Origin of the sequence: Ruegeria sp. Ofav3-42, assembly GCF_022347725.1 — a bacterium.
Classification (GTDB): Bacteria; Pseudomonadota; Alphaproteobacteria; order Rhodobacterales; family Rhodobacteraceae; genus Ruegeria.
On record NZ_JAKRGB010000008.1, the window covers coordinates 55,363 to 110,054 of the forward strand.

General features: G+C 58.3%; 59 protein-coding genes. 30 read left to right on the forward strand and 29 right to left on the reverse strand.

What is annotated here, in order from left to right:
- Positions 1-5: 5 nt before the first annotated feature.
- Complete coding sequence (locus tag MHN28_RS13185; RefSeq protein WP_239340610.1) at positions 6-671, reverse strand: flagellar hook capping FlgD N-terminal domain-containing protein; 666 nt, start codon at positions 669-671, stop codon at positions 6-8.
- Positions 672-673: 2 nt separating this feature from the next.
- Complete coding sequence (locus tag MHN28_RS13190) at positions 674-1,885, reverse strand: flagellar hook-length control protein FliK (protein WP_239340613.1); 1,212 nt, start codon at positions 1,883-1,885, stop codon at positions 674-676.
- Between the two features lie 111 nt (positions 1,886-1,996).
- Here MHN28_RS13190 and MHN28_RS13195 point away from each other — a divergent pair, with 111 nt between their 5' ends.
- From MHN28_RS13195 to MHN28_RS13220, 6 genes are all read left to right on the forward strand, one after another.
- On the forward strand, positions 1,997-2,278 hold the full coding sequence (locus tag MHN28_RS13195; RefSeq protein ID WP_239340616.1) for a rod-binding protein: 282 nt from the start codon (positions 1,997-1,999) through the stop codon (positions 2,276-2,278).
- Positions 2,262-2,621 (forward strand): flagellar protein FlgN, encoded by a 360-nt coding sequence (locus tag MHN28_RS13200; protein ID WP_239340619.1) that lies wholly within the window; start codon positions 2,262-2,264, stop codon positions 2,619-2,621. Before MHN28_RS13195 ends, MHN28_RS13200 begins: the two co-directional genes overlap by 17 nt.
- Positions 2,622-2,832: 211 nt before the next feature.
- On the forward strand, positions 2,833-4,044 hold the full coding sequence (locus MHN28_RS13205) for a flagellin (protein ID WP_239340631.1): 1,212 nt from the start codon (positions 2,833-2,835) through the stop codon (positions 4,042-4,044).
- Between the two features lie 77 nt (positions 4,045-4,121).
- Positions 4,122-4,496, forward strand: coding sequence for a flagellar biosynthesis regulator FlaF (flaF, locus tag MHN28_RS13210; protein ID WP_239340637.1), 375 nt, complete (start codon positions 4,122-4,124; stop codon positions 4,494-4,496).
- Positions 4,496-4,894, forward strand: coding sequence for a flagellar biosynthesis repressor FlbT (gene flbT / locus MHN28_RS13215; protein ID WP_239340640.1), 399 nt, complete (start codon positions 4,496-4,498; stop codon positions 4,892-4,894). The genes flaF and flbT overlap by 1 nt, the downstream gene beginning before the upstream one ends.
- Positions 4,894-5,685, forward strand: a complete 792-nt coding sequence (locus MHN28_RS13220) for a DUF1217 domain-containing protein (RefSeq protein ID WP_239340652.1) — start codon at positions 4,894-4,896, stop codon at positions 5,683-5,685. The genes flbT and MHN28_RS13220 overlap by 1 nt, the downstream gene beginning before the upstream one ends.
- A gap of 83 nt (positions 5,686-5,768) precedes the next feature.
- Here the strand turns inward: MHN28_RS13220 and MHN28_RS13225 are convergent, their stop codons facing one another.
- The 3 genes from MHN28_RS13225 to MHN28_RS13235 all read right to left on the reverse strand — a co-directional run bounded on the left by MHN28_RS13225 (position 5,769) and on the right by MHN28_RS13235 (position 8,404).
- On the reverse strand, positions 5,769-7,340 hold the full coding sequence (locus MHN28_RS13225; RefSeq protein ID WP_239340653.1) for a DUF427 domain-containing protein: 1,572 nt from the start codon (positions 7,338-7,340) through the stop codon (positions 5,769-5,771).
- 106 nt (positions 7,341-7,446) lie between these two features.
- A complete protein-coding gene (locus MHN28_RS13230) occupies positions 7,447-8,148 on the reverse strand; it encodes a helix-turn-helix domain-containing protein (RefSeq protein ID WP_239340654.1) in 702 nt (233 codons plus the stop codon).
- Positions 8,120-8,404, reverse strand: coding sequence for a hypothetical protein (locus MHN28_RS13235; RefSeq protein WP_170417271.1), 285 nt, complete (start codon positions 8,402-8,404; stop codon positions 8,120-8,122). The genes MHN28_RS13230 and MHN28_RS13235 overlap by 29 nt, the downstream gene beginning before the upstream one ends.
- A gap of 177 nt (positions 8,405-8,581) precedes the next feature.
- On the opposite strand from MHN28_RS13235, the gene MHN28_RS13240 reads away from it, so the two are divergent.
- From MHN28_RS13240 to MHN28_RS13255, 4 genes are all read left to right on the forward strand, one after another.
- A complete protein-coding gene (locus MHN28_RS13240) occupies positions 8,582-9,049 on the forward strand; it encodes a hypothetical protein (RefSeq protein ID WP_239340655.1) in 468 nt (155 codons plus the stop codon).
- A gap of 111 nt (positions 9,050-9,160) precedes the next feature.
- The gene (locus tag MHN28_RS13245) at positions 9,161-9,778 is read left to right on the forward strand and encodes a ribonuclease HII (RefSeq protein WP_239340658.1); all 618 of its coding nucleotides are present in this window, start codon (positions 9,161-9,163) and stop codon (positions 9,776-9,778) included.
- Between the two features lie 107 nt (positions 9,779-9,885).
- A complete protein-coding gene (locus MHN28_RS13250; protein WP_239340661.1) occupies positions 9,886-10,986 on the forward strand; it encodes a site-specific DNA-methyltransferase in 1,101 nt (366 codons plus the stop codon).
- A 143-nt stretch (positions 10,987-11,129) separates the two neighbouring features.
- Positions 11,130-12,512, forward strand: coding sequence for an adenylate/guanylate cyclase domain-containing protein (locus MHN28_RS13255; protein ID WP_239340672.1), 1,383 nt, complete (start codon positions 11,130-11,132; stop codon positions 12,510-12,512).
- A gap of 84 nt (positions 12,513-12,596) precedes the next feature.
- Here MHN28_RS13255 and MHN28_RS13260 read toward each other — a convergent pair whose 3' ends face one another.
- Both MHN28_RS13260 and mutY read right to left on the reverse strand, forming a co-directional pair.
- On the reverse strand, positions 12,597-13,733 hold the full coding sequence (locus MHN28_RS13260) for an alkane 1-monooxygenase (RefSeq protein ID WP_239340687.1): 1,137 nt from the start codon (positions 13,731-13,733) through the stop codon (positions 12,597-12,599).
- Between the two features lie 59 nt (positions 13,734-13,792).
- Positions 13,793-14,848, reverse strand: a complete 1,056-nt coding sequence (gene mutY, locus MHN28_RS13265) for an A/G-specific adenine glycosylase (protein WP_239340689.1) — start codon at positions 14,846-14,848, stop codon at positions 13,793-13,795.
- An 81-nt stretch (positions 14,849-14,929) separates the two neighbouring features.
- Between mutY and MHN28_RS13270 the strand changes: the two genes are divergently transcribed.
- Positions 14,930-15,436, forward strand: coding sequence for a DUF721 domain-containing protein (locus MHN28_RS13270; RefSeq protein ID WP_239340706.1), 507 nt, complete (start codon positions 14,930-14,932; stop codon positions 15,434-15,436).
- A gap of 14 nt (positions 15,437-15,450) precedes the next feature.
- Complete coding sequence (locus MHN28_RS13275; RefSeq protein ID WP_239340708.1) at positions 15,451-16,113, forward strand: DsbA family protein; 663 nt, start codon at positions 15,451-15,453, stop codon at positions 16,111-16,113.
- Between the two features lie 38 nt (positions 16,114-16,151).
- Here MHN28_RS13275 and lpxK read toward each other — a convergent pair whose 3' ends face one another.
- The 5 genes from lpxK to MHN28_RS13300 all read right to left on the reverse strand — a co-directional run bounded on the left by lpxK (position 16,152) and on the right by MHN28_RS13300 (position 22,204).
- Positions 16,152-17,150, reverse strand: a complete 999-nt coding sequence (gene lpxK, locus MHN28_RS13280) for a tetraacyldisaccharide 4'-kinase (protein ID WP_239340710.1) — start codon at positions 17,148-17,150, stop codon at positions 16,152-16,154.
- A complete protein-coding gene (locus MHN28_RS13285; protein ID WP_239340712.1) occupies positions 17,137-18,372 on the reverse strand; it encodes a 3-deoxy-D-manno-octulosonic acid transferase in 1,236 nt (411 codons plus the stop codon). Before MHN28_RS13285 ends, lpxK begins: the two co-directional genes overlap by 14 nt.
- Entirely contained in the window at positions 18,369-19,169 is an 801-nt protein-coding gene (locus MHN28_RS13290) for a 3'(2'),5'-bisphosphate nucleotidase CysQ (protein WP_239340714.1), read from the reverse strand. Before MHN28_RS13290 ends, MHN28_RS13285 begins: the two co-directional genes overlap by 4 nt.
- Positions 19,156-20,502, reverse strand: a complete 1,347-nt coding sequence (locus MHN28_RS13295) for a TldD/PmbA family protein (protein WP_239340716.1) — start codon at positions 20,500-20,502, stop codon at positions 19,156-19,158. Before MHN28_RS13295 ends, MHN28_RS13290 begins: the two co-directional genes overlap by 14 nt.
- Positions 20,503-20,680: 178 nt before the next feature.
- Positions 20,681-22,204 (reverse strand): DUF2125 domain-containing protein, encoded by a 1,524-nt coding sequence (locus tag MHN28_RS13300; protein ID WP_239340729.1) that lies wholly within the window; start codon positions 22,202-22,204, stop codon positions 20,681-20,683.
- Between the two features lie 138 nt (positions 22,205-22,342).
- Between MHN28_RS13300 and MHN28_RS13305 the strand changes: the two genes are divergently transcribed.
- Genes MHN28_RS13305 through MHN28_RS13315 form a run of 3 tightly spaced genes read left to right on the forward strand, consistent with a single transcriptional unit; the run spans position 22,343 to position 24,425 of the window.
- Positions 22,343-23,086 carry an SDR family oxidoreductase gene (locus MHN28_RS13305; protein ID WP_239340731.1) on the forward strand — a complete coding sequence of 248 codons (744 nt, stop codon included), beginning with the start codon at positions 22,343-22,345 and terminating at the stop codon, positions 23,084-23,086.
- Positions 23,083-23,691, forward strand: a complete 609-nt coding sequence (locus MHN28_RS13310) for an enoyl-CoA hydratase/isomerase family protein (protein ID WP_239340733.1) — start codon at positions 23,083-23,085, stop codon at positions 23,689-23,691. The genes MHN28_RS13305 and MHN28_RS13310 overlap by 4 nt, the downstream gene beginning before the upstream one ends.
- Positions 23,688-24,425, forward strand: a complete 738-nt coding sequence (locus MHN28_RS13315; RefSeq protein WP_239340745.1) for a VOC family protein — start codon at positions 23,688-23,690, stop codon at positions 24,423-24,425. Before MHN28_RS13310 ends, MHN28_RS13315 begins: the two co-directional genes overlap by 4 nt.
- Here the strand turns inward: MHN28_RS13315 and MHN28_RS13320 are convergent, their stop codons facing one another.
- On the reverse strand, positions 24,426-24,722 hold the full coding sequence (locus MHN28_RS13320) for an HNH endonuclease (RefSeq protein WP_239340747.1): 297 nt from the start codon (positions 24,720-24,722) through the stop codon (positions 24,426-24,428).
- A gap of 48 nt (positions 24,723-24,770) precedes the next feature.
- On the opposite strand from MHN28_RS13320, the gene MHN28_RS13325 reads away from it, so the two are divergent.
- Positions 24,771-25,955 (forward strand): TIGR03862 family flavoprotein, encoded by a 1,185-nt coding sequence (locus MHN28_RS13325; protein ID WP_239340750.1) that lies wholly within the window; start codon positions 24,771-24,773, stop codon positions 25,953-25,955.
- Here the strand turns inward: MHN28_RS13325 and holA are convergent.
- From holA to MHN28_RS13345, 4 genes are all read right to left on the reverse strand, one after another.
- Complete coding sequence (gene holA, locus MHN28_RS13330; protein ID WP_239340753.1) at positions 25,952-26,980, reverse strand: DNA polymerase III subunit delta; 1,029 nt, start codon at positions 26,978-26,980, stop codon at positions 25,952-25,954. The genes MHN28_RS13325 and holA overlap by 4 nt on opposite strands.
- Positions 26,977-27,468, reverse strand: coding sequence for an LPS assembly lipoprotein LptE (gene lptE / locus MHN28_RS13335; RefSeq protein ID WP_239340756.1), 492 nt, complete (start codon positions 27,466-27,468; stop codon positions 26,977-26,979). Before lptE ends, holA begins: the two co-directional genes overlap by 4 nt.
- Complete coding sequence (gene leuS / locus MHN28_RS13340) at positions 27,455-30,007, reverse strand: leucine--tRNA ligase (RefSeq protein WP_239340758.1); 2,553 nt, start codon at positions 30,005-30,007, stop codon at positions 27,455-27,457. Before leuS ends, lptE begins: the two co-directional genes overlap by 14 nt.
- Before the next feature lie 72 nt (positions 30,008-30,079).
- Positions 30,080-30,568 carry a DUF3576 domain-containing protein gene (locus MHN28_RS13345; RefSeq protein WP_239340761.1) on the reverse strand — a complete coding sequence of 163 codons (489 nt, stop codon included), beginning with the start codon at positions 30,566-30,568 and terminating at the stop codon, positions 30,080-30,082.
- 282 nt (positions 30,569-30,850) lie between these two features.
- Between MHN28_RS13345 and MHN28_RS13350 the strand changes: the two genes are divergently transcribed.
- Both MHN28_RS13350 and MHN28_RS13355 read left to right on the forward strand, forming a co-directional pair.
- Positions 30,851-31,918, forward strand: coding sequence for a porin (locus tag MHN28_RS13350; protein ID WP_239340772.1), 1,068 nt, complete (start codon positions 30,851-30,853; stop codon positions 31,916-31,918).
- 102 nt (positions 31,919-32,020) lie between these two features.
- Positions 32,021-32,680: a YggS family pyridoxal phosphate-dependent enzyme gene (locus MHN28_RS13355; protein ID WP_239340783.1), complete on the forward strand. Its 660-nt coding sequence runs from the start codon at positions 32,021-32,023 to the stop codon at positions 32,678-32,680.
- Here the strand turns inward: MHN28_RS13355 and MHN28_RS13360 are convergent.
- Positions 32,664-33,164: a L,D-transpeptidase family protein gene (locus tag MHN28_RS13360; RefSeq protein ID WP_239340796.1), complete on the reverse strand. Its 501-nt coding sequence runs from the start codon at positions 33,162-33,164 to the stop codon at positions 32,664-32,666. The genes MHN28_RS13355 and MHN28_RS13360 overlap by 17 nt on opposite strands.
- Positions 33,161-34,255 carry a GTP cyclohydrolase II gene (ribA, locus tag MHN28_RS13365; protein WP_239340798.1) on the reverse strand — a complete coding sequence of 365 codons (1,095 nt, stop codon included), beginning with the start codon at positions 34,253-34,255 and terminating at the stop codon, positions 33,161-33,163. The genes MHN28_RS13360 and ribA overlap by 4 nt, the downstream gene beginning before the upstream one ends.
- Positions 34,256-34,415: 160 nt before the next feature.
- Here ribA and MHN28_RS13370 point away from each other — a divergent pair, with 160 nt between their 5' ends.
- Positions 34,416-35,102 carry a response regulator transcription factor gene (locus MHN28_RS13370; RefSeq protein ID WP_058272567.1) on the forward strand — a complete coding sequence of 229 codons (687 nt, stop codon included), beginning with the start codon at positions 34,416-34,418 and terminating at the stop codon, positions 35,100-35,102.
- A 193-nt stretch (positions 35,103-35,295) separates the two neighbouring features.
- Here MHN28_RS13370 and MHN28_RS13375 read toward each other — a convergent pair whose 3' ends face one another.
- The gene (locus MHN28_RS13375; protein WP_239340807.1) at positions 35,296-35,838 is read right to left on the reverse strand and encodes a DUF3299 domain-containing protein; all 543 of its coding nucleotides are present in this window, start codon (positions 35,836-35,838) and stop codon (positions 35,296-35,298) included.
- On the reverse strand, positions 35,819-36,832 hold the full coding sequence (locus MHN28_RS13380; RefSeq protein WP_239340809.1) for an agmatinase family protein: 1,014 nt from the start codon (positions 36,830-36,832) through the stop codon (positions 35,819-35,821). The genes MHN28_RS13375 and MHN28_RS13380 overlap by 20 nt, the downstream gene beginning before the upstream one ends.
- Positions 36,833-37,277: 445 nt before the next feature.
- Between MHN28_RS13380 and MHN28_RS13385 the strand changes: the two genes are divergently transcribed.
- From MHN28_RS13385 to MHN28_RS13400, 4 genes are all read left to right on the forward strand, one after another.
- The gene (locus MHN28_RS13385; protein WP_239340819.1) at positions 37,278-38,066 is read left to right on the forward strand and encodes an exodeoxyribonuclease III; all 789 of its coding nucleotides are present in this window, start codon (positions 37,278-37,280) and stop codon (positions 38,064-38,066) included.
- Positions 38,067-38,142: 76 nt separating this feature from the next.
- Positions 38,143-39,060 (forward strand): thioredoxin, encoded by a 918-nt coding sequence (gene trxA, locus MHN28_RS13390; protein WP_239340821.1) that lies wholly within the window; start codon positions 38,143-38,145, stop codon positions 39,058-39,060.
- 27 nt (positions 39,061-39,087) lie between these two features.
- The gene (locus MHN28_RS13395) at positions 39,088-39,729 is read left to right on the forward strand and encodes an LON peptidase substrate-binding domain-containing protein (protein WP_239340823.1); all 642 of its coding nucleotides are present in this window, start codon (positions 39,088-39,090) and stop codon (positions 39,727-39,729) included.
- Positions 39,726-39,911: a Trm112 family protein gene (locus MHN28_RS13400; RefSeq protein WP_239340838.1), complete on the forward strand. Its 186-nt coding sequence runs from the start codon at positions 39,726-39,728 to the stop codon at positions 39,909-39,911. The genes MHN28_RS13395 and MHN28_RS13400 overlap by 4 nt, the downstream gene beginning before the upstream one ends.
- Here MHN28_RS13400 and MHN28_RS13405 read toward each other — a convergent pair.
- Entirely contained in the window at positions 39,908-41,170 is a 1,263-nt protein-coding gene (locus MHN28_RS13405) for an FAD-dependent monooxygenase (protein ID WP_239340840.1), read from the reverse strand. The two genes, MHN28_RS13400 and MHN28_RS13405, sit on opposite strands and share 4 nt — an antisense overlap.
- A gap of 54 nt (positions 41,171-41,224) precedes the next feature.
- On the opposite strand from MHN28_RS13405, the gene MHN28_RS13410 reads away from it, so the two are divergent.
- From MHN28_RS13410 to MHN28_RS13425, 4 genes are all read left to right on the forward strand, one after another.
- The gene (locus tag MHN28_RS13410) at positions 41,225-42,553 is read left to right on the forward strand and encodes an amidase (protein WP_239340842.1); all 1,329 of its coding nucleotides are present in this window, start codon (positions 41,225-41,227) and stop codon (positions 42,551-42,553) included.
- 109 nt (positions 42,554-42,662) lie between these two features.
- The gene (locus MHN28_RS13415; protein WP_239340849.1) at positions 42,663-43,844 is read left to right on the forward strand and encodes an aminotransferase class I/II-fold pyridoxal phosphate-dependent enzyme; all 1,182 of its coding nucleotides are present in this window, start codon (positions 42,663-42,665) and stop codon (positions 43,842-43,844) included.
- 14 nt (positions 43,845-43,858) lie between these two features.
- Positions 43,859-46,762, forward strand: a complete 2,904-nt coding sequence (locus tag MHN28_RS13420; protein WP_239340851.1) for a DNA translocase FtsK — start codon at positions 43,859-43,861, stop codon at positions 46,760-46,762.
- A gap of 40 nt (positions 46,763-46,802) precedes the next feature.
- Positions 46,803-47,399 (forward strand): outer membrane lipoprotein carrier protein LolA, encoded by a 597-nt coding sequence (locus MHN28_RS13425; RefSeq protein ID WP_239340854.1) that lies wholly within the window; start codon positions 46,803-46,805, stop codon positions 47,397-47,399.
- Positions 47,400-47,411: 12 nt separating this feature from the next.
- Here the strand turns inward: MHN28_RS13425 and MHN28_RS13430 are convergent, their stop codons facing one another.
- Together MHN28_RS13430 and MHN28_RS13435 are read right to left on the reverse strand one after the other, a co-directional pair.
- Complete coding sequence (locus MHN28_RS13430; protein WP_239340856.1) at positions 47,412-47,993, reverse strand: lytic transglycosylase; 582 nt, start codon at positions 47,991-47,993, stop codon at positions 47,412-47,414.
- A 60-nt stretch (positions 47,994-48,053) separates the two neighbouring features.
- Positions 48,054-48,935, reverse strand: coding sequence for an AEC family transporter (locus tag MHN28_RS13435; protein ID WP_239340866.1), 882 nt, complete (start codon positions 48,933-48,935; stop codon positions 48,054-48,056).
- Between the two features lie 79 nt (positions 48,936-49,014).
- Here MHN28_RS13435 and hspQ point away from each other — a divergent pair, with 79 nt between their 5' ends.
- Positions 49,015-49,341, forward strand: a complete 327-nt coding sequence (gene hspQ, locus MHN28_RS13440; RefSeq protein ID WP_239340877.1) for a heat shock protein HspQ — start codon at positions 49,015-49,017, stop codon at positions 49,339-49,341.
- 24 nt (positions 49,342-49,365) lie between these two features.
- Here hspQ and MHN28_RS13445 read toward each other — a convergent pair whose 3' ends face one another.
- The 3 genes from MHN28_RS13445 to MHN28_RS13455 form a co-directional block, all read right to left on the reverse strand.
- Positions 49,366-50,943 (reverse strand): gamma-glutamyltransferase family protein, encoded by a 1,578-nt coding sequence (locus tag MHN28_RS13445; RefSeq protein WP_239340879.1) that lies wholly within the window; start codon positions 50,941-50,943, stop codon positions 49,366-49,368.
- A gap of 210 nt (positions 50,944-51,153) precedes the next feature.
- On the reverse strand, positions 51,154-51,597 hold the full coding sequence (locus MHN28_RS13450) for an ATP-binding protein (protein WP_239340887.1): 444 nt from the start codon (positions 51,595-51,597) through the stop codon (positions 51,154-51,156).
- 28 nt (positions 51,598-51,625) lie between these two features.
- On the reverse strand, positions 51,626-51,964 hold the full coding sequence (locus MHN28_RS13455; protein ID WP_239340889.1) for an STAS domain-containing protein: 339 nt from the start codon (positions 51,962-51,964) through the stop codon (positions 51,626-51,628).
- A 102-nt stretch (positions 51,965-52,066) separates the two neighbouring features.
- Between MHN28_RS13455 and MHN28_RS13460 the strand changes: the two genes are divergently transcribed.
- Together MHN28_RS13460 and MHN28_RS13465 are read left to right on the forward strand one after the other, a co-directional pair.
- Positions 52,067-53,239, forward strand: a complete 1,173-nt coding sequence (locus MHN28_RS13460) for an acetyl-CoA C-acyltransferase (RefSeq protein ID WP_239340892.1) — start codon at positions 52,067-52,069, stop codon at positions 53,237-53,239.
- Between the two features lie 53 nt (positions 53,240-53,292).
- Positions 53,293-53,745, forward strand: a complete 453-nt coding sequence (locus MHN28_RS13465; protein WP_239340895.1) for a GAF domain-containing protein — start codon at positions 53,293-53,295, stop codon at positions 53,743-53,745.
- A gap of 48 nt (positions 53,746-53,793) precedes the next feature.
- On the opposite strand, the gene MHN28_RS13470 is transcribed toward MHN28_RS13465, so the two are convergent.
- On the reverse strand, positions 53,794-54,183 hold the full coding sequence (locus tag MHN28_RS13470; RefSeq protein ID WP_239340898.1) for an SHOCT domain-containing protein: 390 nt from the start codon (positions 54,181-54,183) through the stop codon (positions 53,794-53,796).
- 113 nt (positions 54,184-54,296) lie between these two features.
- Positions 54,297-54,638, reverse strand: a complete 342-nt coding sequence (locus MHN28_RS13475) for a DUF1294 domain-containing protein (protein WP_239340901.1) — start codon at positions 54,636-54,638, stop codon at positions 54,297-54,299.
- Between the last annotated feature and the right edge of the window lie 54 nt (positions 54,639-54,692).

Below are 54,692 nucleotides of genomic sequence, written 5' to 3' on the forward strand. Positions count from 1 at the left end.
GCAGATCAAGCTCCGGCTCTGACCCCCGTCACCGTCGTGGCGGAAACAACGTGACCACTTACCAGCGTCAGCATCACCTGATTTTCCGAAATTTGAGCTTCGACAACCTGGTTGTAGGCAGCAGCCAGTTGTTGCGACAGCAACTTATCTCCGCCATAGCTTTCCAGCGTTGCAGTGTAATTGCCTGCCGCCAGGGGCTGGCCATCGCTGCCCTTGCCTGACCAGACGGATTTCGTGTCAGTCGTGGAAACGGTGATGCGGTCGACGACAGTTCCGCCGCTCTCGCGGATGACCATGACTGCTTTGTCCGCTGCGGGCTCGGCCTTGGCAAACAGGTCCACAGGTTCGCCGTCAAAGCTGAAAGCCGATGGCGTACGCACGTTCATGCCGATCCATTTGCCGAGCTTATCAAGGTTGGCACCGCCAAGCGTTTGGCTTAAGGCCGACAATAGATCATTGGTTTGAACTTGTTGCTCGACCATCGAAAATTGCGCCAGTTGCGAGGCATATTCCGACGCATCCAAAGGCTTTAACGGGTCTTGATTCTGGGCTTGCACGGTCAGCATTTTCAAGAATGTTTCGAAATCTGACGCCAGCCCCGAGCTTTTTTGCGTATTCGCAATTTGCGATTGCACAGGGGTTTGGCTGTTCCGTTGGGTGGGCGCAATCATGATCACAACCTCATGTCGATACGGCCGACGAGGCCGGTTCTTGGAAGGGGTGGGGCCTTGGCTGGCGCGTCCACGGTCTGAGCTGAGTCTGCGGGCAACTCCCGCTCGAAGTCGGAGCGATCCCGTTTAGAGTCCGAGGGCGTCCCGAGGTCAAACGACAGATTGCCAAGGCCGAGATTTTTGAACTCTTCTTCCAGAACCGAAAGGTGCCGGCGCATCATGTCCAAGGTTTCGGGGCGTTCCGCTGCAATCGTCATATGCAGACCGTCATCGCGGCCATTCAAAACAATGGAAACACGCCCCAATTCTTCGGGGTTAAGCGCGATTTCGACGGCTCCGGATTGTGGTTGCGCGTTGATGACGGCCGCCATTTGTCCCGCAATCGCCCGAGCTGTTTCGGCGCGGGCCGTCGTTGCCAGGAAATGAGTCGTCGCTGCGCTGTCTCGGCTGGTCGAAACGGGCACAGCCTCTCTGAGTTGTTGGACATCTTCCACGTCCAAGACGGTTTGTGCGTCGGTTTGGGTACGGGATTTTTCGGGGGCAAATAACTGCATCTGAGCGATGCTCAGCGCTCGTTCCGCGGTGGATGTTGATTGGTGCGTAGAAACGGGCGCAGGCGAGTGATGTGCGTCTTGCCGATGCAACGCAGGTTTCACGGCCCGGCCGACCACCGCCACTGCGGGTGTTTCGGCGGATTGCAACTTTGATTTGGCCAGCTCCGGCCTCGGTGGCCCTTCTGGCGTTTGGATAGGCGAAATACGTTCAACCGTGTCATTCCGAACGTTCTGGGTGACCTTTCGCGTGTTTTGGTTTTCCGTGTCCAGCCTTACGAAAGTTGCTTGCGTGTCGGGGCGTCTGTCTTCTTCCGAATTCTGATCGTGCGGGTCAGGCGAAGTTGTCTGTACGGCATGGCCAACAGGTTCGACCACTTCTGGCTTTACATCCTGTGACACTTGCAATTCAGCCTGCGGGGGATCGGCTAGGACTTCTGCGTCCCCCTTTGGGTCAATGTCTTCGCCCTCGGCGTCGGCGTCCGGTTCGGGTTCCTCAACCTTGGGATTCGGGCCAGCGATCTCATCGCTATGCCCATCGCCGTGTTGTTTCAACACGGCTGCAAAATCTGCGCCGGTGTCTTCGCCCGGTTCATTGACGGTCGCGTTGGTTGTTGCGGTTGCGGTCGGCGAGGACGTCACCACTGAAAGAGGATTGGGCATTTTGCTCCGACTCCGGTTGTGTGACCGCAAATCTGACCGCAGGAAGTTACGTTTATTTTAACTGCTTTCGCCTTTGATCGAAAAAGTTCGATGCAATTTTCGGAGAAAGCAATGAAGGTTTCCGCGCCTCTTCCATCGTCTCAAACGCCTGTGCACTCACAGAAATTGCGCACCGCAGCCATTGAGTTGGAGGCGGCTTTTCTGGGTGAGATGCTGAAATCAGCCGGGCTGGGCAAAGCGCGCCAGTCCTTTGGCGGGGGTGCGGGCGAAGATCAGTTTGCTTCGTTCCTGGTGCAACATCAGGCCCGTGCGCTGGCCAAATCCGGCGGTGTCGGCCTGTCCGAGATCATTTTCCAATCCATGATGGAGAAAACCAATGCCGAAAACCCCTGAAACCGATTTGGTGAAGTCACTTGAAGAAGTTCTGGACCTTGAGCGTAACGCGCTGGTGCAGGGCGATTTGGATCGTCTGCATCACACAGCGCCGGAAAAGGAAAAACTGATCGGCGCGATCAACGACCTTGAAGTCTTTGACAGTGACGAGCTGATTCGCCTGCAGCAAAAGGTCGAGCGGAACCAGGCACTGCTGAATAGCGCCGCAGATGGGATTCGCGCCGTGGCAAACCGCATGGCCGAGTTGCGTCGTGTGCGGCAGGAGTTCAGCACCTATGGCGCCGATGGGCAGCGCAGCGGATTCGCTGTCCGCCACCAAGCCAAGCTGGAAAAACGGGCATAGACAGCGGTTTGATTCAAATCCGAGGTTTCTGAACTGCGCGCTTTAGCACTCCGTTAGGGGATCGACGTCAAAGGTGTTCGGGCACCTGGAAACAGCAGGTGGCGCGAACAGCCCGACGGCGGATCGCACTGATCAGAAAGACGTCAAAGCCCGCACCAGTGGCGGGATGAGCATGGGCGCAAAGAGCCCGAACGGAAAAGGAAGAAAGCTAATGTCCAGCATTCTGACAAACAATGGCGCCATGGTGGCGCTGCAAACACTCAAGTCGGTCAACAAGGATCTTGGGGCGACGCGGAACGCGATCTCGACGGGTAAGGACGTTGCGACCGCGAAAGACAACTCGGCCGTTTGGGCGATTTCCAAGGTCATGGAATCGGATGTCAAAGGCTTTAACGCGATCAAGGACAGTCTGGCCCTGGGTGAATCCACGGTTGCGGTTGCGCGTAACGCGTCCGAAACCGTCACCGATCTGCTGACCCAGATGAAAAGCAAGATCGTTGCCGCGCAGGAAGACAACGTTGACCGCGACAAGATCAATGACGATGTCACGGCCTTGAAGGATCAGATCAATTCGGTGGTTAAGGCCGCCCAATTCAACGGTCTTAATCTGGTGGACGGTTCTTCCGGGTCTGCTTCGATCCTCGCCTCTCTTGACCGGGACAATTCAGGCAACGTGACCGCGTCGTCCATCAGCGTCGCGGGCCAGAACCTTTCGACCGGAGGTTACACGGCGGCACAGGTCTTTGACGGATCGACTGGTTCCTCAACTGGCAATGACCGTGTTGGTGCAACAATTGACAACGGTGCAACTTCGGCGACAGCTCTGGTGACGGATGAATCCAGCGGTGCGTTCGCAGCTGGCGACAAGGTGGTCGTGGCGATCGACGATCAGGTGGTTTCCTATACGGTTTCCGCGACGGATGCGGCGGCTGCCACCACCGGTGATATCGTCGCTGTGGGCCTGAAAGCGAAGATCGAAGAGCTGGGTATCAATGGTCTGACCGTCGACTATGACTCGGGCACCGCCGGCACCTTGTCAGTCGCCAACGCCACCGGCCGAGATGTCTCGTTCTCGGCCCAATATGTGAACGCGGGTTCGGGTGGTCTCGGCGCGTTGACCGGTATTGATGTGTCTACTGGCCCAGGTGCGACTGCGGCACTGGCCACGATTGAAACGCTGATCGACACTTCGATCGACGCGTCGGCCGCATTCGGTTCTTCGCAGGGTCGGATCGAGACACAGAAAGAGTTCATCTCGAATCTGGCGGACTCGTTCAAATCCGGTATCGGTTCGTTGGTAGATGCGGACATGGAGGAAACCTCGGCGCGTCTGCAGGCCCTTCAGGTTCAACAGCAGCTGGCCACACAATCGCTGTCGATCGCCAACCAGGCGCCGCAGTCGATCCTGTCTCTGTTCAACTAAGATCAGGAACATAATCGGGGCGCGGCGGCGCGCCCCGATACTGACCGCCAAGTGGCGGATTACTGGAAGGATTTCACGTGACACCGCAAGCCCTTGCACAACGTGCATACGCACAGACCGCCGCCCCAGCGCGGACACCGCGCGATACCGAATTCGAAGCAATTTCAAAAATCACGCGTAAGCTCAAGGCCGCCGCGGCCCGTCAAAAAACCGACTTTGGTGCGTTTGTGCAGGCTTTGCACGAAAACCGCCGCCTTTGGACCGTGCTGGCCAGTGGCGTGACGGATTCCGACAATGCGCTGCCCAATGATTTGCGCGCACGGATATTCTATCTGGCAGAGTTTACCGAACAGCACAGCAGCCAGATTTTGGGCCAAAAAGCGTCGGTGGAACCATTGCTGGAAATCAACATGGCGGTTCTGCGCGGCCTGCGGCAATTGGGGGCCACTTGATGGCGGGATTGGTTTTGAAACTAGCGCCGAAGGAGCGGGTCCTGATCAACGGCGTGGTCGTGGAAAACGGGGACCGACGCAGCCGATTTTCGATCATGACGCCCGAAGCAAATGTCTTGCGCTTGCGGGATGCCATCCATCCGGACGAAGTGAATACACCGGTTCGGCGCGTTTGCTATGCCGCTCAGCTGGTGCTGTCCGGCGATATGGAGCCTGAACGGGCACGCCAGCAGTTGTTGCGGCGCGTCGAAGAGCTCAGCCAGGTCTTTACCGATGCCGATAGCCGTCGGGTTTTGGCTGAAGCGACCCAGGCGTTGCTGGATGAGCAATACTACAAGTGCCTCAAGGCCCTGCGCGCGCTGCTGCCGCGCGAAGAACGTCTGATGGCCTATCAGTAATGACGTTCCAACCGGTCATACCCTCGGGCGGGATTGTCGGCTGGCGATTCCTGCAGCGCACATACGATGCGCAGATTGACAGTTTTTCCGCGTCTTCCGTCAACAAAAGGGACCGCGAGTACTTTCTGGAGAACATCAAAAAAGTTCATACCGCAGAAGATCTGGTGTCAGACCGCAGGCTTCTGCAAGTTGCGCTGGGTGCCTTTGGGTTGGAGGGGGATCTGGACAACCGCTATTTCATTCAGAAAATCCTGTCTGACGGCACCAAGGCCGAGGATGCGCTCTCCAACCGCCTGTCCGACAAACGCTATCGACAGTTTTCCGAGGCGTTTGGGCTGGGCCCGGGCGAAGTGCGAAAAACCGCGCTGATCACCAACATGGAAGAAATTGCCCGCGACAATGTTGTGTCGCGGTTTGAAATCGCGGTGGGCGAGTCGGATGAAACGATGCGTATCGCTTTGTATGCACAGCATGCGCTGGGAGACCTCGCCCAAAAGCAGGTCAGCAACGACACCAAGTGGTTTGACCTGATGAGCCTACCGCCGTTGCGGCGTATGATGGAAACAGCACTTGGCCTGCCGTCCAGTTTTGGCCAGTTAGACATCGACAAACAGCTGGAGGTGTTCAAGGACAGGTTGTCAGGGCTGACCGGGTCCGACGATCTGGCCCAATTCAACGATAAGGGCGCAGTCGCGCAATTTACGGATCAGTTCCTGGCCCGCAGTCAGATCGCCCAGCTCGAAAGTGTGATTTCACCGGCGCAGACCGCGCTGATCTTGCTCGGCGCATGAGGTGTTGCGCTTTGCATTCGTGATAAAAACGCCATCTGGTTCCAAACACCGGCCCGTTGAAATGTCCGCGACAAGCGCGGGCCTCAATCGTTCAACACGGCATCTGCCGACGTTCTGAGGGCATAAGACTCGACAGGTTGTGACACATTATGAAGCTTGACGTCGCCCAGCGGCAGGGCATCGGCGCAGGCGGGCAGAATATCGGCAGATACGACGATCCTGTGGTTTTTTGTTTTTCCGTATTCACCCAGACGTGCAGCGATATTCGCGGCTTGTCCGATCACGGTAAAGTCCAGCCGCTCACGAGACCCGACGTTGCCGTAGGTCACGCGCCCATAGGCAACGCCAATTGAGCAATCGCAATGTCGGTCGGACCCTGATTGGCGCAACTCTCCCAACTTTTCGACGATTTCAATGGCGCTGCGCTGGGCGTTGCCCCGTGCTGCTATTGAATCTTCGCCCGCCGGAAACACGGCAAGGACAGCATCGCCGATGAACTTCAGGACCTCGCCGCCGTTTTCATGCACAATGCCAGACACGGTTTCGAAAAAGTCATTAAGAAGGTTGATGTAGGCCGTGCGACCCAACTGCTCTTCCAGGCTTGTGGAATTGCGCAGATCGCAGAACATGATGGCGGCATCAATTTCATCTCCGTCACCACGCCGAATCTCACCCCCAAGTACGCGCGCGCCCGAGCGTTTTCCGACATAGGTTTCAAGCAGAACCTGGGCGTTTTCACGCTGCATGAAGACCTCATAGAACCGTGCAATCACCAAAGAGCATTCGAACACCAGTCCAAGGTTTTCTGTCGTGAAACCGTCCGGATGATCGCAGGTCAGGGTCAGAACGTTGGTTCGGCCATCCGAAAACCGTAGCGGCATGGCGACATAATCGGTTGCGCCCTTGGCCCTCAGATCTTCCATGATCGGAAAGCTGTTATGGGGATTGTCCGCGTTCAACCGCTGGCGCACACCACCCAGCCCGTTCGATACATGGCGCAGGGGGCTGTTGATATAGGCCGGGTGATCGTGGATTTCATAGGTCGGTACATTGGTCGAGATTTCAGCCTCGCCCTTTTCCCAGATGTAATGCTTGCCAGCGATCAGCGGATGCAGAGACCAGGCCAGAATGCTCAGGCGCTGAATGGCGATGCCGTGCTCCAGCATTTTCTCGGCCAGAGCTTTGGTGAAGGTTTCAGGAGTATCATTTGTCGACGCGCCGCGCATCAGCCAGTCAATAAGCGGCCCACTGATATTGCCGTCATCGGGTTCGCGCAGGCGGTTCTCACCCAGATCGATGTTGGTATAGGTGTTGGGCATGAACCCGATATGCCCCTGAATGGCGGCGCTTTCGGGCAGTGCGTCCTCGTAGGCCCAAACCGAATTGGCCATCCGTTGCCCGTTTAGGACGACATCGTGGTAGGTCGCGGTGCCTTTGAAGGGGCAGAATGTCTGCAGCTCGGTTTCTTCACCAAGATCAATGCACACGTCTTCGCGCGGGATATAGATCGCCGGCGGCAGACGCGTTTCATACATGACTTTAGCGTTATGGCTTTCGGCCAAAAGGGTCTCATCCCGGTAAATCGCGATCCGACCGTTCAGCCGCTCGACCGAGATTCCATAGCCTTTTGTTCTTGGTGTGGCGTGGACGTTCATCATCAACCTCCCTGGCACAGGTCACTATAGGATGGGCTCTGACTGGCGGTTTTCCAAGGGGGTTCGCGGCATTTTTACCGAGCGATAGCTGTGCAGCGGGACTGGCTCAAACCATCTGGATCACATCTTTTTCGATGGACAGCATATAGCCCTTTTTGGCGATGTTCTTGACCAGCAACTCGCTGACCATCTGATTACCCAATGCATCGCGCAGCCGTTTGATCCGCGTGGCCCCGGCGGCCTCGTCACAATCGGCAGCGTCTTTGCCGGAAATCACCCCTTCGATCTGAGCGCCAGACAGAACTTCATCATCCAGCCGGGATTCCGCCAGAACCGAGAGGGTCTCCATCGCCGCTGGGGTCAGTTTGAAATCCATGTTGTTCAGATAAACGGTGTTTTCTTCGCGGCTGATCAGCAGGGACGTCACCTGAATACCGGTGCGTTCGATCTGGGCCATCCGACGGTTCAGCAGAACCAGCATCACCAGAAATACCAGCGCGGTTACAAGCATGGCGCTGGCAAACACCAGCAGTACAAAAATAACCATGCGGTAACTGGACAGCGTATCGGCGAAGGCAGTGCCGGATTGGGCCAAGATCTCCAGCAGCCGGATTTCCGTCTGTGAGGTCAGGTCGCTTTCGATAAACAGCCGTTCCACACGCGCGTTAAACGCGTTGGCGTCCGGCAGGGTCCAGAACAGGAAAACGGCGGCCGTGACAAGAATCAGGACGATCGCCGCAATACCCGCGCCAACCAGTCTTGTCCCTGACCGTCTGGCCTCAGTAACGGAGATAGAATTGTCCGGCATTGGCCTTCCTTTTATCCAATCCTTCCGGCCCAAAGACGGACATCACGTTCAACAAGGTCCAGCCCGACGCGCTGAGGCGTTGCGAGACCTCTTGCTGGGCCTGGCCTTTGTCACAGGCCGAAACCTGCATCACGCCGTAGTGCAGCCGCAGGGGGTTGTCCTGCTTGGCCTTGTAATCCGCATAGCACTCGGCCGACGCGGCGGTGCCAAGCGATATCAGGGCCGCAACGGCCAGAGAAGAGAGGATCGGTTTCATAGGCCGCATCCTGCGCATGGCTTGGCCCGACATTCAATAACCTAAGGGGTTTGCGGGGCGTGATATCCGATAACAACCGCCCGTTATTGCTTGTCTGAGGGGGGTGGACCCAGTTTCGGGACATCAAGTTTGCGGTCTGACCCGGATCGCCCCGAAACATCAGTAAGGACACGCACCATGCACCGGAAGTTCATCGCATTAATCGTAGCCACCGCAATCACCATCACCGGCGTCTCGGTCTCGCAGGCGCGGGCGGCGGACGCCAAGGATATCCTTGGGGGGCTTGCCGCCATCGCGATCATTGGTGCCGGGGTTCATTACTATAATCAGGAAAAGCGCAAGCAACGGACGACGCGGCATCAGACCTATACGCCGCAGCCCTACGTGGCCCAGCCCAGCTATCCGGTGCGCCCCCTGCCGCGACACGTTGCGCGCTATGATCTGCCGCAGCAATGCCTGCGCACTTACAACGCCTATTCAAACAATCACCCGCTTCTCGCGCCGAGTTGCCTCAAGAAGCACTACAAACATGCCAATAGCCTGCCGCAAGAGTGCCAGGTCGGTTTCTGGAATGGCAAAAAGGTGAAGCGGGCATACGAACCCGCATGCCTGCGCCAGCAAGGATACCGCGTCGTTTACAAGTAATCACTTTCGAGCAGGAGCGGCGCCACAGAAGCGCCGTGCAGGAGAGGGTGGCGCAAGCCGCCCTCTCATTTTTGTCTTGCTATGGGACGTAAAACGCGGTTTTCGGTGGGTATGACAAACCCGGATTATTCAATTGAACAAGCGGCAGTGGCGCAAGGATACCTGCGGATTGCCGGTGTGGACGAGGTCGGCCGTGGGCCTTTGGCCGGGCCGGTGGTCGCGGCGGCGGTGATTCTGAACCCCGAGGACATCCCCGAGGGGCTGAATGATTCAAAGAAGCTGACGACCAAACGGCGTATTGCAATGGACGCTGCTGTGCGCGACCGGGCCGAGTTCGCCATAGCCGAGGCTTCGGTTGCCGAGATTGACGAACACAACATCTTGCGTGCCTCGCATCTGGCGATGGAACGTGCGGTTGCGGCTCTGGATCCACCGCCGGACTATCTGCTGATCGATGGAAATATGATCCCGCGGGGTCTGACGATCCCTGCGCAGGCGGTTGTCAAAGGCGATGCGTATTCCGTGTCGATCGCGGCGGCTTCGATCATCGCCAAAAACTGGCGCGATCAACTGATGGTGGATTTGGCGCAACAGCATCCCGGCTATGGATGGGAGACAAACGCAGGCTATCCGTCAAAACAACACAGAGAAGCGCTGCAAAATCTCGGCGTGACCCCACATCATAGGCGTTCGTTCAAACCGGTACACAATATCTTGTATCAAGAGTAAATCGTAAGCCGCTGATTCAAAAAAGAAATTGACGGCGATTCGACTTTGACTCATCCTTGTCTCAACCAAATGAGCGCAAAAGCGCCGTGGATACTTGAGGCAGTAGAATGACAACAACCACTAAAAAGGGCGCAAAAGCGCTCCCTTTAAACACGATTCTATCTGGCGACTGCATCGATGTGATGAACAGTCTACCCGAGGCGTCGGTTGACCTGATTTTCGCGGATCCGCCATATAATCTGCAGCTCAAAGGCCAGTTGCACCGCCCGGACAACAGCCAGGTCGACGCGGTCGATGATCACTGGGATCAGTTCTCGAGCTTTGGTGTCTATGACCAGTTCACCCGCGAATGGCTGAAGGCGGCGCATCGTCTGCTCAAGCCGAATGGCGCGATCTGGGTGATTGGGTCTTACCACAACATTTTCCGCGTTGGTTCGGCCTTGCAGGATGCCGGGTACTGGATTCTGAACGATGTCGTCTGGCGCAAATCGAACCCGATGCCGAATTTCCGTGGCAAGCGGTTCACCAACGCGCATGAGACGATGATCTGGGCCTCCAAGCGTGAGGGTGCCAAGTACACGTTCAACTATGAAGCTCTGAAGGCGCTGAACGAAGGCGTGCAGATGCGAAGCGATTGGGTTCTGCCGATCTGCACTGGGCACGAACGCCTTAAGGATGAAAACGGCGACAAGGCGCACCCGACGCAAAAGCCGGAATCGCTGCTGCACCGCGTTTTGATTGGTTCGACCAATCCGGGTGACGTGATCCTTGACCCGTTCTTTGGCACAGGCACAACCGGTGCCGTTGCCAAGATGCTGGGTCGCGAATTCATCGGGATTGAGCGCGAGGAAAGCTATCGCAAGGTGGCTGAAAAGCGTATTTCCAAGGTTCGTAAGTTTGACCGTGAAGCGCTGGAAGTCAGCGCCAGCAAACGCGCCGAACCACGCGTGCCCTTTGGTCAGCTGGTTGAGCGCGGCATGCTGCGCCCGGGTGAAGAGCTCTATTCCATGAACCAGCGCCACAAAGCGAAGGTTCGTGCAGACGGAACTCTGGTGGGCGACAACGTCAAAGGCTCGATCCATCAGGTTGGCGCGCATCTGGAAAACGCACCGTCCTGCAATGGCTGGACATACTGGTGCTTTAAGCGCGACGGCAAGACAGTCCCGATCGACGTGCTGCGTCAGCAAATCCGGGCAGAGATGAACTGATTTTACGAACACCGCCGGTGCCTGTGGCCTGACACAAGGCACTAAGCCTTGCCCCGCCGTTTTCGGCGGGGTCTTTTGTTTTATTCCCCGTCTGGTTCCGATATGAGATTCCTGGCCTGCTGCGCACGGAAGGAGCCTCGGCCATGTCGGATACCACAGCCAGCGAATCCCGTCTTGAACGGTTCTCGATAACCAGGCCGGATGTGTACGATCTGGACAACAAATACACCGAGGCCGCACTGGAACGGCACAAGCGCGAAGGGCTGGAGCTGGCCGTCCGCGCCCGTTGGATCGCAATGGGCCTGACCGGCATTCTGCTGGTTTTCCTTAATCCACATTGGGAAGTGCTGTGGTATCACTTCATCCTGCTGCTCATCTGCGCCAATGGCTGGCTGATCCGGCGCGCGGGCAGAGTGGGTCAGTCAAGGGTCGAGCTATTGCTGATCTTCGTTGATCTGCTGATCATGACGCTGGGGATGATCGTGCCAAACCCGTTCAGCGATGATGTCAGGCCATTGGCGATGCAGTACAGGTTCGACAACTTCCAGTATTTCTTCATCATTTTGGCAGCAGGAACACTGGCCTATTCCTGGCGCACAGTGGTAGCTATCGGGTCGTGGACCTTGATGATGTGGACGGCGGGTTGGGTGATTGCGTGGTGGGTGGCGACGCCGATACCCGGCATCAGCGAACGCGTGTCCGAGGCGCTGGTCGGGTATCCGGATGTTGCCGAATGGCTGGACCCCAACAGCTTTATGCCCGAGCTGCGTGTTCAGCAGGTTATCGTTTTCATGATGGTTGCCGTCACGCTTGCCATCTCAATGCGGCGGCTTAACCGGCTATTGATGACGAATGCGGGGCTGGAGAGGGAGCGTGCAAACCTGTCGCGGTATTTCTCGCCCAATGTTGTCGATGAGCTGAGCCAGAACGATGAACCGCTCAAACAGGTGCGCAAGGAAAACATAGCAGTTCTGTTTATCGACATCGTTGGTTTTACGAAGTTCGCCGCTGGTCGTGACCCATATGAGGTCATCGAGGTGCTGCGCGGATTTCACGCGCGCATGGAGTCCGAGGTGTTCCGACATCACGGAACGCTGGACAAATACCTTGGCGATGGGCTGATGGCCACGTTTGGGACCCCGGTGCCGACGCCATTGGATGCGAGCAACGCGGTGGCCTGCGCGCGTGACATGGTTGACGTGATCGACCGTTGGAATCTGGAGCGGCGTCGCGCTGGTGAGCCCGAGATACAGGTTGGGATCGGCGTTCATTATGGACCCGTGGTGTTAGGAGATATTGGAGCGAACCGGCTGGAATTCGCGGTCATCGGCGATGCGGTGAATGTATCGGCCAAGCTGGAGGCCATGACACGCGAGCTTGGCGCGCGCGTGGTGTTGAGCAATGCGGTTCGCACGCAGGTGATGCAGGAAGGCAATAACGTCACGGAGTTGACGGCAGGCTTTGCCAAACACGAAAATCAGGTTGTTCGGGGTGTCGAAGACACGATGGATGTCTGGGTGAAGTAGAGCGGAACTCTCCCGCCGGTCTGTGTCGCATTAAAGATGCGACCCATCCCGTTGGGCCGGGCAGCGCGCTGACGCGCGCTGCGGTCAGGACCTCGGCAGCGGGTTTAGCGATTTGTTGTAGGGCTTCCAATCTGTGACTTCGGGATAGTATTGACGCCGCCATGCCCGGACGCGGGGGTTCATGACGCAGCGCCACAGCGGTGGGATCATCGCCGCGACGGTCATCACAGGGTAGCCGTAGGGCAGTTGCGGGGCCGTGTCCTCTGAGTGGTGCTGTAGCAATGGAAAACGCCGGTTGGGCTTGTAATGGTGGTCGGAATGCCGTTGCAGGTTTATCAACAGCCAGTTCGATGCTTTCTGCGAGGCATTCCACGAATGGCGCGGCTGGACGTGTTCATATTTGCCATTGCCGAGATGCTTGCGGGTCAGGCCGTAATGCTCGACGTAGTTTACCAGTTCCAGCTGCCAGATGGCGACGCCTGCCTGAATCAGGAACAGGGCGACACCCGACCACCCTCCGATAAAGAACGCCAGCGCGAGCATACCGGCCTGCAGCCCCCAATAGCGCCAGAATGGGTTTCCCCGGTCGGTCCAAGGACGCTGCTTGCGCGCCAGCTTGTCCTGTTCCGCCCGAAAGGCAGACACTAGGCATTGCCACATGACACGAGGATAGAACCGGTGGAAACCCTCGTTGTAGCGCGCGGTGACAGGATCACGTGGAGTGCCGACATAGCGGTGATGAACCAGCAGATGTTCGGACCGAAAATGGGAATACAGCACCATCGCCAGCAGGATATCACCCAACCATCGCTCGAGCCGGCCCTGCTGGTGCATCAGTTCATGGCTGTAGTTGATCCCGATCGTGCCGGAAATCACACCCATTCCAAAGAACAGGCCGACCTTGGACAGCGTTGACAGATGGTCCGTGTGGGTTGCGTACCAAATCAGTCCGTACAAAGTCAGGAATTGAACGGGGACCCAGGCCTTGGTCAGCAGGATGTACCATCTCAGCGTGTCATCCGATGTGTCCGGGTCAGCGTTTTCCAGATTCAGACCGGTCAGTCGATCCAGCGCGGCAAAGGCCCACCAGGTCGACATGGGCACCAACAACACCCACCAACCCCCGGCAAATGCGGTGGACCAGATCACGGGGATCAGCAGGAAAGACACCCAGAACGGCGACGCCGATTGCCAACGAGAGAGATTGTCCGATGCGATCATCATTTGGCTCCGATCAACTGCGCGCAGACTAGACCCACGGCGCTATGGCGCACAATGGGTTACGTCGAGCGCCAGAGGTCGTAGGCCTTGCGCATGACAGTCGGCAGATCACTTGGGCGGAATGCGTGTTTATCCATGACGATCAGGTCGTCACGGTCGGATTCGCTCGGCAGCGGAGCGCTCCAGATTCGCAGGATCAGGTGGAAATGAGTAAAGGTGTGGCGAACCTCGCCCGGCAGCATCTGCCAGTCCGCCGGAAACGGGGGGAATTCAGCGGGTGTCTCGGACCATTCTGACCCCGGCCAGCCCAACATGCCGCCCAGCAACCCTTTATCCGGGCGGCGTTCCAGCAGCAAAGCTCCATCAATGCGCCGTGCGATATACACATGCCCAAATCGGGTAGGTTTTGGCTTTTTAGGCGTCTTGCGCGGCAGATCGGCCTGCGTTCCGGCCACCCGCGATGCGCAGGGATCCCGTACAGGGCAGATACCGCAGGCCGGGGATTTGGGGGTGCAGATCGTGGCGCCCAGATCCATCACCGCTTGTGCGTAATCACCTGGACGTATTTCCGGCGTCAGAGTGGCGGCTCGGTCCTTGAGTTGCGGTTTCGACCCCGGCAAAGGATCGTGGATGTCGTAAAGGCGGGCCATGACCCGTTCGACATTACCGTCCAGCACGGTTTCAGGGCGATCAAAAGCGATGGCCGAGATCGCGGCCGCCGTATAAGGGCCAATGCCCGGCAGTTTCAGCAGGGCATCATGGGAATTCGGGAACCTTCCACCATGTTCTTCGGTCACGACGCGCGCGCATTTTAGCAGATTTCGGGCGCGGGCGTAATAGCCCAGACCGGCCCATTCGCCCATGACCTGATCGTCCGGGGCAGACGCCAGTGCTTCAACCGTTGGCCAGCGGGTTGTGAATCGCACGAAATAGTCTCGCACAGCGGCAACGGTGGTCTGTTGCAGCATCACCTCGGACAGCCAGACACGATAGGGGTCGGGCAAAACGCCGTTAGCACGATCAGAGGGGCCAACGCGCCACGGCATCTCGCGGGCGTGGCAGTCATACCAACCCAGCAACGCACTGCTCACGTCAAATTCACCAGAGTCACGCAAGTTTTATCTATCTCCTTGTCGGGTTTCGCTGGCGCCCGTTTGTATGGCCTTTACAATAGCGGCGCAGGAGTTGGAAACCAGATGCAGCGCAGACGTTCTTCGACCCGCGGGTTCAAACGCACCGCGACTTTGCTGAACGACCAGATTCGGCGCGCCGGGGAAAGCCGGGGATTCGCCGTGTCGCGCCTGCTGACTCATTGGGCCGAGATCGTGGGGCAGGATATGGCCGCCATCGCGCGGCCTGTGAACGTAGGCTATGGCAAAGGTGGAATCGGCGCGACGCTGACCGTGCTGACAACTGGCCCTCAGGCACCTATGCTTGAAATGCAAAAGGAACAGCTGCGCGGCAAGGTGAATGCGGTCTATGGCTATAATGCGATAAGTCGCGTGCGTATCACCCAGACCGCTCCGACCGGATTTGCCGAGGGGCAGGCCAGTTTCGACCACAAACCGAAATCGGCGAAACCCAAGATCGAACCAGAAATCGCAGCCGAGGCGGACCGAACCGCGCGAGACGTCCATGACGGCGATCTGCGCGCGGCCCTTGAACGTCTGGGCCGTAACGTTTTATCCAAGCAAAAACGCTGAGAAAGGGCTGAGAAATGAGCCGTATTGCAACCGGAATTTGTGCGGCCGTCGCCGTGGCCGCTGGCGGCTATTGGCTGTCGCTGTCGAATTCCAATCCCGCCTATCCGCTGATCAGCAGCGCCGAGGCGCAAGAGGCCGATCTGGATACCTCGACTATCGTCGAAATGACTCTGGGGGCCGAAGACGCGCCCGTCGAGATCATCGAATATGCTTCTTATACCTGCCCGCACTGTGCGAATTTCCACACCGGCGCGTTCAAAGAGCTGAAGAAAGACTTCATCGACACCGGCAAGGTGAAGTTCATCTACCGCGAGGTTTACTTTGACCGCTATGGCCTGTGGGCTTCGATGGTTGCGCGTTGCGGCGGGCCCGAAAAATTCTTTGGCATTTCGGACCTGATCTATGAAGGTCAGTCCGAATGGACCAAGGCCGGTGGTCCGGCAGAAATCGTCGACGAGCTGCGCAAGATCGGCCGTCTGGCCGGTATCGACAATGATCAGCTTGAAGCCTGCCTGCAGGACGGAACCCGCGCGCAGACGCTGGTGGCGTGGTATCAGGAAAACGCTGAGCGTGACGGCGTTCAGGCGACCCCGTCCTTCGTTGTGAATGGCAAGAAGGTCGACAACCAGTCCTACGGTGACTTCAAGAAACTGATCGAAGACGAACTGGGCAGCTAAGTGCTTTCGCGACCGGCTCGATAAGGGCCGGTCGCTTTTCAGGGCGATGGGGCGATCTGCAGCAGCATGTTCCGGACCTTGTCGGCCTCATCTATTTTCAGGCGAACTGGCAGGGTGATGACCTTGCTGCGAAACGCGGCGGGCAGACGCACGGCGTCTTTTTCCGTCGTCACCATCTGTGCACCCAATAGCCGCGCCTCATTTTCCAGCCGTGTCATCAGCGCAGGTGTTAGGGGCTGGTGATCGTCCAGTGCCTCGGCCCGCAGCAACGTGGCACCTTGCTGGCGCAGAGTGTCGAAGAACTTCTTGGGATGGCCAATGCCCGCAAAGGCCAGAACGGACGTATCGCTCCAGTCCATGCCGGTTTGCAGCGGCTCAACGGCACCGGTTGCGTGAGGTACGGTCAGGCTCTGTCCCCAGCGTTCAGCGAATTCGGCCTGAGCATTGTCATCGCCCAGAGATAGAACCAGATCGGCGCGCTGAAGCCCCACATCGACCGGTTCCCGCAACGGTCCGGCTGGCAGGCACAGGCCATTCCCGAACCCGCGGGCCGCATCTACAACGATGACCGAGAAATCCTTGGCAACCGAAGGGTTCTGAAAACCGTCATCCAGCACAACCACCGAAGCTCCGGCATCGGCCGCTGCCTTCGCGCCCGCAGCGCGGTCCTTGGCGACCCAGACATCTGAAAACGCCGCCAGCAGCAGCGGCTCGTCCCCGACCTGCGCAGCCGTATGTTTGCCGGGGTCTACACGTACCGGCCCTTCCAGTGAACCGCCGTGGCCACGTGTCACGACATGGGTTTCATGCCACGCGTCGCGCAGTTGTTCGATCATCCAGATTACAGTCGGAGTTTTCCCGGTACCTCCTGCATTGAGGTTGCCGACGCAGATGACCGGTACGCCGGGATTCAATCCCGGCTCTGACGTGACCCGGCGGGCCGTTGCCCAGGCATAGAGATGTCCCAAAGGTGCCAGCATCCGGGCACGCAGGTCCAATTGATCCGGTGATGTATTCCAGAAATCAGGTGCTCGCATCGTCTGCACTCCGCTGATCCAGATAATCCTGCACCATGTCGATCAGATTGTCCGCTTGCGGCGCACCCTCAGTTACGATTTGCCATCCGGCCAGCGCCATATTGGCGGCCTGATCTGGTGCCAAAAGCTCGACCACTGCGTCGCCAAGCTCGGTCGCGGTTCTGACTGTGCGTGCTGCGCCCGCGCGATCTAACTGATCGTATAACTGCTGGTGGCTGTGCACAAACGGGCCGTGGATAACGGCGGACCCAAGTGCCGTTGCGATAAGCGGGTCCTGTCCCCCTGCGCCGCGCTCCAGAGAACTGCCCATGAACGTGACCGGCGAGACCCGTTGCCACAGACCCAGATCCTCGGGCACGGCGGACAGGATCACCTGGGTCATATCCTCGACCACACCGGTTTCGTCCCAATTGGTACAGCGCAGGTCCATGGCTTCGAGCCGCCGGTGCAGCGGTCCGGCTTCGGTGATGTCCGCAACGTGCAGCACCAGCGCCAGCCGGGGCAACATCCGCATGGCTTGCCGGTGAGCGCTTAGGACCGAGATAAACTCTTTGTCCTGCACCCATGACGCCAGCCAGACGGGGCGGCCTGACAGCGCATGGTTCACTTCGATCAGTTCGTCTTCGGGCCAGGGTCGCGGGTTCGGACTGACATGAAGAGGTGGTGCTTCTTTGACCTTGGTCGAAGAGATACCAAGCCGGCGGATTTGCCGGGCGGTTTCAGGCGAGGTGCACAAGATCGTTCGGAAACAGTCAATCGTATACCGGGTGATATCCGGCAGCCAACGCCCACCTCGCGCGACTTTCACTTCGGCCTGAGCCTCGATCAGGATCAGGGGGATGCCGCGTTCTTCGGCGCGCGTGATCACGTTCGGCATCAGTCCACCGCCAACCCAGATTCCAACGTCGGGCCGCCAGTGATCCAGAAAGGCGCGGGCAGCCCCGGTTTGCTCGGACGGAAGATTAACGAGAGGATAGCCGCAACTTGCCCACCGCGTCAGATCGGCGTCGGGAGGAACAGTCAGAACCACAGACAGATTGGGTCGCGCCTGCTGCAGCCTTTGGCAGAAATCGATAATGGCGCGGTGACGCTCGCGTGCGTTAATGTGAAGCCACAGAACCTCGCCATCGGGTCGCGGAACATCGCGCTGGTTTGCGGCATTCTGCATACCCCAGGACAGCACGCGATAGGCGGCAAGGCTTAATGAGCGTGGCTTGCTCATGGTGCGATTCCAGGGCTTTCCGGTTCAAGTTGTTCCGACAGTAGACCATAAACGCCTGAACCCGCAGCGATTACCCCGTTCAGGCGCGGGTGGGCATTGTTGAACCGCAGGGGCTTGCGCTGCCGGTCTGAACACACGCCACGCGCCTCGCGGATAATCAGATCGCCTGCCGCGATGTCCCATTCCCAACTGGGTCTGAGCGTCATCATCCCGTCAAACCGGCCCTGCGCGACGAGGGCCATGCGATAGGCCAGCGACGGCCGGTAATTCCGTTTGAAGTCCGGGACCTGTCCCTGACGCCAGTGGCGGGGTTGCAAATTCGGTTTCGCGGCCAATACTGCGGCACCTTCCAGATCACCGCGTTCGGTCACTCTGATCTGTTCGTTGTTGAGCGTCGCGCCCTGACCCTTGGCCGCCGCGTAAAGCAGGTTTCGCAATGGCAGGTAAATCACCGCCGCCGTCACCTCGCCCCGCTCGGCGATCGCCAGAGAATGCGCCCATGTTTTTGACCCTTCGGCAAAGCTGCGGGTGCCATCAATCGGGTCGATGATGAACACGCGATCCTTAGTCAACCTGTCCGCCGAATCCTCGGTTTCTTCGCTGAGCCAGCCATAGCCCGGTCGTGCGGCAGGAAGGCGTTGTTCTAACATCGCGTTGACGGCCAGATCGGCCTCGGTCACCGGGCCTGCACCATCGGGTTTGTCCCAGCGTTGCGCCGTGCTGCCCGAATACCGTGTGGCGATCTTTCCAGCCTCTAAAGCGGCGCCAATCAGCAGTTGCAGGTCAGTTGCCGGCAAGTGTCATTCCTTCGATCAGCACCGAGGGGACCACGCGGGACAAATACGGGCGCGCATCATTTGCAGGGATGATCCGTTTCAGCATGTCGCGCAGGTTACCCGCAATTGTGCATTCGTTGACCGGGTGGGTGATTTCACCGTTCTCAACCCAGAATCCCGACGCGCCGCGCGAGTAATCGCCGGTGTTCGGGTTGATCGTCGAACCGATCATCGAGGTGACCAGAAGCCCTGTTCCCATATCGCGCAGCAGATCGGCCCTGCTTTGATCGCCCTGGGTCAGGCTCAGATTCCAGTTGCTGGGCGACGGCGGCCCGGACACGCCGCGCGCCGCGTTGCCGGTTGAAGTCATGTCCAGCTTGCGCGCACTCGACAAATCCAGTGTCCAGCCGGTCAGTGTGCCGTTTTCAACAATCGCCCTGCGCCGCGTTGGTAAACCTTCAGCGTCAAAGGGACGAGAACCCGAAATGCGCGGGCGATGCGGATCTTCGATCAGCGACAGGTGCTCAGGCAGAACCTGCTCACCCAGGCTGTCTTTCAGCCATGATGCGCCACGGGCAATGGCCGCGCCGTTGCTGGCCGCCAGAAGATGGCCGATCAGCGATGATGAAATGCGTTCGTCGAACAATACAGGAAAAGTGCCCGTCGCGGGCTTTTGCGCCCCGACTATCGCCACGGCGCGTTCGCCTGCGGTGCGACCAATCTCATCAGGGCTACGCAGGTCGCTTTGGAAAGTGCGGCTGTCACCGTCATAGTCTCGTTCCATCCCGGTGCCTTCGCCCGAGATGGCGACGCAGGAGGTCGAGCGGCTACTGCGGGAATATCCTCCGGAAAAGCCATTCGTGGCCGCCAAGTGCACGCGATGAGTACCATACGCGGCTGCGGCGTCGGAAACTTGTGATACGCCCTGAATGGCCAGCGCAGCGGCTTCGGCGGCCAGCGCATCCGACAACAGTGTTTCAGCCGACGGTTCGGGCGCCGGATCGAATTGCTCCAGCGCCTCAATGTCCCAATCTTTTGCAAGCTGGTCAGGTGCGGCAAGACCGGTAAACGGGTCCTCCGGCGCTTCGGCAGCCATTGCAACCGCGCGTTCAGCCATGGCCTTCAGCGTTTCAGGACGACTGTCAGAGCTGGAAACGATCGCCTGCCGCTTTCCAAGAAACACCCGCAGCCCCAAATCGGTGCCTTCGGATCGTTCCGCATGTTCCAGCGCCCCGCCGCGTACTTCAACCGAAACCGAAGAGCCATCCAGCACAATGGCATCGGCCGCTTCGGCCCCCGCTTTGCGGGCCGCGTCCAGCAGGTTCTGGCTGATTTCTTCAGGTGTGCGGGTCATGAGGCCTCCGGTCTGTGTGCATTGGACCTAGCCTTGGACCGCCGGTCTCGCAAGGCCTGCGGCTATTTTAGGTTGAGCAAATTCTGTTGAGTTGTCGGTTGGCACTGTTGGCCCCGTGCCGTGTATCGTCATTTCGGACGAGAGTTGGGGAAGGCGGTGGGACCGCCTTCCCGATGGGTTACTTGATGCGTTGACCATTCGCCAGAATCTGGCCGTCGCTGGTGAACTCGATTTCCGAGTTCAGCGTGTCAGGCTCTTCGCCCGGTACCGCCATCAGACCCATCATCATCCGAGCACCCATCGCATCGCTGTCCGAGACCAGCCCCATCCCGATCAGCTTGTCGATCAGCGCGTTGGCACCCACCAGCTTCAGCTTTGCGACACCGGTCGGTGTGGGCATGCCATCAAACTCTTCGGTGTTGGAGTTGTCGAAGGTGAAATCACCTTCACCCGTCAGCTTGGCCCCGACCAGCGAGACCAGCAGCTCGTTGATCTTCAGAGAGTGCAGCTCGCCCGGTGCTTCGTCCGAGAACTCCAGGTCTTCGGCAACGGCGGGATCGAAGAAGTTCATCAGCACCTTTGCGGTTCCCGTGGCGTCCAGCGAAATCGTTGCCGGGTCGTGCGGCAAGGCACCTGCCGGGTCGAACATGCTCCACAGCACATCTGACATGGTGAAATCGGTCAGGTTCATCGCGAAGCCAAACGGCTGGATTTCCTCGGATTCCTGAACCGGGATTTCGAACTTGAAGCCCGCATTTTCCATGGCGATTTCGATGGGGAAGGGCAGTTCAGCCGTTGTCACCGCAACTTTCGAGCTGTTCTGTTCGACATCATAGGCCAGGCGCTCGGCGTCGATGCTGGCACCGAACTTACCGCCCTGGGATTCGCTGCCAACTGAAAAGGCCTCACCTTCGCTGGTTCCCGCTATCGCGGTCTGTCCCGAGCCATAGGTAAAGAGGCCAGAGAACGAAAATCCGTCGGCATAGAGCGCCTCTGGGTTCGAGAAGTCGAAATTCGCCGGGATGACGTTGGTGCCCTCAAATGTCAGCTGGCTCATGGAGCCGTCTATCCTGCCCGTGTCCTCGCTTTCCGGATCGTCGAATGCCAGGTCATAGGTCAGGCCACTGGCGGTGAACTTCTGGTCGATATCGCGGTTCTCGCCGATCTTCATTCGCGAGCTACCGGCCAGGTCAGTCATAGCCACATTCACGGCCAGAGCGTCTTCGGGCACCGCTTCGCCATCGACATTCAGCCCGTCCAGCTTGATGCCAATGCTATCGGCCGAATAGTCATATGTCATGTCGTCCGGATCGCCCGAAACGACTAGGTTCAGACCGGTTTGGGAGTAGTCGATTTCGAGGGAAAACTCTTCACCGTCTCCTTCACCTGACATCGTCATCGGGAAATTTTCGGGGAAGCCGACGTTGACCGTGCCATCACCGTTTTCGCTCAGGGTCACTTCGGGAACGACCATACGGAATGTCGCATCTTCTTCCGGCAGGTCCATCGAAACGGTCAAATCGGCAATCGTTGTGACGTTCCCGGAAACGGTTTCTTCGCCCGCGACGGTATAGCCCATCTGGTTCAGATAGGCTTTCCAGTCATTCCAGACGTCCTGAGAAGTAAGATCGGCAAGCGCGCCCTGCGTGATAACGGCATAAGCCAAAACTGCACCGCAGCTGCGGCGAAGAAAAACGGACATTACAGTACCCTTCTAGATAATTTTGCGGGCATCGTCGTGTTTGTGGCGGCGGGCGTCAAGGGGCAAGGACTGGACCCTTTCCCCATTGACGGGGTAGAGATTCACACAATTTCAAACCGATGGAGGTAGAGGAACCAAATGCAGGGGAAAACTGTACTGATAACTGGGGCCAGCCGGGGCATCGGAGCCGAGGCAGGGCGCGTATTTGCCGCAGCGGGTGCAAACGTTGCGCTGGTCGCCCGCAGTCGCGATCAGATCGACGCATTGGCCGCCGCGTTGGGAGGCAACGCAATCGCGCTGGAATGCGACGTCAGTGATTTTGCGCAGGTGGAACAGGCCGTCGCGGATTGCGTCGATCGGTTCGGCGGTTTGGACGTCCTGATCGGAAATGCAGGTGTCATTGATCCGATCTTTCACCTGTCCAACGCCGATGTTGCAGCCTGGAGCAAGGCAATCGACATAAACCTCAAGGGAGTCTTTTACGGAATGCGTGCCGTCCTGCCTATCATGCGTGCGGCTGGCGGTGGAACGGTGCTGACCGTTTCGTCGGGCGCGGCCTCGAACCCGGTCGAGGCGTGGAGCCATTATTGCGCGTCGAAAGCTGGCGCAAAAATGATGACCGAATGTCTGCATCTTGAGGAATCGATGCATGGCATTCGCGCGATGGGCCTGTCACCGGGAACCGTGGCCACAGAGATGCAGAAAGTGATCAAGGCCAGCGGCATTAACGCGGTTAGCCAGTTGGATTGGAGCGACCACATCCCCGCCGATTGGCCGGCGAAGGCGCTGCTGTGGATGTGCACCCCGGACGCGGATGAATTTCTGGGCACCGAAATCTCACTGCGGCGCGAAGACATTCGACAAAGGGTTGGACTGACGTGATTGACCTGAAAAAAGAGGACGACCTGTGGATCGTCACTCTGAACAACCCCGACAAAGCCAATGCGCTGACCGGGGCGATGTTGACCGAGCTGGCCGAGATCGCCGAAGACGCGACCGAGGCCCGCGCCCTGATCCTGACCGGCGCGGGCAAGGTGTTCAGTGCCGGTGCTGATCTGGCCGAAGCGCACACGGGGCTTGCCACGTCCGATGTGTGGGAACGTCTGTCCGGCGCGATTGCTGCCCTTCCATGCCTGACCGTAGCGGCGTTGAACGGTACTCTGGCAGGGGGCGCGAATGGCATGGTACTGGCCTGCGATGTTCGGATTGCGGTTCCGACGGCCAAGTTCTTTTACCCGGTGATGAAGCTGGGCTTTCTGCCGCAACCTTCGGACCCGGTCCGCATGGCGGCGCTGATCGGGCCATCGCGCACCAAAATGATCCTGATGGCCGGACAGAAAATCACAGCGGATGAGGCTTATGCATTTGGGCTAGTGGACCGTATCGTTGCGCCAGAGGCCCTGATGCCGGCAGCGCGCGAACTGGTTGCTGACAGCATCGCCGCCGATCCCGAAATCGCCGCCGGTATCGCCGAGTTGTGCCGATGAGGCTCTCTGGCTTGCGGTTGCGCGTCGCCGATCCTGAACGTCTGGCCAGGTTCTATGTCGACGTTTTGGGAATGTCGGCGCAAGTGCAGGGCGTAAGCCTGCGCGTTGGCTATGACGGGCAGGATGCCGATCTGTTGCTGATGCCCGGCGGTGGTGGGTACACCCACGACAGAGGGCAACGATACTGGAAGATCGGCATCACTCTGCCCGATGTTGATCTTGCCGCCGCGTTTTTGCGAGAAAAAGGCGTCGAGGTTTCGGAGCCCAAGCAGTTTCTCGACATCGGCTACATGTGCCATCTGTCAGACCCCGAAGGGTTCGTTATCGAACTTCTTCAGCATGACTTCGAAGGCAACCGACCCGAAAACGGGGCCGATCCAGCCGCGCCGTTTGCTCAGGCCCGTGTCGGCCAGATAACCCTCAGAACCGGTGACATCGTTGCCGAAGATGAGTTTTGCCGCGCGCAAGGCATGCGCCTGCTGTCGATTCAAGATGTCGGTCAATACGGTTTTGACCTTCACTTTTATGCCTTCACAGATGACGCGTTGCCGAACCCGGACCTCTGGGCCGTTGAAAACCGGGAATGGCTCTGGAAGCGCCCCTATACGACGCTGGAATTCCAGCACATCGCGGGTGCCCTATTTGCCAAAGTGCCCGACTATCGGGGATTGGAGTTTCAGGACCTTTCGGCGCCAACACGAGATGCTTTCGGCGACCCGGTGAACCCTGGCTGATCAGCGGCCACGTCGCTTGCCCGGGACCTTCGAACGAAATCCAGGCGGGCGTTTGCGAACCCAGTTCAGGAACTTCTCCAATCTGGGATGGCTGCGAAGGGCCTCAATCGTGTGAAAGTCGCGGGCCAATTCGGCTTCGGTGAGGGTTGCGTGGACCTCTTTGTGGCAGATCTGATGCAACAACACTGTGGGTCCGCCCTTGCCCCCTTTGAGTTTTGGGATCAGATGGTGCAGGCTGCCGCCCCCATCAAGGATCGGGCGGTCGCATAGCGGGCAGATCGGATCGCTGTTCGTCATGACGAAGGTAAAGTTGCGTCAGGTGGCGCGAAAGGCAAGAGGGCAGGGATGGCACAGGCAGTGGTGATCGGCGGAGGACCCGCAGGCCTGATGGCGGCCGAGGAGCTTGCCAATGCCGGGCATGATGTTGTTTTGGCCGAAGCCAAACCATCGATTGCCCGCAAATTTCTGATGGCGGGAAAGTCGGGGCTGAACCTGACCAAGGACGAAACATTCGAAACCCTGCTAGAATCTTACGGAGAGGCTGCTGATTGGCTGCGCCCAGTGATCGCTGAGTTTGATGCCTCAGATGTGCAGAGATGGGCGCGGAGGCTGGGGCAAGAGTTGTTTACCGGCTCGACAGGGCGCGTGTTTCCAACGTCAATGAAAGCCTCCCCTCTGCTGCGCGCGTGGCTGGCCCGGCTCGCAGAGGCCGGCGTGCAGGTCCAAACCCGTTGGCGGTGGGTCGGCTGGGATGGCACCGCGCTGATATTCGATACACCCGACAGCCAGCAATGCATCAAGGCGGATGCGACTGTACTCGCGCTGGGCGGGGCAAGCTGGTCCCGCTTGGGCTCTGACGGAGCTTGGGCACCTTTGTTGCAGGCCAAGGGCGTTTCACTCACCCCATTCGCGCCTGCGAATTCGGCGATTTCCGTTGATTGGAGCCCACATATGCAGCCCCATTTCGGCGCCGCGCTGAAATCGGTGCGCTGGATGGCCGGGGATTTGGAAAGCCGAGGTGAGGCAGCACTGTCTGCGAACGGGCTGGAAGGCGGCGGGTTGTACTCTCTGACCCCCGCCCTGCGTGAAGTTTTGCCATTGTTTGTCGATCTGGTGCCCGACCTGGATTCAGATACTCTGAAAAGCCGCTTTTCGTCGAAAAAGTCGAAAATGACGCTGTCACAATGGCTCAAGAAGTCATTGCATCTGTCGCCGCAGAAAGTCGCCTTGTTTTATGAGATGGTCAAGCGCAGTGGCGTATCCCAGTCGCAAGAAGTGAGTGCGATCAAGCGTTTGCCAATTGTTCATGCGGGTCTGCGTCCGATGGACGAGGCCATTTCCACCGCCGGTGGTGTTCCGCGCGCAGCACTTGATGACGGGCTGATGCTGACCGCGATTCCCGGAGTATATTGCGCAGGCGAGATGCTGGATTGGGAGGCTCCAACTGGGGGATACCTGCTGACGGCCTGTCTGGCGACCGGGCGCTGGGCCGGGCGCGCGGCGGCATGTTGGCTTGATCGCGCCAGTTAGCGGGTCTTCGCCAGCATCGCCAGGCGGATCATGGCCCGCTCGACCAGCGCCATAGCGGGCGCAGTTTGGCCAGCCGAACGTAACGACAGGTCCGTGTCCGTAAGCACCGTCAATGCGGTTTGCAGTTTAGGCGCGCCCCAGCCTTGGGCCTGCCGCAATATGCGGTCACGGCGTTTTCCGTAGACCGGCGGTCGCAACTTGCCGATCCCTTGCGCGGCACCACCGGGGTCGGATGCGCAGGCGTAAAGCGTTCGGAAATGCCGGGTCGCGCCGATACACAGGCTCACGGCGTTGGTGCCCTGCGATTGTAGACGCCGGATCAACGGGCCGATCTCGCCTGCGCGGCCTTCGGCGACCACGTTCAGTACATCGTCCAGGGCGGCCTCGGTCGAGCGTGGCGCGCACGCTTCGATGTCTTCGATGGTCAGCTCAGAACTGTCTCCGCGCTTATAAAGTGACAGTTTTTCAATCGTCTGTGCAAAATCCCCGGGGCTGATGCCGGTCGCCAATTCAGTAATTGCCGACATCGAATCACGTGGGATGTTCTTCAAACCGGCTTCGGAGAGAATCCGTTCGACCTCGGCCCGCGAGGGCGGATCGTCGTAGATACCGACGGCATAGGTCGATGGATGCGCCTCGAAAGCCTTGCGGATTTTCGAGCTGGCTTTCAACTGCCCGGCAGTGACAATGATCTGTGCATCTCCGGGCACCCAGTCTTCCAGTGCGGCGATGACCGCAGGGGCGGCGGTGTCAGTTGTGTCTTCGACAAACACGGCGCGGGGGCCGGGAAAGAACCCCACGGCCTTGACGGCATCCAGCAACAAGGCGGGATCACCGCGAAGATCGCCACCCGGCATCCGCGTCAGTCGCATCTCTTCTTCGGCATTTGCGCCCAAAAGCGCAGAGAGCACCTGCTGACGCTTCAACGCTACCCGCATCGCATCGGCACCATAAATCAGCAGCCCGGTCTTGTTCGCATCGGGTCTGGAGAAATACCCCTCGGCCTCGCGCGGGCTCAGCTTCATGCGGACAAGCCCGGAGTGGCGTAGAGGCGGTTGATGATCTGATCGGACAGAATCACCATGAGGCGTTGGTTTGCATCCCGCTCATCCGCCAGTGTCGAAACTGTCGAACCGGCTGCCGAATACCCGACAAAGTCCGTCACAGTGCCCGAGGCAACAATCTGGCCCGTTGCGTTGGACCTGAGCGAATAGTTCGCAGTGCCATTGATCGTATAGCGGTTGGTTTCGTTGGTGGTCGTGATCGCCGCAGAAACTCTTCTTGTCCGCACCGAAACGTCCAGATTGTATTCGTTGCCGGATGTCGCGCTGCGACCGAGCCTTTGTTCCAAATTCTCAATCAGAAGATAGCTAGTGACTGAATTCGGCGCGGAAACGGCAACCTTTCCGTACAGGGCCGATCCGGCCCCGCCCGGTGCGTAGACCGGCTCAAAGCCACAGGCGGCAAGCGCCAGCGGCATCAGCAACAAGGTTCTGCGATCAAACGACGACATTAACAATCCGGCCCGGTACTACGATCACTTTCTTGGGCGCATTGCCATCCAGCGCCTTTTGCACAGCTTCGGTGCTGAGCGCGATTTTTTCAACCTCTGCCTTGTCCAGATCCTTGGCCACGCTGATTTCCGCGCGGCGCTTGCCGTTGATCTGGATCGGCAGTGTGACGGTATCGTCGATCAGCATCGCCGGATCGGCAACCGGCCATGGCGCAGTGGCCACAAGCCCTTCGCCACCCAGCAGCTGCCAAAGCTCTTCGGACAGGTGCGGGGTCATCGGCGACATCAGCTGTGCCAGCGTTTTGGCGGCGTCGCGCTTGGCTGCGGTGCCGGCCTTGGATTTGGCCAGTGTGTTGGTGAAAGCGTAAAGCTTGGCGATCGAGGCATTGAAGCCAAAGGATTCCACACCGCCGGTCACGTCATGAATAGCTTTATGCATCTCGCGCAGCAGCGTTTCGTCCTCGGCATTCGCAGGCACATTGGATTCGGCGATTTCCGAGACGATGCGATGCATACGGCTGAGGTGCTTGAAAGCAGCCTCGGCCCCCGAAGCCGTCCATTCCACGTCCCGTTCGGGCGGCGAATCGGACAGCACGAACCAGCGGGCCGTGTCCGCACCGAAAGCCGAGATAATGCTGACCGGGTCGACCACGTTCTTTTTGGATTTCGACATCTTGGCCGAGGGGATGATCTCAACCTCGGTGCCGTCGGCCAGTTTTCCGTCAGTAACGTTTTCCGGCAGGTGATAGACCGGGCGACCATTGGAGTCCCGGGTCTGGTAAATCTCATGCGTCACCATGCCTTGGGTGAACAGTGCATTGAATGGCTCGATAGCCTTTTTCGGCAGATGCCCGGTGATGTTCATCGCCCGTGCAAAGAAACGGGAATAGAGCAGGTGCAGAATCGCGTGTTCGATACCGCCGATATACTGGTCGACATTCATCCAGTACTCGGCTTCGGCCAGATCGGTGGGGGTTTCAGCGTGCGGGGCGGTGAAACGGGCGAAATACCAGGACGAATCGACGAAGGTGTCCATCGTATCGGTTTCGCGCTTGGCGGGCGCACCGCACGACGGGCACGGCGTATCACGCCAATTCGGATGGCGGTCCAGCGGGTTACCCGGGATCGAAAAGTCTATGGGTTTGCCGTTGCCATCGTCATAGGGCAGTTCGATCGGCAGATTCTCTTTCTTCTCGGGCACCGTGCCGCATTTTTCGCAATGCACAACCGGAATCGGGCAGCCCCAATAGCGCTGACGGGACAACCCCCAGTCGCGCAGGCGGTATTTTGTGACGCCTTCGCCCCAACCGGCTTTTTCCGCGAAGCCGACTGTGGCGTTGATTGCTTCGTCACCCGTAGCTTCGGTCAGCCCCGCGAAATGGTTCACCCAGCGGACTTTCTCGGTTTTGGGCGGTACAAAGGCGATCTTGTCGACCGGAGTATCGTCATCCAGCGCAAAGAATGTGTCGACAACCGGCAGGCCGTATTTGCGGCAGAAATCCAGGTCGCGCTGGTCATGCGCCGGGCAGGCAAAGATCGCGCCTGTACCATAGTCCATCAGGATAAAGTTCGCGATCCAGACCGGCAGTTCCCAATTCGGGTCCAGGGGGTGCTTGACGCGGATACCAGTGTCATAGCCCAGTTTCTCGGCAGTCTCGATGGCTTCTTCCGTTGTCCCGCCCTTGCGGCATTCCGCAACGAACTCGGCAACTTCGGGGCTTTCTGCCTCAAGCTGCTTAGCAATCGGATGATCCGGCGAGATCCCGACAAAAGAGGCACCCAGCAGCGTATCGGGCCGGGTCGTGTAGACGGTGATTGGCTCTTCGCCATCGGTGCGTTCGAACCCGAACTGCAGGCCTCGCGACTTTCCGATCCAGTTTTCCTGCATCAGGCGCACTTTGGCAGGCCAGTTGTCCAGCGTATCCAGTGCGTCGAGCAATTCCTCGGAATAGTCCGAAATCTTGAAGAACCACTGAGTCAGCTCGCGCCGTTCGACCAATGCACCCGAGCGCCAGCCGCGGCCGTTTTCCACTTGTTCATTGGCCAGAACGGTCATGTCGACCGGGTCCCAGTTCACTACGGCGTTTTTGCGGTAAACCAGCCCAGCATCGAGCATATCCAGGAACAAGGCCTGCTGTTGACCATAATATTCCGGGTCGCAGGTAGCGAACTCTCGGGACCAGTCGATCGACAGGCCCAGAGGCTTCATCTGGCCGCGCATGTCGGCGATATTGCTATAGGTCCAGTCCTTCGGGTGGCCGCCGATGGCCATAGCGGCGTTTTCCGCAGGCATTCCGAACGCATCCCAACCCATCGGGTGCAGCACATTGTGCCCGGTTGCCAGTTTATGACGCGCAATCACGTCACCCATCGTATAGTTGCGCACATGCCCCATATGGATTCGGCCAGACGGGTAGGGGAACATCTCAAGCACGTAGTATTTCGGCTTATCCGCCTTGTGCTGGGCGGTGAAGATCCCGGCCTTGTCCCAGGCTTCCTGCCATTTTGCTTCGATTTCGGTGGCCGAGTAGCGCGACATGGTGCGGTCCTTCGTAAATGAAAACGCCGGGCATGAACCCGGCGTGGTAATATTGTGATTTTCGGCGGGTGGCTAGAGCTTGTTGTCCGCAATGCGCAACTGACGTGCGCGATTCAGGATCGCATCCTCGACCGCCCGCGTCGTCGCGGCACTCACCGGAGCGCCTCCGCTGGTCTGCAGTGCAACCGACAAGGACCGTGCGGCCAGCGCCGGGTCACTGATGTGAACGGTCGCGCGATACTGCCGCCCGCCACCCGGCGGTGTTCCGTAACCGGTTACGATAACGCCGGTAAACGGGTCGACTTCCTGCACAGGCAGAAAGTTCAGTACATCCAGTGACGCAGCCCATAAGTACCGGTTCACATTAACGATCTGCTCGGCATTGCCGCGGTCGAACACATCCCAGATGGTTGTGCGATTCGGATCGTTCAGTTCGCGTTCCGCTGTGCGAGTGCTGTCTGTGTTAAGCAAATCCGGATTCGGAGCAGCACCCCGATTCTGTCCGCAGGCCGACACGGCAGCAGTCACTATGATCAAACCGAAAATCGTCTGCAGGCGCATTGTCGACTGGTCCTGTTTAACTTGGTCTACTTTGTTAGGTGTTACTCCTAGACAAGGTCCAGTTCAGCAACAACCCTATTCTTATTACATATGTGCGGAGTGGTGCGCAGATCGGCCCTGAAATCCGACTGTGGCATCCTTGCACCAATTTGTGGCCAATGCGTAGTTCACTTTTAAGCCGAGCTTGCGTGAAGGGGGCAAAAAGAGCGAAACGGTTCCCGTGCTGAGACATGTGCTGAGGCATATGTCGAGTAGAAAAACTTTGAAACCGAGGGAAACAAGATGAAAAAAGTTCTCTTCGCAACGACCGCGCTGATCGCAACCGCAAGTGTTGCAGCAGCCGACGTTCGCTTCAGCGGCTACGGCCGTTTTGGTATTGGTTACCAAGAAGACCGTTCGGGCGACGTTCCGAACTTCACCGTTGACACAACTGCTGGCAGCCCAACCGAAGGTCAAGTTGTCCGCGGCAACAACGGCGTGGCTGACGCAGACGCAGAAGCAGACGTCGACACCGACAACACCATCCTGGTCTCGCGCTTCCGTCTGAACATCGACGGTGTTGCAGAAACCGATGGCGGCGTTGAGTTCTCGGCTCGTGTTCGTCTGCAGGCTGACGAAAACGCCGACAACGGCGAGCAGAACCGCGCTGGCCTGAACGGCGCACGTTTCTCGGTCATCTACGGTGGTCTGCGTGTTGACGCCGGCAACGTTGCTGGTTCGTTCGACAACCTGGCAAACTACTACGGTAACGAGCCGGGCCTGGAAAGCTTCATCGGCCAGTACTCGGGCGTTGACTACGACTTCCTGAGCTACACCTCGACCGGTAGCGGTTCGAACGCTGTGTTCTTCCAGTACGCAGTTGGCGACTTCGCCTTCGGCGCGTCCTATGACCAGGCGACCGTCGCACTTGATGGTGTTCCGCAGGATGCAGACCGCTGGGACATCAGCGCGACCTATTCCTTCAACAACATCACCGCTGCACTGGCCTACGGTCAGACCAAGGCGAACGTGAACAGCAGCAGCGAAAAGCAGTCGCTGACCGTTCTGACCCTGGGTGGTGAATGGGGTGACTTCTCGGGTACCCTGTTTGTTGCAGACGATGACGTTGTAAACGACGCTCGCAACGGCACCGCATACGGTCTGTCGGCAGCCTACAACATCGGCGCGGCAACCACTCTGACCTTCGCTTACGGCGACGGTTCGGCGGACGACGACCAGCAAGAGTATGGTATCGGCGCGATCTACGACCTGGGCGGCGGTGCATCGCTGCGCGGTGGTATCGGCAACGAGAAGCGCGGCGACGCAGACGGCCGTATCCGTGCTGACTTTGGTGCTCAGTTCAACTTCTAAGTTGATCTATACCGCAAAGTTTAAGGGCAGGTCTTCGGACCTGCCCTTTTCTTTTGTGCCGACTTGGTGTTTTTCTGCGCCCAAAGCAGAGAGAGGAAACCCATGTCGCTGCACGACATTACCGCCCGCATCGCCAAAGCCGAATCCACCGCCGGACGGCCAGAGGGGTCGACGAAACTGATCGCGGTCTCAAAGGTTCAGCCGAATGAGCGGGTTCAGGATGTGCTGGAACAAGGGCACCGGTGTTTCGGCGAAAATCGGGTTCAGGAGGCGGCCGGAAAATGGCCAGACTTCATGGAGAAATTCTCTGGCATCGATCTGCACCTGATCGGGCCCTTGCAGACCAACAAAGCCCGGCAGGCAATGGAGTTGTTCAGCGCAATTCACTCGGTGGATCGGCCCAAGCTGGCCAAGACGCTGGCGAGACTCGCGCAGGAAGTCGGTCACTGCCCGGAACTGTTCATTCAGGTTAACACTGGGGAAGAAGAGCAAAAAGCCGGTGTCATTCCCAGCGATGCGGACGCTTTCATCGCCGAATGCCGGGCGCTGGACCTGCCGATTCAGGGGCTGATGGCGATCCCGCCGATTGATGAAGAACCTTCGCTGCATTTTGCGTTGCTGGCCAAGATTGCCGAACGCAATGGATTGCAGGGCTTGTCGATGGGGATGAGCAGTGATTTTGAACAGGCGATAGCGTTAGGTGCCACGCATGTGCGCGTTGGGTCTGCGATCTTTGGCGAACGGGTCAAGCCCGAGGGATAATCAGGCGCGTTCCGGGGGCTATTCTACGGGCAATCCAATGCAGGTGGTCGCGGCGAAACGCGACGCAGCCTTCGGTCGGGTGACCCGGACGCCGCCATTGGTGCAGGAAAATCGCCGACCCGTGGCCCGGTACAGCGTTTGGCCAATTCCAGTCGGTGATCAGCACAAGATCGTATAGCGGGTCAGAGCGTCGCAGTTTTTCGTGGCTGTGTGCATAAGGCGCGCTGACCATTTGATTGTATTGGCAGTCGCCGCTGTCATCCGACCAAAAGTCGCCTGGACCTATAGGAATTGCCCACGAGGTAGGCGCCGCAAGCCTGTCCGGCCGATACAGCATGCCGACGACGTGATGCACCCCGGTTGGCGTTGCTCCGTCGCCTTCGCGCTTGCTGTCGGTCAACCCGCCTTTGCCAATCGAACAGGGGAACACTCGCCCTGCAAACCGGACGCCGCGTGGTGTCAGAACAAGATCGTCAGGCGTCACAGCAGGTGGCCTGATTTTGCCGCCTTGGTTGCCAAATATCCGCGATTATGGGCCGTTTCACCCACCTTGAGCGGTACACGCTCGGTCACGGCGATTCCCGTCTTTTCCATCATCGCGATCTTCGCCGGGTTATTGGTCAGCAACCGTACCGAGTTGAAACCCAATTCCTTCAGAATGTCCGACCCCAGCCGGAAGTCGCGCTCATCGTCTTCGAAACCCAGCCGGTGATTGGCCTCGACCGTATCAAACCCCTGATCCTGCAGGAAATAGGCACGCATCTTGTTGGCAAGGCCAATGCCGCGCCCTTCCTGATTGAGATACAGCAATACGCCAGAGCCTTCGGCCCCCATCTGAGCCAGCGCGCCGCGCAATTGCGGGCCGCAGTCGCATTTCAGGCTTCCCATCAAATCGCCGGTGAAGCAGGCGGAATGCAAACGTGCCAACACCGGTTTGTTGCGGTCCGGACGCCCGATTTCCACCGCGTAATGCTCTTCACCGCCATCTTCGGGGCGAAAAACATGCAGGCGGCCCGCCTCAGACACCTCCATTGGCAAACGTGCTGCCGCGATTTCGTGCAAAGCGCTGCGGTCGGCCAGATGCGGCGCGGCGCGGGTATGGTCGATGCAGGTCAGGCCGTGGGTTGCAGCAAAGTTGCGCCCATCCTCAATAGGAACCACGACAGCCGCGGGCAGCAACCGAGCGGACTTGGTCAGTGCGATGGCAATACGGTGCAGGTTCGCACCGCCCTGCCGCTCCGACATCAAGGGGCCTTTCATCGGGGTTTTCAGGTCATCGGACGGATCGGCCACAGCCTGAACCCAGGTGATATCGGTGTCTGATGGAATGATCACGCGCGCCAGATCGCCATCATAGGCCCGCGCCTTCAGAGTTTCTGCCCGTCGAACGGTTATGGCAACAACCGGCTGGCCATCCAGGCTCCGCAAATCTGCAAGCCGTTGCGCGCTCAGCGTTTCCGACGCAATCGCCAATACGCTGAATCCGCTGTCATCTGTCAGAACAACCGGAACGCCCATGCGCAGATCGGCGCGGGCGCGTGCCAGCAATTCCGAGATATCGGGGACAAAACTCATTCAGTTACCCTGTAACGTTCCAGCCTTCCTGTAACCTGATCAGGGGGAAATGTGAAACAATTCCTCTGCGTTAGACACGAGGGCGTGAGACCATTGCAGTAAATCTTGTTGATTGCATCTTCCGCACGCAAATGGTGGAAAAGGCTTAGGAGGACCGGACATGGCTCAGCTCAAGAAAATCCTGCTGGTGGATGACGATGAAGACCTGCGCGAGGCGCTCAGTGAGCAACTTGTGATGACCGAGGATTTCGACGTGTTCGAAGCAGCGGATGGGCAATCTGCCATGGAGCGCGCACGCGAGGCGATCTATGACTTGGTTATTCTGGACGTTGGCCTGCCGGACACCGATGGGCGAGAGCTGTGCCGCCTGATGCGTAAACAAGGTGTCAAAAGCCCGATTCTGATGCTGACCGGCCATGACAGCGACGCGGACACCATTCTGGGCCTGGATGCCGGCGCCAATGATTACGTCTCGAAACCGTTCAAATTCCCGGTGCTTCTGGCCCGCATTCGCGCGCAGCTGCGCCAGCACGAACAGTCCGAGGACGCGGTATTCGTTCTGGGCCCGTATACCTTCAAGCCCGCCATGAAGATGCTGATCACCGAAGAAGATCGGAAAATCCGTCTGACTGAGAAAGAAACGAACATTCTCAAGTTCCTGTATCGTTCGGCCGATGGTGTGGTTGCCCGCGACGTTCTGCTGCACGAGGTCTGGGGCTATAACGCTGGTGTCACTACGCACACGCTGGAAACCCACATTTATCGACTGCGCCAGAAGATCGAGCCCGATCCCTCGAACGCGCGCCTTTTGGTCACAGAATCGGGTGGATATCGCTTGGTGTCGTAACCCTGACTGGATTGACATGGGTCAAAGTGATACTCTGGATGTGTAATTAGATTACTCCCAACCCGCGCATGTCCGGGTTAAGACATGCACCTCCCTGTTGGACTGCCGGGCCTTATGGCCCGGCTTTTTTTGATATGTAATCAAGTGCTACGCCCTGAAATCACGGGCGTAAATCCGAACAGATCTATGGCACTCATTTTGAGGTCGTTACATCCGGAATCGTGGCTGTCGTGACGTTCACAGCTTTGATTCTATAGGCTGACGGCGCAATTTCGTTCCCGTTGGGCCGAATCTGTAAACGACCCGTGATCCATACAGGGTCTGCCGTTATGTCGATCCCTTCTGCGTATTCGACCGTGATGACCTGATCCGGAAGCGGGGGAGGCGGATGCCGGCAATCCTGACGCATCGGGGGAATCAGCAGAAAGCGCCGGACGTTCCTGAATTCGAATTCCACGGGGTGGGCGTAGCCCGCAATGCGGACGGTAACGCCATCAAGGTCCGAGTTTCCCGGCGTGCACTCGGCAAGTTGCATCGACAGCATACGGTCCGACACGTCCTTTCCGGTGCAATTTGGATTGGAAAGATAGGTCTCAAGGACTGCCGAACAGCTTTGGGGGCGCCCTTCCTGCAGGTCGGTCCAGGATACGTGCAAAGGCTCGGCAAAGCTTGGCGAGCCGAGCAGGGCAAGCGCCAGAGTGGAACAAACCCGCAGCTTAATTGTCGTTTTGACCATGCGTGACAGTCAACGGGCTGCGATAATCGGGCTCGGTTATCCCGAGCTTGTTCATGGCGGCACCGGTCAGGCACTCTCGCAGCAGCCGATTGGCGTTCAGCGCGGAAACATATGTCGGGTCCATGTGCGGGGACAGTTCGACCAGTTCAAAGCCCACCAGATTGGTTTCGGCGCAGAGACGGCGCAGGATATGGAACGCCTCGCGCGGCATCAATCCGCCGGACTCGGGTGTTCCGGTGCCGGGAACAAAAGCAGGATCAAGCGTATCGATATCGAAGGAGACAAAGATGTATTCCGGGCCGTCTTTGGCCTCGGCAATGGCATCTTCCATCACTGCGTCCTTACCACGATCTTCGATCTCGGCCATTGTGTGATATCGAAATCCGTTCTCACGCATCCATTCAAATGCGCGTTCGTCCGGGTAATATCCGCGCAACGCAACCTGAATGAAGTTCTTGCCGGGAACCAATCCTTCCTCGATCAGGCGATAAACGGGCATACCGTGGTTGATCAGGTGACCAGGCCCGTATCTGCCTGCATCGTAATGCGCATCGAAATGGACCACGCCAACGTTCCCCTTGCCGTACACATCCACCAGCGCGGCAACATCCGAATACATCAGAGAATGGTCGTCGCCGACGATAAACGGAATGACACGGGTGCCGTCTTCATGCTGGACCTCGGCGACCTGGCGAACAAAGGACCGGACCGCGTGGATGGTGCGTTCCGTGCTCATCATGTCGTTCGGGGCATTGCCGTAATCGACAACGGTCATGTCCTGAAGCGGGTCCACCATCACGTGCATATGCGGTTGCCGTGCGCCATAACCCAGATACATGGAGGACGCTCTGACAGCGTTTGGTCCGTGAGATGCGCCGCGCATTCCACCACCCATGTCTGTAAAGGCACCCATGATGGCGACATCGACCTCACCTGCGGCAAGGTCTGCTGGCGTTAAAGCAATCGGTTGGTGCAGAAACGTTGGTATCTGCATGAAGCCTTGCCCATAGAACCGTTGCAAGTCGATCGGTCCATCTGCCCGCTCTGTGCCGTCAAAGCCTGGCAGGGGCGTGCGCCACGCGTTGTAGGTCGGATTTTACGTATCAAGCGGGATCACGGGTTGTTCGCCTTCCCGGATCGGAGCCTGAATGCCTTCGTATTCGTGTCCAAAATATTGCGCGAAGGCGGGTGCGGAGCACAGGCAAATCCACGCTAAAACTAGCATCTTCGACCCAATCGGCTTCACGGGTGTCCCCTCCCATAGCATCGAATATCTAAAAATTCATGATAGTAAATATGTGTATTATGTAAAGGATTCCCCGAGGTGGAGGCACGCGAGCACGTTTCTCTTGGTGTACAAACCTGATCGACATTTTTCCCGTGGCACCCGGTTTCACACCAAGCTAGTCTGCGCCAATCGCGTCAGAGGATTCCTGCCCATGCCCTTTACCCTTGCCACCTGGAACATTAACTCGGTCCGCCTGCGCGAGCCCATCGTGCTGAAATTGCTGCAGGAAGAAGCCCCGGACGTATTGTGCCTGCAGGAATGCAAGTCGCCGGTCGAGAAAATCCCGACCGAAGGGTTCGCCGAGCTTGGGTATACGCACATGGTTGCGCGCGGTCAGAAGGGGTACAACGGCGTCGCCATTCTGTCGCGGCTGCCGATGGAAGAGGTTGGTGACAAGGATTTCGCAGGTCTCGGCCACGCCCGCCATATTGCCGCGCGGCTGGAAAACGGTGTGACAATTCACAATTTCTACGTTCCTGCCGGCGGTGATATTCCGGATCGCGAGAAGAATGAGAAGTTCGGCCAAAAGCTCGATTACCTCACCGACATGCGCGACTGGTTCCATGCCGAAAAGCCCGAAAAGTCCATTCTGGTCGGTGACCTGAACATCGCTCCGCGCGAAGATGATGTCTGGTCGCACAAGCAATTGCTCAAGGTCGTTTCGCATACGCCGATCGAGGTTGAGCAGCTTGCGGAAACGCAGGATGCAGGCGGTTGGGTCGATATCACACGTCAGGATATTCCCGAAGGGCAGCTCTATAGCTGGTGGTCCTATCGCGCGCGGGATTGGGACGCTGCTGACAAGGGGCGGCGGTTGGATCACGTTTGGGCGACGCCTGATATTTCGAACGCGGGACACTCCAGCCGCATCCTGCGCGATGCGCGCGGGTGGGAAAAACCCAGTGATCACGCGCCGGTCTTTGCGACATTCGACCTTTGATCGCGCAACTCTACTATTGGTTTCTGCCCTTTGCGGTTGCATATAGGGCCCAAATTCGAACGAAAGAGTGAATGCCATGGACCTTCTGAACGCCGCAGCCGGACCTGATGCTACCGATCTGATCAAAGACGGATCTGAGGCCACTTTTATGGCCGATGTCGTCGAAGCTTCGCAGGAAACCCCCGTGATCGTGGATTTCTGGGCGCCCTGGTGCGGCCCATGCAAAACCCTCGGGCCGTTGCTGGAAGAGGCCGTGACTGCCGCGAAAGGCACGGTAAAGATGGTCAAGATTAACGTGGATGAGGCGCAGATGATCGCCTCGCAGATGCGTGTTCAGTCGATTCCGACCGTCTATGCATTCTTCAAGGGCCAGCCGGTTGACGGTTTCCAGGGCGCGGTGCCGGGATCAGAGATCAAGGCCTTTGTAGACCGTGTGATTGAAGCCGCAGGCGGCGAAACCCCTGGTGGACAACTGGATGACGCTGTTCAGGCCGCCGAAGAGATGCTGAGCGAAGGGGCGGCCGTCGACGCCGCGCAGACGTTTGCGGCCATTCTGGGTGAAGATCCGAACCACGCCGCGGCTTATGGCGGTTTGGTTCGCGCTCACATCGCATCGGATGATCTGGAGCAAGCAGAAGCCATCCTGAACGGTGCACCCGCTGAAATTTCGACCTCGCCCGAGGTTGAGGCGGCCCATGCCCAGCTTGAACTGGCTAAACAGGCCGCCGACGCTGGTCCGGTGGGCGAACTAAAAGCGGCGGTCGATGCGGACGCCGACAATCATCAGGCGCGTTTCGACCTTGCACAAGCGTTGCATGCCAATGGCGAAGTTGAAGAGGCGGTTGCGCAATTGCTGGAACTGTTCCGCCGTGATCGCGAATGGAATGACGGTGCCGCCAAGGCACAGCTTTTCACGATCTTCGACGCGCTTAAGCCTAATGATCCGATTGTTCTGAACGGGCGACGCAAACTCAGCTCGATGATATTTGCCTAAATCCGTATCAGAGCTACACTCGGGTACATGATGCATCCCGCTGATCTGCCGGAAACGGTATCCGTTTTTCCATTGCCCGGGGCGCTGCTGCTGCCCCGCTCACGCTTGCCGCTGCATATCTTTGAGCCGCGCTATCTTCAAATGCTGGACGACGCCCTGAAAACGCAGGAGCGTCTGATCGGCATGGTGCAGCCGAACCCGTGCCAGAGCAATGAGGGCAAACTGCACCAGATTGGTTGCGCGGGTCGCGTGACGCAGTTTTCCGAAACCGAAGATGGCCGCTATCTGATCACACTGACCGGGATTTCGCGTTTTCGAATCCGGGCGGAACTGGATGCGTTTACCCCATATCGCCGCTGTTCCGTCTCGTGGGACGGGTTTGACCGTGATCTGGGTAGGGCGGAACACGATGACAGGTTTAATCGCTCGAATTTCCTGATGCTGCTGGAGCGGTTCTTTTCGTCTCGTCAGCTGTCCACGGACTGGGACACGCTGAAAGACGCGGATGACGAGCTGTTGGTCAACTCGTTATCGATGCTGCTGGATTTCGACCCCGAAGAAAAACAAGCGCTGCTTGAGGCGCCTTGCCTTCGCACGCGCCGTGAGACACTGGTGACACTGATCGAATTCGCCATGCGCGGCGGATCGAGTGAGGAAAAACTGCAATGACCGAAGCCGAACACCCCTTTGACCGTCACATGCTTGAGGCGCTGATCTGTCCGCAGACGCACACCACGCTGCACTACGACTCCGAAAAGCAGGAATTGGTGTCTAAGGCTGCCGGTTTGGCCTTTCCGATCCGCAACGGCATCCCGGTGATGTTGGTGGATGAAGCGCGCGAGCTGGATTAAATCGCGCGACCCTGTAGAAGTTTTGGCAGATCACCGGTCAACCCGGCCGCTTCGCGCACAAAACCGCGACGCAGGCCCGGAAGCGATCCGACGATCTCCATCCCGATGTCGCGCCCGAAGCGCAGGATGGGATTGTCGTTGGAAAACAGCTTGTTGAACACATCTGTCGCCATGGCCAGCGCGGCAGTATCGAACCTCCGCCATTCTTGGTAGCGTTCCAGAACCAGAACCGAGCCGATATCCTCGCCGCGCCGTCCGGCCAGCGTCAGAACTTCAGCCAGCGCACCGACGTCGCGAAGGCCTGCGTTCAACCCTTGTCCGGCAATAGGGTGCATCCCGTGGGCGGCGTCTCCGACCAGCGCCATCCGCTCGCCGATGAAAGAGTTGGCTATGGTCAGGTTCAACGGATAGGTGAACCGGTCGCCCTGCAGGCGAATATCACCCAGAAAATCACCGAAACGCGGGCGTAGGACCTGCAGGTAATCCGCCTCGGACATTGCGTTGATACGCTGCGCCATCTCGGTGCGCTCGCTCCAGACGATTGAGCTGCGATTGCCGGTCAGCGGCAGGATCGCCAATGGGCCGGGCGGCATGAAGAACTGATGTGCGATCCCGTGATGGGGCAGGTCGTGCTCGATGGCGCAGACCAGTGCTGTCTGACCGTAATCCCAGCCAGAGCGTTTGATCCCTGCGCGTGCCGCTGTACCGCTGCGGCGTCCGTCGCATCCGACAAGCAGGCCTCCGGTCACGTGTGAGCCGTCATCCAGCGTCACTGTGACCCCGGTCGCATCGGTGTCCTGCGCGATCACGGTCTTGCCACTGATCCGCGTGATGCCCTTTTCCTCGGCCATCGCATCAAGGAATGCGCGGCGCAGATGGCGGTCTTCAACCATAAAGCCCATCGGGCCTTCTTCGATCTCTGCATGGTCAAAATGCATGAAAAAGGGCGATGGCCCGGCACCTGCATGGCCATCGGTCACTTTGATCTCAAGCATCGGCTGGGCGTGTTCCGCCACCCGATGCCAAACACCAATCGCATCCAATAACCGTTGCGAGGCCAGCGCCAAGGCATATGCGCGCCCATCAAAGGCCGCGTTTTTGCGTGTTTTCTCCGCCAATGCGTCGATCACGGTGACGGAATGCCCCGTTTGTGCCAGTGCTAATGCCAAGGCAGGGCCGTTCAGGCCGCCGCCTACGATCAGGATATCCGAGCTGTGTTCCATGGGCTGCAATATGCGCGCCCTTTCGGGATTGTCCATGTGCAGTCCTGTCGCTACCGTCCATCCAGGCGGTTTTTTTTAAAGGGGGCGGGGATGCAGGACTGGCTGAGTATGACGGCGTGTGATCTGGGCCGGGGTATTGGCATGGGGCAGATTGATCCGGTTGAGCTGACCGAGACCTATCTGGCCGCTATCGACGCGCATCCGCATCTGGAAAGAATCTATGCCCGGGTTACCCATGACCGGGCCCGGGCCGAAGCTCTGGCCGCGCAGGAGAGGGCAAAACTGGGTTTGCGCCGCTCGTTGCTGGATGGTGTGCCGATCAGCTGGAAAGACTTGTTCGATACGGCAGGCACCGCGACCGAGGCCGGATCAGCGCTGTTGAAAGGGCGCGTTCCCGAAATGGATGCCGTCGTTGTGCGCAACGCGACGGCCATGGGGACGGTCTGTTTGGGCAAGACGCATATGAGCGAGCTGGCCTTTTCCGGGTTGGGTTTGAACCCGGTGACCGGAACGCCACCTTGCGTAGACGATGAGGATTCCGTGTCTGGCGGCTCGTCTTCCGGTGCTGCCGCTTCGGTGGCTTGGGGATTGGCGGCCTGCGGGATCGGCTCTGATACCGGCGGGTCGGTTCGGATTCCGTCCGCCTGGAATAATCTGGTGGGGTTGAAAACCACAGCAGGGCGCGTGAGCCTCGAGGGAACAGTGCCCTTGTGTCTGCGGTTCGATACGGTTGGCCCGCTGGCCCGTTCCGTCGAGGATGCAGCCCATATGCTGGCTTTGCTGGAGGGCAGCAGCCCGCCCGATTTGCGTGGTGCCAGCCTCAAGGGCCGCCGCTTTGCCAATCTGCAGAACGTGGCACGTGACGACCTGCGGGAAGCACCGCGCAACGCGTTTGATGATGCCGTGGAGCGGTTGCGCGAGGCCGGGGCCGAGATCGTGCCGTTGGAAGTGCCTGAGCTTGAGGACGCAATGGCATTGTCCGGCATTCTGTACACCACCGAAGCTTATGGTCTGTGGCGCGATGTGATCGAAGCCAATCCCGATGCCATGTACCCCGAGATTCTGGAACGTTTTCGCGCAGGCCGAAACGCCACAGGAGCGGACTACATCGCGGCATGGTCAAAGCTGAAAGCGTGCCGTGCGGCGTGGGACGCCGCGACTGCCGGATTCGATGCGGTTCTGGCCCCGACTGCGCCCATCATGGCTCCGAATCTCGACCGGTTGATGAAGGATCACGAGTACTACGTGACCGAAAACCTGCTGGCACTGCGGAATACGCGGATCGGCAACCTGATGGGTCTGGCGGCATTGACTTTGCCCACAGGAACACCGGGCTGCGGATTGATGATGATGGGCTATCCTGGCTCGGAAGAGGCTCTGTTACGGCTTGGATCGGCTGCCGAGGCGGCGTTGGCCTGAATGCCACAATCCCCTGATTCGCCGTCTCTTTGTCTGGACGAAACAGGGCGCGGTCTGTAATCTGCCTAAAAAACGGGGCGAAAATGATCCCGGTATTGAGGCAGTAGTTATGAATTTCCCCGAGCGGTTTTCGAACCTACCGGAATATGCATTCCCGCGTCTGCGCACCCTGTTGGATCACCATCAGCCGGGTGGCGAAGTGATTCACATGACCATTGGTGCTCCGATGCACGACTTCCCGAAATGGGTGCCCGATGTGATCATGGAAAACGCGGCCGGGTTTCAGGGCTATCCGCCTAACGAGGGCTCGCCCGAGCTGCGATCGGCGATCACCGGCTGGATCAAGCGCCGTTATGGCGTGTCGTTGGACCCTGACACTAACGTGATGGCCCTGAATGGCACCCGCGAAGGGCTGTACAACGCGGCAATGGCGCTGTGTCCCGAACAGAAGAACGGTGAAAAGCCTGTCATTCTGTGCCCGAACCCGTTCTATCAAGTTTATATGGTGGCCTCACTGTCGGTTCGCGCCGAGCCGGTTTTTGTACCCGCCACCGCCGCTACAGATCACTTGCCGGATTATGCGGGACTGCCCAAGGACGCCCTGAACCGAACTGTCGCGGCCTATATCTGTTCACCAGCGAATCCGCAGGGCGCGGTCGCTTCGCGCGATTATTGGGTTGAGTTGATCCAACTGGCCGAGACCTACGATTTTCGCATTTTCTCTGACGAGTGTTACTCGGAAATCTACCGCGATGAGGTGCCGACAGGCGTTCTGACTGTCGCACAGGAACTTGGGGCGGACCCGGAACGGATCACATTGTTCAACTCGCTGTCCAAGCGATCCAATTTGGCCGGACTACGTTCTGGCCTGATTGCAGGCGGACCCGAAACCATCAAACGGGTCAAGCAGCTGCGGAACTATGCAGGTGCGCCGCTGCCGCTGCCGCTACAGGCTGCTGCCGCGCAGGTTTGGGCGGATGAAGTGCATGTCATCGAAAATCGCGCGCTTTATCAGGAAAAATACAAAATCGCAGATGAAGTTTTCGCCGGTGTGCAGGGCTACATGCCGCCCGAGGCCGGGTTTTTCCTGTGGCTGCCGGTCGAAAACGGCGAGGAAACCGCTTTGAAGCTATGGCAGGAGACCGGTGTGCGGGTTCTGCCGGGCGCATATCTTTCTCAAGGTGATCCGGGGCAAAACCCGGGCGAGCAATTTATCCGGGTCGCGATGGTGGCCCCAAAAACAGAGTTGTGGCGGGGGCTAATCACGCTCCGAGACTGCATCTATTCGTGAGGTACGAGGGCAAAATGGCATCATATAACGCGCGCAACCGCGATCCATTGCTGGACAGCACGACTCAGGCCGCCATCGAGCGGCGCAGCAAGGAACTAATCGGGATCGCATTGATCCTGCTGGGGCTGGCGTCGGCCGCGATGATCTGGTCCTACACGCCGGACGATCCGAACTGGATGGTTTCGACCGACGCGCCGGTGCAGAATTGGATGGGGCGAATTGGCGCTTCGATCGCTGCACCGCTGTTCATGATTGTTGGATGGGGCAGCTGGAGCATCGCGCTGGTGCTGATCGGCTGGGGTGTGCGATTTGCCGGACATTTCGGCGAGGAACGCGCGGTGGCCCGCCTGATCTTTGCCCCGATCTGGATTGCGGTCGTCTCAGTTTACGCAGCAACTTTGGTGCCGGGTGAGGCATGGCGTGCAACCCATAGTTTTGGTCTGGGTGGTCTGTTTGGTGACACCGTGATGGGTGCTTTGCTGACACTGCTGCCAATTTCGTCGCATTTCATGGTCAAGCTAATGTCACTGGCGATGGCGGCCGGGATGCTGGCGCTGGGCGTCTTTGTGTTGGGCTTCACCAAAACGGATGTCCGCAAAGGGCTGCGGGCCTTCCTGCTGGGTCTCGTGATGTCTTACGACATGCTGATGAATCTGCTGGGCCGCAGTGCCTCAGCGACGGCGCAAGCCGCCCGGGACCGTCGTGCTCAGTGGGAGGAACGCAAAGCTGCCCGCGCCGAAGCCGCTGACGCCATGTTTGACGACGAATTGGCACATGCTGATCCGGTGTTTGAAGAACCGGAGTTTGACGAACCCGAACCCGCCAAGACCGGTCTGCTGGCGCGAATGCCCAGCCTGATCCGCCGACCCGAACCGATGCCCGAACCTGAACTGGTCGATCCCGAACCTGTTGCCGGATTTGATGAAATGCCGGGAGAGGATCGCATTCGCTCCAAGATTTCCGCCGCCGTGCGAAATCGCAAGGTGGCTATTGGCGAGATGGCACCGGAAACTGACCCAAACCTGCCGCTGACCAAAGGCCGTGGCCGTGGCCCCGACCCGCTGATCCTGAACCCCAGAGGTGGGGAAGAGCTGCCGCCCGAGCCGCCGATGACGTCTGCCGGTCTGCCGCCTGAACCGATGCTGACGGCAGAGCCCGCGCCCGAGTGGCAACAAGAGCCGCTGCATCAGGACTTTGCGCCTGAGCCGGATTTCGAAGATGAGGCCGTGTTCGAGGATGCACCCCAGCCCGAACCCGCGCCTCAGTCGCGCCCCGCGATGAAAATTCCGGTGGCCGAGCCGCGCAAACCGGTGGTGGCGCAACCCGTGCGCCGGACCCCGCCGCCCTCGCGCCGCGCTCAGGCCGAGGCGCAGCCTGCGCTGTCTTTCGAGGAACGGCACTCCGATTTCGAATTGCCGCCACTGAACCTGTTGTCAAACCCTGCCAGCATTCAACGCCACCACCTCAGTGACGAGGCGCTGGAGGAAAACGCGCGGATGCTGGAAAACGTGCTGGATGATTACGGTGTAAAAGGTGAGATCGTCAGCGTCCGCCCCGGCCCGGTTGTCACCATGTATGAACTGGAACCGGCGCCGGGTTTGAAGGCCAGCCGCGTGATCGGTCTGGCGGACGATATCGCGCGGTCCATGTCGGCGCTGTCGGCGCGGGTTTCGACCCTGCCCGGAAGGTCCGTGATTGGTATCGAATTGCCGAATGAAAACCGCGAGATGGTGGTTCTGCGCGAAATCCTCGCCAGCCGCGACTTCGGCGATGGCAACCATGCGCTGCCGCTGGCCTTGGGCAAGGATATTGGCGGTGAGTCCGTCGTGGCAAACTTGGCCAAGATGCCTCACCTGCTGATCGCGGGTACGACCGGGTCCGGTAAATCGGTGGCGATCAACACAATGATCCTGTCGCTGTTGTACAAGCTGACGCCGGATGAATGCCGCCTGATCATGATCGATCCCAAAATGCTGGAACTGTCTGTTTATGACGGCATCCCGCACTTGCTGTCGCCCGTTGTGACTGACCCGAAAAAGGCGGTCGTGGCCCTGAAATGGGTCGTGGGTGAGATGGAAGACCGCTATCGCAAAATGTCCAAGATGGGCGTCCGTAACATCGCGGGCTACAATGGCCGGGTAAAGGACGCGCTGGCCAAAGGCGAGATGTTCAGCCGCACAGTCCAGACTGGATTCGATGACGAAACCGGCGAGCCGACGTTCGAGACCGAGGAATTCGCGCCTGAAGCGATGCCCTATATCGTCGTCATCGTTGACGAGATGGCCGACCTGATGATGGTTGCAGGTAAAGAAATTGAGGCCTGCATCCAGCGTCTGGCGCAAATGGCACGTGCCTCGGGCATCCACCTGATCATGGCCACGCAGCGCCCCTCCGTCGACGTGATTACGGGTACGATCAAGGCGAACTTCCCGACGCGGATTTCGTTCCAGGTGACGTCGAAAGTCGACAGCCGCACTATCCTTGGCGAAATGGGTGCCGAACAGCTGCTGGGGCAGGGCGATATGCTCTACATGGCCGGTGGGGCCAAGATCACTCGCTGCCACGGGCCCTTTGTCTCGGACGAAGAGGTCGAGGAAATCGTCAATCACCTGAAACAGTTCGGCCCGCCAGACTACATGAGCGGTGTCGTCGATGGCCCCGCCGAGGAGAAGGCCGACAATATCGACGCCGTTCTGGGCCTGAACACCGGTGGCAACACCAACGGCGAGGACGCGCTGTACGATCAGGCCGTGGCGATTGTGATCAAGGATCGCAAATGCTCGACTTCATACATCCAGCGGAAACTTGCCATTGGCTATAACAAAGCTGCGCGACTTGTTGAGCAAATGGAGGACGAAGGTGTTGTTTCGTCGGCCAATCACGTCGGTAAGCGGGAAATCCTCGTCCCCGAGCAGTAGGATATTTAATAACAAGGGCAAAGCGCTTATCTGATGTCACATGAAACAGATTGCATTTGCCCTTGTCCTGACACTGGCCGCACCTGCGGCCTGGGCGGCTGATAAGCTGCCGCTGTCGCAAATCTCCAACTACCTGAACGGCCTCAAAACCGTTGAGACCACGTTCACGCAAGTCAACGATGACGGCTCGCTCAGCACCGGAAAGCTGTGGATTGAGCGGCCCGGTAAGATGCGGTTCGAATACGATCCGCCCAACAGCGCAGTTGTTCTGGCGCGCGCTGGTACAGTGCAGGTTTTCGACCCAAAATCGAACCAACCGCCCGAGCAGTACCCGCTGAAACGGACGCCGTTGTCGCTTGTGCTGGCGCGGAACGTCAACCTTGGACAAGCCAATATGGTTGTCGGGCACGAATTCGACGGCACCGCCACGGTCGTCACGGCGCAGGACCCGAAAAACCCTGAATCAGGACGGATTGAGCTGATGTTCACCGGCGATCCGGTTGAGCTGCGCAAATGGGTTATTCACGACAATGCAGGCAGCCAGACAACCGTGCTGCTGGGCCAGTTGAAAACAGGCGGAAACCTAAACAACAGTTTGTTTTCAAGTTCGAAAAGAAGCGGGTCAAGCAATCGCTGACCCGCTGGTTTTTCAGTAACGGCAGCTGGCCAATTGTGCCTGATACAGTTTGGCGCGCGCATCCACATCGTTGGCGACGTTGAGCAGCCAGGTTTTGCCGTAGTGGCTGCCACGGGCGTAGCCCGTGTGCCCCTCGTGATAGGCCAAATACTGGTTGCGCGTATCGCTGAGGTGAATGCCGTTCCGCTTATTGCTTTTGTTCATGTACCAGCCGATAAAATCTGACGCGTCGCGAATGCGGTCCCGCTTGGCGCGACGTTTGCCCGTTTCTTTTTGGTATTCATCCCAAGTGCCGTCCAGCGCCTGGCTGAAACCATATGCACTGCTTTGCCGCCCCATCGGGATCACGCCCAGCACATACTTGTGCGGCGTGCGCGCGTCATGCTTATAGCGGCTTTCCTGATAGATCGTCGCCATCTGGACGTGAATGGGTACACCCCACTTCCGTTCGGTGCTTTTGAACGCTTTGATATAGTCGGGCCGTTCGCGCGCAATGCTGCACGCGTCATTCAATCTGCTTGGTGGCTGTTTGGACCCGCCACCACAGGATGCCAGAAGCAGCACCCCGAAGAGTACGAAAAGAATTCTGCTCATGTGCCTCGTGCCTTTTTTCTTTATTCTAACGCAGATTGAGCTTTTAGGAAATCACAATCGTTACAGAACAATAGCTAGAATTAGAGGCAATGCCGCCACGGAAAGCACGGTCGAGACCATGACCATACCGGCAACGGCGTCCGCATCGGCATCAAATCGCTCGGCCAGCAGGTACGAAGTGACAGCGACCGGCGTACACATCTGCAGAACCAGAACGCCGAATGCGATCATATCCAGATCAAAGCCTCGCGCGATTACCCATCCCAGCACAAAGCAGACAAGCAATTTCAGAACAGATAACCAGATGGCCTGACCCAGTTTGCGCGTTGTTAGCCGCGCGATTGCGACTCCAACTGTGATCAGCATCATCGGGATCGCCATTTGGCCAAGCAATTCAAGCGTGTTGGTCAAAAACAGGGGTGTTTCCCAGCCCTGCCACAGAAACAGGGCGCCAAGCAGGGTTGCCCAAACCATCGGCTCGCGGGCGACCTTTCCAAAAGCGCCCCGTCCGGCGACCAGGTAGATGCCATAAGTGAAAGAAAACAGAGCGGTAATAGCCAGAAAAATGACCGCAAAGCCCAAACCGGCCTGGCCAAATGCGAAAATACACAAAGGCAAGCCCAGATTGCCGGTATTCCCAAAGATCAGCGGCGCGAGGTATGTTCTGCGGTCCAAGCCACTGAACCGAACGAAAACACCGAAGGCCACCGCAAGACCGACATGCCCCGCGATTGCGGCCAGTGTGAAACGGGTCAGTTCGCCTGCCGGAATCTCGGTCTGCATGAGCGCGACAAATATCAGACTAGGTACGGCAAGGGTCACGGCAAGGCGTGTTACGAACTCCAGCCGGTACTCAAATCCAAGCTTGACCCAGGTGAACCCTATGCCCGCCAAAAGAAAGACCGGTGCCACGATTTCGAACACTGTCAGTAAGAGGTTCACAGACTGTTTCCTTTAATTTCGGATCAATGATTGGCATTCCGGGCCGGAAAGAGGTAGTAAGATCTCTGGGGGCTGAGAAATGTTGAAGACACATGCCAAGTACCGCCTGGGTCAGGTGGTCCGCCATAAGAAACATCCCTTCCGAGGGGTGATTTTTGACGTGGACCCTGAATTTTCCAACACTGAAGAGTGGTATCAGGCCATTCCCGAGGACAGTCGCCCCATTAAGGATCAGCCGTTTTATCATCTGCTCGCAGAGAACGACCAATCCTTCTATGTGGCTTATGTTTCAGAACAAAATCTGGTTGCAGACCAATCCGGGGAACCGGTTGAGCACCCTGATATTCCTGACATGTTCGGTCCTTTCGAGAATGGCGCGTACCCGCTGCACTTTAATTTGAACTGATTTTTTGACGCGCCGCTTTGGCCGTCAGTACCCAAGCGCACAACCATCTTTTCGGGGGTCACTTGCCCCCTCCAGAACGCCGTCTCCATGGATTCGGATTGCCTGGGCACCACCTAACGGTGTTTCCGGGACTTGAACGTTGTGCCCCAAATCAGACAATTGTTGCGATGTGCTGGGCGCAATTCCGCGTTCCAGCTTTAGGACACCCCCATCAGCGAAGGCCCGAGGTGCGTCTATGCTGGCCTGCAATCCCAGTCCGTGATCCGTGAGGTTGGACAGCAGGCGCGCGTGTCCTGTTGGTTGAAACGCGCCGCCCATCACGCCGAATGGCATCAGCACACGACCATCTTGCTTGAGCAGTCCGGGAATGATCGTGTGCATCGGGCGCTTGCCCGGTCCAAACTCGTTTGGGTGGCCGGGCTGCAGGTTGAAGCCCGAGCCCCGGTTCTGAAGCAGAATTCCGTATTTTTCCGACGCAATTCCGGACCCAAAGCTGTGAAAGATTGAATAGATTAGCGAAACTGCCATCCGGTCCCGGTCGACGACCGTGATATAGACCGTATCCTTGTGAACAGACTCGGTTAATGGGGCCGCTGCGGGCATGGCGCGTTTGGGGTCAATCAAGGCCGCGAGCCTATCCGCCACCGTCTGATCGAGGAACTTTTCAGCGTGCGTGGTGTGATCCGGGTCTGCAATGAACCGGTTGCGCGCGTCATAGGCAAGCTTTGACGCTTCGGCTTCGAGGTGAATGAGTTCGGCGCCAAACGGATCAAGGCGTGTAAGATCGAAGTTTTTTAATATGTTGAGAAGCAGGATCGCCGTAGCGCCCTGGCCATTTGGTGGATGCTCGACAAGGTCGACCCCATTGTAGGCGCCTCTAATGGGTAGGGTTTCGGTGCACTTGGCTGCCAGAAAATCTTCTGCCGTATGTACGCCGCCATTCGCGACCAGCGCGTCGATCATGTCCTGAGCGATTTCGCCGGAGTAAAACGCGTCTCGCCCATTGCGCGCGATCTGCCGCAAGACTTCGGCCTGACCGGGCGCGCGAAATGTCTGCCCAACGTCCGGAGCTTTGCCTCCGAACAAGTAGTGCGCGCGCGCCGCACCCTGCAACGTTTCCGCGCCGATTTTCCAATCGAACGCGACCCGGGTTGCGACTGGAACCCCCGCTTCGGCATAGTGAATAGCAGGCTGCAAAATAGCCTCCAGGCCCAGTTTGCCTTCCGTTTCAGCCAAATGGCAAAACGCATCAATGGCGCCAGGGATGGTTACGGCGTCCGGAGTGTTCAGGGGTACAGCGTTCAGCCCCTTTGCCCGCAGTTCTTCCGGATCTGCGGCCGCCGGAGCGCGGCCAGACCCATTCAGGGCGCGGATTTGGTCTTCACCGGCGCGGTTGAACAGAACAAAGCAGTCACCGCCGATCCCGGTCATCTGGGGTTCGCAGATACCCAGCAGAACAGCGCCGGCAATCGCTGCGTCCATCGCATTTCCGCCTTGAGTAAGGACGTTCAACGCAACCTGCGCAGCAAGAGGATGCGATGTGGCGCACATTCCCTCGGTTGCCAAGACTTCGGACCGACCCGGAGTGTGAAAATCCCGCATAGCTTTGCCTTCCCCTTTTGAACGCGCCGAAGGTATCGCGCGGTCAAGTATTGTCCAGTCACATCAAGGAGAAGTTCCTCGGCGCCGTTCACTGGGTGGGGGCTGTGACACGTGGCGCCGAGGGAAGCTATCTGAGCTACGGTTATCTTTTTGCCCGTTGTTTGCGGCGCAGCAATGGTGCGTTCTGGGCCTTAATGTGACCATTTTGGGTCATATCGTGTGCCTTGGGAAGTCGAACCGCAGCGACAACCTGTTACAGCCGTCGCTGCGCTCGTAACGTATGTCACTCGTTAATTCATGAATCAGGAACCAGCCAAACCCGCCTTCGGGCAACTCGTCTATCGACGATCCCAGAGGGGCCGGAACGCCTTCTGGCACGCGAAACCCCGGCAGCGGATTGCCTGTGTCGGAGATCAGGATGTCCAGCCAGTTTTGGTGTAGCCGGCAATGCACTTGGACCTTGGCGGGGGTGATGCCCGCATAGGCATGTTCCACCACATTGTTGATGGCCTCGGCCAAGGCGATTTTCACGTCGGCTGCCTTGTGCGGCGGCAAACCTTGCGCCTCCAGACCTATGCTGAGCTGGGCGATGCCCGCACTGGCCTCTGCCTCGGTTGCGGCAAAGCTAAGATCCAGGCTGTTCCGATTACACATGGGCATCGCGCCTATTCAGTTAGTGAATTCACTTGGCCGACGGGGCCAAAGCGTCGTCCAAAGTCGGATAGAGTTTGAAAACCGTATCCATGCGGGTCAGCCGAAAGACCTTTTCGACAAAGGGGTGCAGCCCTGCCAGGTCAAGCCTTCGGTCACTGCCAAGCTGTTTCATCGAGGCAACGATGGCCCCCAAACCACTTGAGTCGATGAATTCGACACCCGAAAGGTCCAGCACCACGCGTTCCGCACCGCCTTCAGCTTCGTTGCGCATGTCTTCCTTGAACTGAATGGCCATTGCGGCATCGATCCGGTCGGAATGCACTTTGATGATTTGGGTTGCGTCTTTTGTTGTACTGGTAAGGGCCATGCGTGACGGTTCTCTAAACTGAAAATAACTCGTAGAAATACGCTAGACGGCAATTCTTACCATTCGGTATCCATCTCTTGGGAAAAGAAGAGGAGCATCCAGATGAAACAAGTCGTTATCGCCGGTGCGGCGCGTACTCCGATGGGAGGATTTCAGGGGATGTTTGACACGGTGACGGCTGCCGATCTGGGCGGAGTTGCGATCAAAGCAGCGTTAGAGGGTTCAGGTGCAGCAACTGTCGACGAAGTCTTGATGGGTTGTGTCCTGCCTGCGGGGCAGGGACAGGCACCCGCACGCCAGGCCGGTTTTGCGGCTGGGCTGGGCGAAGAGGTGCCTGCCACAACGCTCAACAAGATGTGCGGTTCGGGCATGAAGGCGGCTATGATGGCCTATGATCAAATCGCTCTGGGTCATGCGGACACTATGATCGCGGGCGGGATGGAGAGCATGACGAACGCGCCCTACCTGCTGCCCAAAATGCGCGACGGTGCGCGGCTGGGACATGCGCAAGCAATGGATCACATGTTTCTGGACGGTCTCGAAGATGCCTATGACAAAGGCCGCCTGATGGGCACATTCGCCGAGGATTGCGCCGAAGCCTTCCAGTTCACGCGTGACGCCCAGGATGAATACGCGCTCCGCTCGTTGTCGAACGCGCTGGCTGCGCAAGAAAACGGTGCTTTCGCGGATGAGATTACACCAGTCGCGGTTCGAACCCGTAAAGGCGAGGTCACGCAGACCGCAGACGAACAACCGCTTTCGGCACGGCCTGAGAAAATCCCGACCCTGAAACCGGCGTTTCGAAAGGATGGTACGGTAACGGCGGCGAATTCGTCCTCGATCTCGGACGGGGCCGCCGCTTTGGTTCTGGCGTCCGAGGATGCTGCCGAAGCGCAGGGCCTGACTGTTCGCGCACGAATTGTCGGTCACGCCAGCCACGCGCAGGCTCCGGGCCTGTTCACGACAGCACCTGTTCCGGCCGCGCAAAAACTGCTGGCCAATATCGGATGGTCGAAAGATGACGTCGATCTGTGGGAGGTTAACGAAGCTTTCGCAGTAGTGCCTATGGCCTTCATGCATGAGATGGGTTTATCCCGTGACATCGTCAACGTGAACGGCGGGGCCTGCGCGCTGGGGCACCCAATCGGCGCATCGGGCGCGCGTATCATGGTGACTCTGCTGAACGCATTGGAAAAGCGAAACCTGAAACGCGGCGTGGCTGCAATCTGCATCGGTGGCGGTGAAGGTACGGCCATAGCCATCGAACGCGTTTGACGCATCACCTTTTTCCAAATACTCCGGCGCAGACTTCTGCCAAGGGTGCGACCATGACCGCCGATTACGAAACACTTGCCAAAACCATTGCGGCCCTGACCGAGGGAGAATCCGATGACGTGGCCTTGATGGCCACAATCGCCTGCGAGGTGCATCATGCCGACGATCGGTTCGACTGGACGGGTTTCTACCGGGTCACGGAACCCGGCGTGTTGAAAATCGGCCCCTATCAGGGTGGGCACGGTTGCCTGGTGATCCCGTTCGAACGGGGTGTATGCGGTGCGGCCGCGCGTATGGGTGATGTGCAGCTTGTGCCGGATGTAGATGCGTTCCCAGGTCATATTGCCTGTGCATCTTCTACGCGGTCCGAATTGGTTTTGCCTGTACGCAACGCTGCAGGCGAGGTGATTGCGGTATTCGATATCGACAGCGACCAGCCCGATGCCTTCACCGAAGCGGATGCGGGCCAGCTAAGTGAAATTCTGACCAGCGTTTTCGCAAAATAGAAATGGCCGGGGCGTGCGCCGGCCATACTTTTTTGATACGCTAAACTGTCAGGAGCCAAGCAGTTTGGCCTTTTGCGCTGCAAACTCCTCGTCTGTCAAAACACCTTTTTCCTTGAGCGCGGCGAGGCGTTCCAACTCGTCCGCCGCTGACACGGTCGCAACTGATCGGATGTAGTCCTTTTGCGCCTTTTCGATCTGTTCCATGGCCTCGACATTGTGCTGATGCATCCGGTCGCCACGGAGGATCAGATAGGCCAGAACGCCTAGCCATGGGATCAGAATCACAAAAGCGATCCAAACCGCTTTGCCGCCCCCGCTCAGGTCCTTTGAGCGAAAGACGTCGGCAACAACCGATATCATCACCCAGAACCAGGCCACCATCAGGAATAGCCAGAAGATCGACCACATTATGTCGAAGAAACCGATGCCGTTGTCCATTTTTCATACAACCCTTTGCTAATGCGAAAGAAATCTTTGCTTTAAGATCCAGTCGGATTGTAACAGACAGTTTTCAAATTGGTTAGTGTGTTATCTATCGCGGAAATATTCCGTCACTTTAGGCCGGGCAAGGTTTGAGTGATCAGCGCATAGGCCAACACAAATTGAGCCCCTAATATTCCGAAAAGGTAATATGAAAACAGGCGCTTGCGCGTTTTGTGCCTGAACATCCAACGCCCCAGAACCGCGCCGGGACTGCCTCCCAGCACGGCAAGCCACAACAGTTTCCGCTCGGGGACGCGCCGTTTTCGGCGACCCGCACGCAGCTTGTCCCAGCCAAAAACAAGCAATGTCAGGCCGTTAATGACCCACAGGTATATCACCGCAATCCACATATCCGATGGATAGCCAAACTGAGCGCCACACCCAAGTGAAAAAATCCTTGGTTTTTTCACAGAATCAATGCATCGTGAAAAACGAGGAGAAAATTTCACGAAAACCCCGGAGCG

Excerpts from the sequence above, each read along its gene's own strand:
- MHN28_RS13185 (WP_239340610.1), bottom strand. The coding sequence starts at position 671 with ATGATTGCGCCCACCCAACGGAACAGCCAAACCCCTGTGCAATCGCAA.
- MHN28_RS13190 (WP_239340613.1), bottom strand. The coding sequence starts at position 1,885 with ATGCCCAATCCTCTTTCAGTGGTGACGTCCTCGCCGACCGCAACCGCA.
- MHN28_RS13195 (WP_239340616.1), top strand. The coding sequence starts at position 1,997 with ATGAAGGTTTCCGCGCCTCTTCCATCGTCTCAAACGCCTGTGCACTCA.
- MHN28_RS13200 (WP_239340619.1), top strand. The coding sequence starts at position 2,262 with ATGCCGAAAACCCCTGAAACCGATTTGGTGAAGTCACTTGAAGAAGTT.
- MHN28_RS13205 (WP_239340631.1), top strand. The coding sequence starts at position 2,833 with ATGTCCAGCATTCTGACAAACAATGGCGCCATGGTGGCGCTGCAAACA.
- flbT (WP_239340640.1), top strand. The coding sequence starts at position 4,496 with ATGGCGGGATTGGTTTTGAAACTAGCGCCGAAGGAGCGGGTCCTGATC.
- MHN28_RS13220 (WP_239340652.1), top strand. The coding sequence starts at position 4,894 with ATGACGTTCCAACCGGTCATACCCTCGGGCGGGATTGTCGGCTGGCGA.
- MHN28_RS13225 (WP_239340653.1), bottom strand. The coding sequence starts at position 7,340 with ATGAACGTCCACGCCACACCAAGAACAAAAGGCTATGGAATCTCGGTC.
- MHN28_RS13230 (WP_239340654.1), bottom strand. The coding sequence starts at position 8,148 with ATGCCGGACAATTCTATCTCCGTTACTGAGGCCAGACGGTCAGGGACA.
- MHN28_RS13235 (WP_170417271.1), bottom strand. The coding sequence starts at position 8,404 with ATGAAACCGATCCTCTCTTCTCTGGCCGTTGCGGCCCTGATATCGCTT.
- MHN28_RS13240 (WP_239340655.1), top strand. The coding sequence starts at position 8,582 with ATGCACCGGAAGTTCATCGCATTAATCGTAGCCACCGCAATCACCATC.
- MHN28_RS13245 (WP_239340658.1), top strand. The coding sequence starts at position 9,161 with ATGACAAACCCGGATTATTCAATTGAACAAGCGGCAGTGGCGCAAGGA.
- MHN28_RS13250 (WP_239340661.1), top strand. The coding sequence starts at position 9,886 with ATGACAACAACCACTAAAAAGGGCGCAAAAGCGCTCCCTTTAAACACG.
- MHN28_RS13255 (WP_239340672.1), top strand. The coding sequence starts at position 11,130 with ATGTCGGATACCACAGCCAGCGAATCCCGTCTTGAACGGTTCTCGATA.
- MHN28_RS13260 (WP_239340687.1), bottom strand. The coding sequence starts at position 13,733 with ATGATCGCATCGGACAATCTCTCTCGTTGGCAATCGGCGTCGCCGTTC.
- MHN28_RS13270 (WP_239340706.1), top strand. The coding sequence starts at position 14,930 with ATGCAGCGCAGACGTTCTTCGACCCGCGGGTTCAAACGCACCGCGACT.
- MHN28_RS13275 (WP_239340708.1), top strand. The coding sequence starts at position 15,451 with ATGAGCCGTATTGCAACCGGAATTTGTGCGGCCGTCGCCGTGGCCGCT.
- lpxK (WP_239340710.1), bottom strand. The coding sequence starts at position 17,150 with ATGCGAGCACCTGATTTCTGGAATACATCACCGGATCAATTGGACCTG.
- MHN28_RS13285 (WP_239340712.1), bottom strand. The coding sequence starts at position 18,372 with ATGAGCAAGCCACGCTCATTAAGCCTTGCCGCCTATCGCGTGCTGTCC.
- MHN28_RS13295 (WP_239340716.1), bottom strand. The coding sequence starts at position 20,502 with ATGACCCGCACACCTGAAGAAATCAGCCAGAACCTGCTGGACGCGGCC.
- MHN28_RS13300 (WP_239340729.1), bottom strand. The coding sequence starts at position 22,204 with ATGTCCGTTTTTCTTCGCCGCAGCTGCGGTGCAGTTTTGGCTTATGCC.
- MHN28_RS13305 (WP_239340731.1), top strand. The coding sequence starts at position 22,343 with ATGCAGGGGAAAACTGTACTGATAACTGGGGCCAGCCGGGGCATCGGA.
- MHN28_RS13315 (WP_239340745.1), top strand. The coding sequence starts at position 23,688 with ATGAGGCTCTCTGGCTTGCGGTTGCGCGTCGCCGATCCTGAACGTCTG.
- MHN28_RS13320 (WP_239340747.1), bottom strand. The coding sequence starts at position 24,722 with ATGACGAACAGCGATCCGATCTGCCCGCTATGCGACCGCCCGATCCTT.
- MHN28_RS13325 (WP_239340750.1), top strand. The coding sequence starts at position 24,771 with ATGGCACAGGCAGTGGTGATCGGCGGAGGACCCGCAGGCCTGATGGCG.
- holA (WP_239340753.1), bottom strand. The coding sequence starts at position 26,980 with ATGAAGCTGAGCCCGCGCGAGGCCGAGGGGTATTTCTCCAGACCCGAT.
- lptE (WP_239340756.1), bottom strand. The coding sequence starts at position 27,468 with ATGTCGTCGTTTGATCGCAGAACCTTGTTGCTGATGCCGCTGGCGCTT.
- leuS (WP_239340758.1), bottom strand. The coding sequence starts at position 30,007 with ATGTCGCGCTACTCGGCCACCGAAATCGAAGCAAAATGGCAGGAAGCC.
- MHN28_RS13345 (WP_239340761.1), bottom strand. The coding sequence starts at position 30,568 with ATGCGCCTGCAGACGATTTTCGGTTTGATCATAGTGACTGCTGCCGTG.
- MHN28_RS13350 (WP_239340772.1), top strand. The coding sequence starts at position 30,851 with ATGAAAAAAGTTCTCTTCGCAACGACCGCGCTGATCGCAACCGCAAGT.
- MHN28_RS13355 (WP_239340783.1), top strand. The coding sequence starts at position 32,021 with ATGTCGCTGCACGACATTACCGCCCGCATCGCCAAAGCCGAATCCACC.
- ribA (WP_239340798.1), bottom strand. The coding sequence starts at position 34,255 with ATGAGTTTTGTCCCCGATATCTCGGAATTGCTGGCACGCGCCCGCGCC.
- MHN28_RS13370 (WP_058272567.1), top strand. The coding sequence starts at position 34,416 with ATGGCTCAGCTCAAGAAAATCCTGCTGGTGGATGACGATGAAGACCTG.
- MHN28_RS13375 (WP_239340807.1), bottom strand. The coding sequence starts at position 35,838 with ATGGTCAAAACGACAATTAAGCTGCGGGTTTGTTCCACTCTGGCGCTT.
- MHN28_RS13380 (WP_239340809.1), bottom strand. The coding sequence starts at position 36,832 with ATGCAGATACCAACGTTTCTGCACCAACCGATTGCTTTAACGCCAGCA.
- MHN28_RS13385 (WP_239340819.1), top strand. The coding sequence starts at position 37,278 with ATGCCCTTTACCCTTGCCACCTGGAACATTAACTCGGTCCGCCTGCGC.
- trxA (WP_239340821.1), top strand. The coding sequence starts at position 38,143 with ATGGACCTTCTGAACGCCGCAGCCGGACCTGATGCTACCGATCTGATC.
- MHN28_RS13395 (WP_239340823.1), top strand. The coding sequence starts at position 39,088 with ATGATGCATCCCGCTGATCTGCCGGAAACGGTATCCGTTTTTCCATTG.
- MHN28_RS13400 (WP_239340838.1), top strand. The coding sequence starts at position 39,726 with ATGACCGAAGCCGAACACCCCTTTGACCGTCACATGCTTGAGGCGCTG.
- MHN28_RS13405 (WP_239340840.1), bottom strand. The coding sequence starts at position 41,170 with ATGGACAATCCCGAAAGGGCGCGCATATTGCAGCCCATGGAACACAGC.
- MHN28_RS13410 (WP_239340842.1), top strand. The coding sequence starts at position 41,225 with ATGCAGGACTGGCTGAGTATGACGGCGTGTGATCTGGGCCGGGGTATT.
- MHN28_RS13415 (WP_239340849.1), top strand. The coding sequence starts at position 42,663 with ATGAATTTCCCCGAGCGGTTTTCGAACCTACCGGAATATGCATTCCCG.
- MHN28_RS13420 (WP_239340851.1), top strand. The coding sequence starts at position 43,859 with ATGGCATCATATAACGCGCGCAACCGCGATCCATTGCTGGACAGCACG.
- MHN28_RS13425 (WP_239340854.1), top strand. The coding sequence starts at position 46,803 with ATGAAACAGATTGCATTTGCCCTTGTCCTGACACTGGCCGCACCTGCG.
- MHN28_RS13430 (WP_239340856.1), bottom strand. The coding sequence starts at position 47,993 with ATGAGCAGAATTCTTTTCGTACTCTTCGGGGTGCTGCTTCTGGCATCC.
- hspQ (WP_239340877.1), top strand. The coding sequence starts at position 49,015 with ATGTTGAAGACACATGCCAAGTACCGCCTGGGTCAGGTGGTCCGCCAT.
- MHN28_RS13445 (WP_239340879.1), bottom strand. The coding sequence starts at position 50,943 with ATGCGGGATTTTCACACTCCGGGTCGGTCCGAAGTCTTGGCAACCGAG.
- MHN28_RS13450 (WP_239340887.1), bottom strand. The coding sequence starts at position 51,597 with ATGTGTAATCGGAACAGCCTGGATCTTAGCTTTGCCGCAACCGAGGCA.
- MHN28_RS13455 (WP_239340889.1), bottom strand. The coding sequence starts at position 51,964 with ATGGCCCTTACCAGTACAACAAAAGACGCAACCCAAATCATCAAAGTG.
- MHN28_RS13460 (WP_239340892.1), top strand. The coding sequence starts at position 52,067 with ATGAAACAAGTCGTTATCGCCGGTGCGGCGCGTACTCCGATGGGAGGA.
- MHN28_RS13465 (WP_239340895.1), top strand. The coding sequence starts at position 53,293 with ATGACCGCCGATTACGAAACACTTGCCAAAACCATTGCGGCCCTGACC.
- MHN28_RS13470 (WP_239340898.1), bottom strand. The coding sequence starts at position 54,183 with ATGGACAACGGCATCGGTTTCTTCGACATAATGTGGTCGATCTTCTGG.